This is a genomic window from Pseudomonas sp. GW821-FHT11G12 (assembly GCF_058808055.1).
This window is the reverse complement of record NZ_JBXARH010000001.1, coordinates 396,224-451,004: the sequence shown is the minus strand read 5'-3', so window position 1 is coordinate 451,004 and position 54,781 is coordinate 396,224. Positions and strand designations below refer to the sequence as shown.

General features: G+C 60.4%; 56 protein-coding genes and 1 pseudogene (1 of these 57 only partly in view). 31 read left to right on the top strand and 26 right to left on the bottom strand.

Annotated elements, in window-relative coordinates:
- On the top strand, nt 1-1,072 hold the 3' portion of the coding sequence (locus AC1RR7_RS02005; RefSeq protein WP_493155891.1) for an amidase. Its footprint begins 365 nt before the window's first position; the window shows 1,072 of its 1,437 coding nt (coding positions 366-1,437); its start codon lies beyond the left edge, outside the window; the stop codon is at nt 1,070-1,072.
- Between the two features lie 85 nt (nt 1,073-1,157).
- Here AC1RR7_RS02005 and AC1RR7_RS02000 read toward each other — a convergent pair whose 3' ends face one another.
- Nucleotides 1,158-2,513: an MATE family efflux transporter gene (locus tag AC1RR7_RS02000; protein WP_102622031.1), complete on the bottom strand. Its 1,356-nt coding sequence runs from the start codon at nt 2,511-2,513 to the stop codon at nt 1,158-1,160.
- Between the two features lie 127 nt (nt 2,514-2,640).
- On the opposite strand from AC1RR7_RS02000, the gene AC1RR7_RS01995 reads away from it, so the two are divergent.
- Together AC1RR7_RS01995 and AC1RR7_RS01990 are read left to right on the top strand one after the other, a co-directional pair.
- Nucleotides 2,641-3,207, top strand: a complete 567-nt coding sequence (locus AC1RR7_RS01995) for a chorismate mutase (protein ID WP_096822614.1) — start codon at nt 2,641-2,643, stop codon at nt 3,205-3,207.
- Nucleotides 3,208-3,331: 124 nt separating this feature from the next.
- Nucleotides 3,332-3,694, top strand: coding sequence for a hypothetical protein (locus AC1RR7_RS01990; protein WP_493155888.1), 363 nt, complete (start codon nt 3,332-3,334; stop codon nt 3,692-3,694).
- A gap of 72 nt (nt 3,695-3,766) precedes the next feature.
- Here the strand turns inward: AC1RR7_RS01990 and AC1RR7_RS01985 are convergent, their stop codons facing one another.
- From AC1RR7_RS01985 to AC1RR7_RS01975, 3 genes are all read right to left on the bottom strand, one after another.
- On the bottom strand, nt 3,767-4,102 hold the full coding sequence (locus tag AC1RR7_RS01985) for a hypothetical protein (RefSeq protein ID WP_102622033.1): 336 nt from the start codon (nt 4,100-4,102) through the stop codon (nt 3,767-3,769).
- Nucleotides 4,103-4,259: 157 nt separating this feature from the next.
- Nucleotides 4,260-5,348 carry a polyamine ABC transporter substrate-binding protein gene (locus AC1RR7_RS01980; protein ID WP_273535910.1) on the bottom strand — a complete coding sequence of 363 codons (1,089 nt, stop codon included), beginning with the start codon at nt 5,346-5,348 and terminating at the stop codon, nt 4,260-4,262.
- A 51-nt stretch (nt 5,349-5,399) separates the two neighbouring features.
- A complete protein-coding gene (locus AC1RR7_RS01975) occupies nt 5,400-6,701 on the bottom strand; it encodes an NAD(P)/FAD-dependent oxidoreductase (RefSeq protein ID WP_493155886.1) in 1,302 nt (433 codons plus the stop codon).
- A 160-nt stretch (nt 6,702-6,861) separates the two neighbouring features.
- On the opposite strand from AC1RR7_RS01975, the gene AC1RR7_RS01970 reads away from it, so the two are divergent.
- Nucleotides 6,862-7,746 carry a LysR substrate-binding domain-containing protein gene (locus AC1RR7_RS01970; protein ID WP_273535918.1) on the top strand — a complete coding sequence of 295 codons (885 nt, stop codon included), beginning with the start codon at nt 6,862-6,864 and terminating at the stop codon, nt 7,744-7,746.
- A 49-nt stretch (nt 7,747-7,795) separates the two neighbouring features.
- Here AC1RR7_RS01970 and AC1RR7_RS01965 read toward each other — a convergent pair whose 3' ends face one another.
- Both AC1RR7_RS01965 and AC1RR7_RS01960 read right to left on the bottom strand, forming a co-directional pair.
- Nucleotides 7,796-8,185, bottom strand: coding sequence for a c-type cytochrome (locus AC1RR7_RS01965; protein ID WP_493155883.1), 390 nt, complete (start codon nt 8,183-8,185; stop codon nt 7,796-7,798).
- Between the two features lie 70 nt (nt 8,186-8,255).
- Nucleotides 8,256-9,587 carry an aminotransferase-like domain-containing protein gene (locus AC1RR7_RS01960; protein ID WP_493155881.1) on the bottom strand — a complete coding sequence of 444 codons (1,332 nt, stop codon included), beginning with the start codon at nt 9,585-9,587 and terminating at the stop codon, nt 8,256-8,258.
- A gap of 91 nt (nt 9,588-9,678) precedes the next feature.
- Between AC1RR7_RS01960 and AC1RR7_RS01955 the strand changes: the two genes are divergently transcribed.
- On the top strand, nt 9,679-10,572 hold the full coding sequence (locus AC1RR7_RS01955) for a DMT family transporter (protein WP_273535927.1): 894 nt from the start codon (nt 9,679-9,681) through the stop codon (nt 10,570-10,572).
- 3 nt (nt 10,573-10,575) lie between these two features.
- Here the strand turns inward: AC1RR7_RS01955 and AC1RR7_RS01950 are convergent, their stop codons facing one another.
- Nucleotides 10,576-11,397, bottom strand: a complete 822-nt coding sequence (locus tag AC1RR7_RS01950) for a cupin domain-containing protein (RefSeq protein WP_102622040.1) — start codon at nt 11,395-11,397, stop codon at nt 10,576-10,578.
- A 133-nt stretch (nt 11,398-11,530) separates the two neighbouring features.
- Between AC1RR7_RS01950 and AC1RR7_RS01945 the strand changes: the two genes are divergently transcribed.
- Nucleotides 11,531-12,049, top strand: coding sequence for a carboxymuconolactone decarboxylase family protein (locus AC1RR7_RS01945; protein WP_493072133.1), 519 nt, complete (start codon nt 11,531-11,533; stop codon nt 12,047-12,049).
- A 19-nt stretch (nt 12,050-12,068) separates the two neighbouring features.
- On the opposite strand, the gene AC1RR7_RS01940 is transcribed toward AC1RR7_RS01945, so the two are convergent.
- Complete coding sequence (locus tag AC1RR7_RS01940) at nt 12,069-13,514, bottom strand: SulP family inorganic anion transporter (protein WP_493155879.1); 1,446 nt, start codon at nt 13,512-13,514, stop codon at nt 12,069-12,071.
- A gap of 159 nt (nt 13,515-13,673) precedes the next feature.
- Here AC1RR7_RS01940 and AC1RR7_RS01935 point away from each other — a divergent pair, with 159 nt between their 5' ends.
- The gene (locus tag AC1RR7_RS01935; protein ID WP_493155877.1) at nt 13,674-13,973 is read left to right on the top strand and encodes a DUF7693 family protein; all 300 of its coding nucleotides are present in this window, start codon (nt 13,674-13,676) and stop codon (nt 13,971-13,973) included.
- Between the two features lie 5 nt (nt 13,974-13,978).
- Here the strand turns inward: AC1RR7_RS01935 and AC1RR7_RS01930 are convergent, their stop codons facing one another.
- Nucleotides 13,979-14,437, bottom strand: coding sequence for a GNAT family N-acetyltransferase (locus AC1RR7_RS01930; protein ID WP_493155875.1), 459 nt, complete (start codon nt 14,435-14,437; stop codon nt 13,979-13,981).
- Nucleotides 14,438-14,561: 124 nt separating this feature from the next.
- Here AC1RR7_RS01930 and AC1RR7_RS01925 point away from each other — a divergent pair, with 124 nt between their 5' ends.
- Nucleotides 14,562-15,203 (top strand): TetR/AcrR family transcriptional regulator, encoded by a 642-nt coding sequence (locus AC1RR7_RS01925; RefSeq protein ID WP_192560978.1) that lies wholly within the window; start codon nt 14,562-14,564, stop codon nt 15,201-15,203.
- A 4-nt stretch (nt 15,204-15,207) separates the two neighbouring features.
- Here the strand turns inward: AC1RR7_RS01925 and AC1RR7_RS01920 are convergent, their stop codons facing one another.
- The 3 genes from AC1RR7_RS01920 to ggt all read right to left on the bottom strand — a co-directional run bounded on the left by AC1RR7_RS01920 (nt 15,208) and on the right by ggt (nt 18,658).
- Entirely contained in the window at nt 15,208-16,221 is a 1,014-nt protein-coding gene (locus tag AC1RR7_RS01920; RefSeq protein WP_493155873.1) for a lysozyme inhibitor LprI family protein, read from the bottom strand.
- A 109-nt stretch (nt 16,222-16,330) separates the two neighbouring features.
- Nucleotides 16,331-16,864 carry a cysteine hydrolase family protein gene (locus AC1RR7_RS01915; protein ID WP_493155871.1) on the bottom strand — a complete coding sequence of 178 codons (534 nt, stop codon included), beginning with the start codon at nt 16,862-16,864 and terminating at the stop codon, nt 16,331-16,333.
- Nucleotides 16,865-16,930: 66 nt separating this feature from the next.
- Complete coding sequence (gene ggt / locus AC1RR7_RS01910) at nt 16,931-18,658, bottom strand: gamma-glutamyltransferase (protein WP_493155869.1); 1,728 nt, start codon at nt 18,656-18,658, stop codon at nt 16,931-16,933.
- 135 nt (nt 18,659-18,793) lie between these two features.
- Here ggt and AC1RR7_RS01905 point away from each other — a divergent pair, with 135 nt between their 5' ends.
- Nucleotides 18,794-19,309: a methylated-DNA--[protein]-cysteine S-methyltransferase gene (locus tag AC1RR7_RS01905; RefSeq protein ID WP_493155867.1), complete on the top strand. Its 516-nt coding sequence runs from the start codon at nt 18,794-18,796 to the stop codon at nt 19,307-19,309.
- On the opposite strand, the gene AC1RR7_RS01900 is transcribed toward AC1RR7_RS01905, so the two are convergent.
- From AC1RR7_RS01900 to AC1RR7_RS01885, 4 genes and pseudogenes are all read right to left on the bottom strand, one after another.
- Nucleotides 19,306-19,896: an NUDIX domain-containing protein gene (locus AC1RR7_RS01900; protein WP_493155866.1), complete on the bottom strand. Its 591-nt coding sequence runs from the start codon at nt 19,894-19,896 to the stop codon at nt 19,306-19,308. The two genes, AC1RR7_RS01905 and AC1RR7_RS01900, sit on opposite strands and share 4 nt — an antisense overlap.
- A gap of 119 nt (nt 19,897-20,015) precedes the next feature.
- Nucleotides 20,016-21,044: pseudogene (locus AC1RR7_RS01895) on the bottom strand (chitinase); the annotation flags it as partial.
- A gap of 39 nt (nt 21,045-21,083) precedes the next feature.
- The gene (locus AC1RR7_RS01890; protein WP_192558391.1) at nt 21,084-21,719 is read right to left on the bottom strand and encodes a lytic polysaccharide monooxygenase auxiliary activity family 9 protein; all 636 of its coding nucleotides are present in this window, start codon (nt 21,717-21,719) and stop codon (nt 21,084-21,086) included.
- Between the two features lie 223 nt (nt 21,720-21,942).
- Nucleotides 21,943-22,380: a hemerythrin domain-containing protein gene (locus tag AC1RR7_RS01885; RefSeq protein ID WP_273535945.1), complete on the bottom strand. Its 438-nt coding sequence runs from the start codon at nt 22,378-22,380 to the stop codon at nt 21,943-21,945.
- Between the two features lie 149 nt (nt 22,381-22,529).
- On the opposite strand from AC1RR7_RS01885, the gene AC1RR7_RS01880 reads away from it, so the two are divergent.
- Nucleotides 22,530-22,955, top strand: coding sequence for a GNAT family N-acetyltransferase (locus AC1RR7_RS01880; protein ID WP_493065123.1), 426 nt, complete (start codon nt 22,530-22,532; stop codon nt 22,953-22,955).
- Nucleotides 22,956-22,975: 20 nt separating this feature from the next.
- Here AC1RR7_RS01880 and AC1RR7_RS01875 read toward each other — a convergent pair whose 3' ends face one another.
- The gene (locus tag AC1RR7_RS01875) at nt 22,976-23,326 is read right to left on the bottom strand and encodes a hypothetical protein (protein WP_096822637.1); all 351 of its coding nucleotides are present in this window, start codon (nt 23,324-23,326) and stop codon (nt 22,976-22,978) included.
- A 136-nt stretch (nt 23,327-23,462) separates the two neighbouring features.
- Between AC1RR7_RS01875 and AC1RR7_RS01870 the strand changes: the two genes are divergently transcribed.
- The 8 genes from AC1RR7_RS01870 (at nt 23,463) to AC1RR7_RS01835 (ending at nt 28,066) form a co-directional block, all read left to right on the top strand.
- Nucleotides 23,463-23,792 (top strand): DUF6388 family protein, encoded by a 330-nt coding sequence (locus tag AC1RR7_RS01870; protein WP_096822638.1) that lies wholly within the window; start codon nt 23,463-23,465, stop codon nt 23,790-23,792.
- Nucleotides 23,793-23,817: 25 nt separating this feature from the next.
- The gene (locus AC1RR7_RS01865; RefSeq protein WP_102622706.1) at nt 23,818-24,522 is read left to right on the top strand and encodes a YoaK family protein; all 705 of its coding nucleotides are present in this window, start codon (nt 23,818-23,820) and stop codon (nt 24,520-24,522) included.
- 77 nt (nt 24,523-24,599) lie between these two features.
- Nucleotides 24,600-24,992: a sulfurtransferase complex subunit TusD gene (gene tusD, locus AC1RR7_RS01860; protein WP_102622718.1), complete on the top strand. Its 393-nt coding sequence runs from the start codon at nt 24,600-24,602 to the stop codon at nt 24,990-24,992.
- Between the two features lies 1 nt (nt 24,993).
- Complete coding sequence (tusC, locus tag AC1RR7_RS01855) at nt 24,994-25,350, top strand: sulfurtransferase complex subunit TusC (protein ID WP_197867482.1); 357 nt, start codon at nt 24,994-24,996, stop codon at nt 25,348-25,350.
- Nucleotides 25,350-25,643 carry a sulfurtransferase complex subunit TusB gene (tusB, locus tag AC1RR7_RS01850; RefSeq protein WP_102622708.1) on the top strand — a complete coding sequence of 98 codons (294 nt, stop codon included), beginning with the start codon at nt 25,350-25,352 and terminating at the stop codon, nt 25,641-25,643. Before tusC ends, tusB begins: the two co-directional genes overlap by 1 nt.
- Entirely contained in the window at nt 25,640-25,975 is a 336-nt protein-coding gene (locus AC1RR7_RS01845) for a TusE/DsrC/DsvC family sulfur relay protein (RefSeq protein ID WP_085732133.1), read from the top strand. Before tusB ends, AC1RR7_RS01845 begins: the two co-directional genes overlap by 4 nt.
- Nucleotides 25,972-26,973 carry a glycosyl transferase family protein gene (locus AC1RR7_RS01840; protein WP_102622709.1) on the top strand — a complete coding sequence of 334 codons (1,002 nt, stop codon included), beginning with the start codon at nt 25,972-25,974 and terminating at the stop codon, nt 26,971-26,973. Before AC1RR7_RS01845 ends, AC1RR7_RS01840 begins: the two co-directional genes overlap by 4 nt.
- Nucleotides 26,974-27,064: 91 nt before the next feature.
- Entirely contained in the window at nt 27,065-28,066 is a 1,002-nt protein-coding gene (locus AC1RR7_RS01835) for a glutathione S-transferase family protein (RefSeq protein WP_493155863.1), read from the top strand.
- Between the two features lie 45 nt (nt 28,067-28,111).
- Here the strand turns inward: AC1RR7_RS01835 and cysG are convergent, their stop codons facing one another.
- The 6 genes from cysG to AC1RR7_RS01805 all read right to left on the bottom strand — a co-directional run bounded on the left by cysG (nt 28,112) and on the right by AC1RR7_RS01805 (nt 35,631).
- Nucleotides 28,112-29,506 carry a siroheme synthase CysG gene (gene cysG / locus AC1RR7_RS01830; protein ID WP_493155861.1) on the bottom strand — a complete coding sequence of 465 codons (1,395 nt, stop codon included), beginning with the start codon at nt 29,504-29,506 and terminating at the stop codon, nt 28,112-28,114.
- A complete protein-coding gene (serS, locus tag AC1RR7_RS01825) occupies nt 29,507-30,787 on the bottom strand; it encodes a serine--tRNA ligase (protein WP_192558399.1) in 1,281 nt (426 codons plus the stop codon). It abuts the gene before it with no gap.
- A 15-nt stretch (nt 30,788-30,802) separates the two neighbouring features.
- On the bottom strand, nt 30,803-31,177 hold the full coding sequence (gene crcB / locus AC1RR7_RS01820) for a fluoride efflux transporter CrcB (protein WP_096822646.1): 375 nt from the start codon (nt 31,175-31,177) through the stop codon (nt 30,803-30,805).
- Nucleotides 31,177-32,499: a replication-associated recombination protein A gene (locus tag AC1RR7_RS01815; protein ID WP_096822647.1), complete on the bottom strand. Its 1,323-nt coding sequence runs from the start codon at nt 32,497-32,499 to the stop codon at nt 31,177-31,179. Before AC1RR7_RS01815 ends, crcB begins: the two co-directional genes overlap by 1 nt.
- 24 nt (nt 32,500-32,523) lie before the next feature.
- The gene (gene lolA, locus AC1RR7_RS01810) at nt 32,524-33,144 is read right to left on the bottom strand and encodes an outer membrane lipoprotein periplasmic chaperone LolA (protein ID WP_007958184.1); all 621 of its coding nucleotides are present in this window, start codon (nt 33,142-33,144) and stop codon (nt 32,524-32,526) included.
- Between the two features lie 78 nt (nt 33,145-33,222).
- Complete coding sequence (locus AC1RR7_RS01805; protein ID WP_102622714.1) at nt 33,223-35,631, bottom strand: DNA translocase FtsK; 2,409 nt, start codon at nt 35,629-35,631, stop codon at nt 33,223-33,225.
- Nucleotides 35,632-36,166: 535 nt separating this feature from the next.
- Here AC1RR7_RS01805 and aat point away from each other — a divergent pair.
- The 3 genes from aat (at nt 36,167) to infA (ending at nt 37,944) form a co-directional block, all read left to right on the top strand.
- Complete coding sequence (aat, locus tag AC1RR7_RS01800) at nt 36,167-36,847, top strand: leucyl/phenylalanyl-tRNA--protein transferase (RefSeq protein WP_102622715.1); 681 nt, start codon at nt 36,167-36,169, stop codon at nt 36,845-36,847.
- Nucleotides 36,848-36,905: 58 nt separating this feature from the next.
- Entirely contained in the window at nt 36,906-37,613 is a 708-nt protein-coding gene (locus tag AC1RR7_RS01795) for an arginyltransferase (protein WP_096822650.1), read from the top strand.
- 112 nt (nt 37,614-37,725) lie between these two features.
- Nucleotides 37,726-37,944 (top strand): translation initiation factor IF-1, encoded by a 219-nt coding sequence (infA, locus tag AC1RR7_RS01790; RefSeq protein WP_002553999.1) that lies wholly within the window; start codon nt 37,726-37,728, stop codon nt 37,942-37,944.
- Between the two features lie 948 nt (nt 37,945-38,892).
- On the opposite strand, the gene clpA is transcribed toward infA, so the two are convergent.
- Nucleotides 38,893-41,163 carry an ATP-dependent Clp protease ATP-binding subunit ClpA gene (gene clpA, locus AC1RR7_RS01785; RefSeq protein ID WP_085732141.1) on the bottom strand — a complete coding sequence of 757 codons (2,271 nt, stop codon included), beginning with the start codon at nt 41,161-41,163 and terminating at the stop codon, nt 38,893-38,895.
- A 30-nt stretch (nt 41,164-41,193) separates the two neighbouring features.
- Nucleotides 41,194-41,556, bottom strand: coding sequence for an ATP-dependent Clp protease adapter ClpS (clpS, locus tag AC1RR7_RS01780; protein ID WP_015094394.1), 363 nt, complete (start codon nt 41,554-41,556; stop codon nt 41,194-41,196).
- A 224-nt stretch (nt 41,557-41,780) separates the two neighbouring features.
- Between clpS and AC1RR7_RS01775 the strand changes: the two genes are divergently transcribed.
- Nucleotides 41,781-42,062 (top strand): cold shock domain-containing protein, encoded by a 282-nt coding sequence (locus tag AC1RR7_RS01775; RefSeq protein WP_096822254.1) that lies wholly within the window; start codon nt 41,781-41,783, stop codon nt 42,060-42,062.
- Between the two features lie 79 nt (nt 42,063-42,141).
- Here the strand turns inward: AC1RR7_RS01775 and icd are convergent, their stop codons facing one another.
- Nucleotides 42,142-43,398, bottom strand: coding sequence for an NADP-dependent isocitrate dehydrogenase (gene icd, locus AC1RR7_RS01770; protein ID WP_457380906.1), 1,257 nt, complete (start codon nt 43,396-43,398; stop codon nt 42,142-42,144).
- A 481-nt stretch (nt 43,399-43,879) separates the two neighbouring features.
- Between icd and AC1RR7_RS01765 the strand changes: the two genes are divergently transcribed.
- From AC1RR7_RS01765 to aceA, 9 genes are all read left to right on the top strand, one after another.
- A complete protein-coding gene (locus AC1RR7_RS01765) occupies nt 43,880-46,105 on the top strand; it encodes an NADP-dependent isocitrate dehydrogenase (protein ID WP_273539951.1) in 2,226 nt (741 codons plus the stop codon).
- Nucleotides 46,106-46,183: 78 nt separating this feature from the next.
- The gene (locus AC1RR7_RS01760; protein WP_096822256.1) at nt 46,184-46,630 is read left to right on the top strand and encodes an NUDIX hydrolase; all 447 of its coding nucleotides are present in this window, start codon (nt 46,184-46,186) and stop codon (nt 46,628-46,630) included.
- 59 nt (nt 46,631-46,689) lie between these two features.
- Nucleotides 46,690-47,814 carry a tRNA 2-thiouridine(34) synthase MnmA gene (mnmA, locus tag AC1RR7_RS01755; protein WP_074688946.1) on the top strand — a complete coding sequence of 375 codons (1,125 nt, stop codon included), beginning with the start codon at nt 46,690-46,692 and terminating at the stop codon, nt 47,812-47,814.
- Nucleotides 47,811-48,434 (top strand): high frequency lysogenization protein HflD, encoded by a 624-nt coding sequence (gene hflD, locus AC1RR7_RS01750; RefSeq protein ID WP_096822257.1) that lies wholly within the window; start codon nt 47,811-47,813, stop codon nt 48,432-48,434. Before mnmA ends, hflD begins: the two co-directional genes overlap by 4 nt.
- 126 nt (nt 48,435-48,560) lie before the next feature.
- Nucleotides 48,561-49,931 carry an adenylosuccinate lyase gene (purB, locus tag AC1RR7_RS01745; protein ID WP_039767413.1) on the top strand — a complete coding sequence of 457 codons (1,371 nt, stop codon included), beginning with the start codon at nt 48,561-48,563 and terminating at the stop codon, nt 49,929-49,931.
- An 86-nt stretch (nt 49,932-50,017) separates the two neighbouring features.
- The gene (locus AC1RR7_RS01740; protein WP_096822258.1) at nt 50,018-51,190 is read left to right on the top strand and encodes a ribosomal protein uL16 3-hydroxylase; all 1,173 of its coding nucleotides are present in this window, start codon (nt 50,018-50,020) and stop codon (nt 51,188-51,190) included.
- Nucleotides 51,183-51,608 carry a GNAT family N-acetyltransferase gene (locus tag AC1RR7_RS01735; protein WP_085712389.1) on the top strand — a complete coding sequence of 142 codons (426 nt, stop codon included), beginning with the start codon at nt 51,183-51,185 and terminating at the stop codon, nt 51,606-51,608. The genes AC1RR7_RS01740 and AC1RR7_RS01735 overlap by 8 nt, the downstream gene beginning before the upstream one ends.
- 132 nt (nt 51,609-51,740) lie before the next feature.
- Nucleotides 51,741-52,478 (top strand): secretin N-terminal domain-containing protein, encoded by a 738-nt coding sequence (locus AC1RR7_RS01730; RefSeq protein ID WP_096822260.1) that lies wholly within the window; start codon nt 51,741-51,743, stop codon nt 52,476-52,478.
- Between the two features lie 476 nt (nt 52,479-52,954).
- Nucleotides 52,955-54,280: an isocitrate lyase gene (aceA, locus tag AC1RR7_RS01725; protein ID WP_011334956.1), complete on the top strand. Its 1,326-nt coding sequence runs from the start codon at nt 52,955-52,957 to the stop codon at nt 54,278-54,280.
- Nucleotides 54,281-54,781: the final 501 nt, after the last annotated feature.

Below are 54,781 nucleotides of genomic sequence, written 5' to 3'. Positions count from 1 at the left end.
CGAAACCGACTCCGTCCTGCAAGGCCCGACCCGCAATCCGTGGAACCCGCAACTTTCCGCCGGGGGCTCGAGCGGTGGCGCCGGCGCGGCTGTCGCCGCCGGCATCGTACCCATCGCCCATGCCACCGACGCGGCAGGATCGATCCGTGTTCCGGCAGCCTTCAATGGTCTGGTGGGCCTCAAGCCGACGCGCGGCCGCAGCTCCCACGGGCCATTGATGGATGAAGTGTTTGCCGGGCTCGGCGTGCAATTGGGCCTGTCGCGGACGGTGCGCGACAGCGCGGCGCTGATGGATGTGGTGCAGGGCTGTGCGCCGGGTGATCCTTATTACACGGCGGCACCGGCCGAAGGTTTTCTGGCTCAGGTCGGCCGCGATCCCGGACGGTTGCGCATCGGCTTGCTCGACACGCCGTGGAACGGGGCCAGCATCGATCCCGATACCGCCGATGCCACCGCTCGTGTTGCCCGTGAACTTCAATCCCTCGGCCATCAGGTTGAAACCGTCCGGGCACCGCTCGGTCTGTCGTGGGACGCCTTCGTCGAAGCCAATGCGCATATCTGGTGTGCCAGCCTGGTGCGCTGGATCGACCACCTCGCCGCTGCAACCCGGCGCCCTGTCGATCGCAGCACCCTGGAACCGGCCACCCTCGCCTGCTACGCCTTCGGCCAACAATCGCGCGGCACGGATTTCGCCGCTGCGCTGGAGGTGCGCAACAGCATCGCCCGTCAGGTGGCCGCGTGGTTCGAGGACATTGATGTACTGCTGACCCCGACCCTGCCGCACCTGCCCCAGGCCATCGGCACCTACAACCAAGGCGCCGAAACCATGAACGGGCGGCAATGGACGGCGCGGGTCTTCGAGCACTCGCCCTTCACGCCGGTGTTCAATGTCGCGGGAACCCCGGCAATTTCACTGCCGCTGGGCATGTCCGGCAGCGGCCTGCCGATAGGCCTGCAATTTGCCGCACGCTTCGGCGCCGATGACCTGTTGTTGCGCCTGGCCGGGCAACTCGAACAGGCCTTGCCGTGGCAGCACCGTCGGCCACTGATTCGGGTCGGCAATCTGAATTAACAGCCCTTTCCGTCGCGCACAAAAAAGGGCTGTCCCTCACAGGACAACCCTTTGCGGATCGGGCCGCTCGATCAGTTGCGATCCGTCAAACCAGCCGCTCGATCTTCTGATGCTGCCAGACCAGTTTGTAGTACAGCGTCTGCAGCACCAGCATCCCGAGGTACGCCACCGGAAACGCCATCCACACACCCTGCAAACCGAACTGCCCATCCAGCCAGTACGCCGCCGGCAACTGCACGCCGACCACGCAAATGATCGCGATCGCGACGGGTACCAGCACCGTGCCGCTGGCGCGCATGATCCCGCCGATGATGGCCTGGAAGCCGAAGATCAACAGGCTCCACAGCATGATGTGCAACAAGTGCTCGGCCATCGCCCGGGTCGAGTCCTCGGTCAGGAACAGCCCCAGCAGCCAGTGCGACAACAGGTAACCGAGCACGATCAAACCACCGGTCAGGCACACGTTGATCCACAGCCCGGTGCGCAGGATCGGGCCCATCCGCTCCAGCCGCCCGGCGCCAATCGCCTGGGCGCCGAGGATCGACGCGGTGATTGCAATCGACAGCGCCGGAAACTGCACGTAGTTGACGATCTGCGTCACCGCGCCATACGCCGCCGTCGCCTGGGAGCCGTGCTGGTTGACCAGCGCCAGAATCACCAGCTCCGACAGCGACAACACAATCATCTGCACCCCGGTCGGCAGACCGATGCGCAACACCTTGCCGAGGATCTCGCCGTCCAGCCGCAACGCCCCGAAGAACTCCCGGTCCGGCGCCAGTGGATGACCCTTGCGGATCAGGCTCCACGCCAGCCATGCCATCGCCGCCAGCGTACCGGCCAGCCCGGCGAACGCCGCGCTCTGAATCCCCAACTGCGGCAAGCCCAGCCATCCGCGAATGAACGCCGGAGTCAGCGCCAGACCGACGACGGTCGACAGCAGCAGTGCCAGCATCGGCGACAGCGTGTCGCTGACCCCGCGCAACAACTGAGTGAACAGCACGTACACCAGCACAAACGGCAAGGTCCACATCATCACGCGGGCATAGGCCACCGCGTCGTCCAGCACATCCGCCGGCGTCCCCAACCCCTGCAACGCCTGACGCGCAAACACACTGCCCAGCACCGCCGCGACCAGCCCGATCAACACCCCCAGCAACAACGTCGCCCCGGCAATCGCCTTCACCATATGCGACTCACGCGCGCCCCACGCCTGGCCGATCAACACCCCCGCCCCGGCGCCCAGACCGATGACCAGCGCGATAAAGAAAAAGATGATCGGAAACATCCCCGACACCGCCGCCAGCGCCTGAGTGCCGAGCATCTGGCCGATATAGATGCTGTTGACCGTGCCGGACATCGACTGCAGGAAGTTCGACAGCACCATCGGGGCAAGGAACAGCAGGTAGGTTTTCCAGAGGGGTTTTTGGGCGGGGTTTTGCATTGAGGGTCCGTCTCGGGTGGGAGCGATGGGGAGAGTCTAAGGTATGCAAAGCGCTTCAGGTCGTACCCGTTTGCATTAAAACTTCGTAATCTCCACCACTTGCCCAAAATGGAAGTGAACCGATCCCATGTCCCGCGTCTCGACCCTGCTGACCTCTACCCTTTTTGCCGTTCTGGCGACGACAGCCAACGCCGCCCCGACGCCAGCGCCCCAATCGCTGCAAAGCCTGCTGAGCACCCTGAACGAACGCCTGAACATCGGCGATCTCGTCGCCCTGACCAAGTGGGACAGCGGCAAGCCGATCCAGGACAGTCCCCGCGAAGCCCAGGTCATCGCCAACGCCCGAACGCTGGCCACTGAACGCAAACTAGATCCAGAAGACGTGGCGCAGTTGATCGCCGCGCAGATGGAAGCCAACAAGCTGGTGCAATACGGTTTGCTGGCGAAGTGGCAAGCGGCGGGTGCCGCGCCGGACACACCGCGCCCGGATCTGGGCAAGCAGATTCGGCCGCGCCTGGATGAGCTGCAATCCCGCCTGTTGCAGCAATACGCCGACTTCACGCCCTACCGCCGCGACCCGAATTGCCCGGTATGGCTGGCCAAGGCGCGTAGCGGTTTGACTCATGACGGGTTGCACGAACTGGCCCTGACCCGCGCCACCGGGGAGCTATGCGTTCGCGCGACAGCCCCGTGAATCGGGGCTCAGGCATCCATCGCTGGCGTCGATAGTCACCATCACGTCAATGAAGTTCTCATAAAAAATCCCGGGCGTAAGATCGGCTCCATACCAAACAAACAACACCCCGGAGCACACGATCATGAAACGCCAAATCCTTCTCGGCATCGCTTTCTCGGTTCTTGCAGTCAACGCTTTTGCAGCCAAACCCGCTCACACCATGATCGCCGAAGGCGGTTCGGATCGGTTGATCGAACACCGTGTAGCAGAAGGTGGTTCGGATCGTCTGCAAGAACGTCGCGTTGCCGAAGGTGGCTCGGATCGTCTGCTGGAACGTCGAGTTGCCGAAGGTGGCTCGGATCGTCTGCTGGAACGTCGAGTTGCCGAAGGTGGCTCGGACCGTCTGCAAGAGCGCCGTGTAGCTGAAGGTGGCTCGGATCGTCTGCTGGAACGTCGCGTTGCTGAAGGTGGTTCGGATCGTCTGATGGAACGCCGCGTCGCATGACTTGACGGCCCAATCGCAAGAAAAAGAAAAGCCCGGCCTGATCAGCCGGGCTTTTTCACATCCAACCGTCGCTTACTGAGCGGTTCTCAGCTTGACCACGTCACCGGAGATCTTGGTGGTGTAGCCAGTCAGAACCCATGCCCAGAACCAGTTTTCCTGGACTTGGGTGTTGATCATCGCGTCGCCGCCACGGGCTTTGATCGCGGCATCCTGGGCGCGGACGAAACGGCTGTTCTGACGGATCGGGATAATGCCGAACAGCAGCAGGCCGGTGGCGGTCGCTTCGCTGTGGCCAATCACGGTGTATTGGCTGCTGTCGTATTGTTTGGTGTTCATCGCGGTGCCGGTGCAACCTGCCAGAACCACACCGAACAGTGCGGCGGCGACTACTTTGCTGAGGTATTTCACTTCAAGACTCCATGGGTATAAGCCCGGGATCCATCTCTCGGGCGGCGCACACTTTACTGGAGGCAGTGGCACATTGGTATCAACCTGACAATATTTCATGAAGCGTGTTTCATGTAACGCTGTCGGTTTAATCGCCGACAGCGTTACCTCTTCAACTTCAAGTGTTGGTCTTGAGTTTGGTCCACAACCGCGTCGTCAACCGGGCAATCGCCGCCGGCAACTCTTCCACGGTGAACAATTTGTCCATCACCTCTTTCGGCGGATAGATCGCCAGATCCTGTTTCACCGCCGGTGTCAGGAACTCATTGGCAGCCGCGTTGGGGTTGGCGTAGTGAATGCTGTTGCTGATGTTGGCGATCACCTTGGGTTCCAGCAGATAGTTCATGTAGGTGTAGCCGTTCTTCTCGTGGGGCGCGTTCTTGGGCATGACCACCATGTCGAACCACAACGTCGTGCCTTCGTCCGGGATCGAATAGGCGATGTCGATGCCGTTTTTCGCTTCCCTGGCACTGGCGGCCGCCTGGACCACATCGCCGTTGAAGCCGATCACCGCACAGACGTTGCCGTTGGCCAGATCGCTGATGTACTTCGACGCATGGAAGTACTGCACGTAAGGGCGAATCTTGAACAAGGCCGCTTCGGCTTTTTTGTAATCCGCCGGTTCATGGCTGTGTGGCGGCAAGCCCAGGTAGTTGAGGGTGATCGGTAGTACCTGAGTCGGGTTGTCGATGATTGCAACACCGCACTGGCTCAACTTCTTGATGTTGTCCTCTTCGAAGAACATCTTCCACGAGCGGGTAACGTCCGTGTTGCCGAAGATCGCCTTGATCTTCTCGACGTTGTAACCGATGCCGGCGGTGCCCCACATGTACGGATAACCGTATTGATTGCCCGGGTCGTTGACTTCAAGTTTTTTCATCAACTGCGGATCGAGGTTCTTCCAGTTGGGTAGTTGCGACTTGTCGAGTTTCTGGATGGCGCCGGCCTTGATCAGTCGCGACAGAAAGTGGTTCGACGGACTGACCACGTCGTAACCGGTATTGCCGGTCATCAATTTCGATTCCAGCACTTCATTGCTGTCATGGATGTCGTAAGTGGCCTTGATGCCGGTGTCTTTGGTGAAGTTGGCCAGGGTGTCGTCGGCGATGTAGCCGTTCCAGTTGGAAATGTTGACCGCTTCGTCGGCAAGAGCGCCCGCCGAAGCCGTTGCGAGCAAGACCGCCAGGGAAAGTGTATTGACGCGCATGTTCTGTCACCTGAATTGAGTGGCTTTTGTTCTTGTGGGATGTGCGGAATTTCAGATTTCTGTTCTGGCCCTGACCGCCTCCACGCGCATGCGAAGCATGGCACCGATATCGAAGAAAGGTCGCGGCGGCAGCCAGCCGGGTTCGGCCCGTTGCATCACCGATTGCAGCAAGGGCGAGTCGATGCCCGACGCCAGCTCCGCCAACAGCCGTCCCCACAGGGTTCCGCGCGCCACGCCCGAGCCGTTGCAACCGGCCACGGCGAAAACGCCCTCCTCAACCCGGTCGAAATACGCCTGGCCGCTGCGGGTCGCACTCAGGTGACCGGTCCAGGTGTAGCGAATGTCTTGCTCGCCCAAGAACGGAAAACGCCGTTGCAGACCGCGCACATGGTGTTGCCGACGCAGGACCAGCTCGCTGTTGGACAGGTCCCGCGTGCGGTATTCGGCGGTGTTGCGAATCATCACCCGACGATCCGGGGTCAACCGCACGGTGGCGCCCAGCGGCCGGGTCGACAGCACGCCCCACGGCTCGACCGAACCGATGGCCGCGAACTCCTGATCCGTGAGCGGACGCGTAAGGCTGGCGCTCAACTCCATCGGGAACGTGGCGCTGTCGTTGATGCCGACGCGGGGAATGAAGGCGTTGAGGCACACCAGCACCTGCTTCGCCTCGATACTGCCTTCGGCACCTTGGGCGCGTAGACGCCCCTGGCCGACACGCTCAAGACCGGAAATATCGGTGTTCTCGAACACCGTGACGTTGTCCGGGAGCGCATTGAGCAAGCCCTTCACGTACTTGGCCGGTTGCAGCAGCGCATTGCCATTGCCGCACCAGATCGCGGCCTGATAGTGGCGAGTGCCGAGCTTCTGGCTCAGCGCCTCGCCTTGCAGAAACTCGGCACGGGCACCGAGGGCGCGCAGCGTGGCCAGTTTCGCGTCGACCTGATTGAGCTTGGCCGGATCGTTCACGGCAAAGAAATAGCCGCTGTCGCGGAAGTCACAGTCGATGCCGTGTCGGGCAATGCGTTGGCGGACTTCTTCGCTGGCGGCGCGGGAAATCGCCGTGTCGACTTCAAACCCGGCAAAACCTGCGGCGCCGATCAGTTCGCTGTCGGCCGGGTGTTCATGGGCGACGACAAAACCCGAGTTGCGCGCCGACGCGCCCTGCGCCGCCGATTGCCGATCCACCACCACAATCCGCGCCTGGGGATGCAGTTGCGCGAGGTTATGCGCAGCGCTGAGCCCGGTGATGCCGGCCCCGATCACCAGCCAGTCGGCTTTTTGCGCTCCGCTCAGGCGACCGCGTGCCGGGGAGTTTCCGGCTTGCGCGATCCAGCCACAGATATTGTCCATGCATCACCTCGTTCGACTGTCGTTCGGCGACTTGCCTTCTTTGCAGGCTCATGCGTGAATCGCATGCCCGTGTTGTGAAGATCGCCGCCAGAGCTAGAATCTATAAGGTCTTCGAACACCTCACCAACGCTAAGAAATCATCGAGCCATTCTGAAAACGCATGGATAAAATTCGTCACGTCCCGTCGCTGCAAGCCATGCAGGCACTGGTCGAAGTCGCCCGATGCGGCAGCTTCACTCAGGCAGCGCAGACGTTGTGCCTGACCCAAAGCGCCGTGAGCCGGCAGATCCAGCAACTGGAAAGTCACTTCAACGTGGCGCTGTTCGTGCGCACCAGCCGCAACCTGCACCTGACGCCGGAAGGCGAGCAGGTTTTGGCCAGCGCACGGAGCATCTTTGAGCAACTGAAAACCCTTGAAGAACGCCTTACGCCGCAGAAACGTCCGTTCCGCATTCGCATGCACGTGTCGCTGGCGGTGCGCTGGTTGCTGCCCAAACTCAGCGACTTTTATCTGCGCCATCCCGAGGTCTCGCTGGCCATCGAAACCGTCGCCACCGAAGTCGTCGAACCGACCGGCGACAGCGATGCCTACATCCTTTATTTGCCGACAGCATCAAGCGATCCGGATTGCCTGACGCTGTTTCAGGAAACGCTGGTGCCGGTGTGCGCCCCAAATCTGGCCGGAGCACCGCGCTCAGTGGACGCGTTGCTGCGCTTCCCGCTGCTGCATCGCTCGGTAGATCGCCAGGCATGGATCGAATGGCTGGCCGCGAACGACGGCAAACCGCTGGAGGATTACCGGCACATCCCGTTCAACCTCGATGAACTGGCACTGGATGCGGCGGCGCGGGGATTGGGTGTGGCGGTGACGGACATGACGCTGGCGGCAGAATCCATCGAGCGTGGTGTGCTGGTGGTGCCGTTCGGGGAACCACTGAAAACCGGGGGGATTTACTCGTTGTGCTTGCAGCCTTCAGCGGCTTCGCATCCGGCGTGTGGGGTGGTGATGGGGTGGTTTGCGGGGCAGGCTGAGCGCGAGGTTTGAACGCAGACATCACACGGGAGCTGTTTTACTCAGCTCCCGTGCAAGATTTTCATTGCTGGGCAAACGTCTGAAGATACGCCAACAGATTATCGATCTTCTCCTCATCACTCAGCCCCCAGAAGATCATCCGCGTCCCTGGCACCACACCCTTCGGGTCCTTCAGATACGCCGTCAGCGTTTCACGGTTCCAGGTCACGCCGGAGTTTTTCATCGCGTCCGAGTACACGTAGTTCGCCGACGTCCCGGCCGGGCGGCCGATGATGCCGTTGAGTTCCGGGCCGAATCCGGGGCGGGCGGATTCGCCGACCTGATGGCAGCCGCCGCACAGACGCGGAAAGATTTTGGCGCCGGCCTCGGCGTCGCCCGCCGCCAGGGCGGGCGTGCTGAGCAGGCCTGCGTTGAGGATCAGGGCGAAGGTCAGTAAGGCGCGGTTTTTCATTGCAGGTTCCGGACTGGCGTAAATCGGGCGGCGCAAGGGTAGCATTTTGTGGCGATCCGAAAGGCTTCGGCTAGCGGTAGGCGCCCACCACCTGCCGGACTTTTATCAGCGCCTGACGCAGTACATCCATGTCCACCGACCCCAGGGCAATCCGGATCGCGTGGGGGACGTGCGCCGAAACCACGAACGGTTCGGCGATCGATACCGCAATCTGCTGCTGCATCAACTCGACCACGACCTGATCGGCGCGCGCGTCCTCCGGCAATGGCAGCCAGAGGAAATACGAGGACGGATGGCCGATGTGTGCAATGTCTTTGAGTATCTCGCCCGCCAGCACCTGACGTGCCCGAGCGTCGTGACGTTTTTGCGCTTCGAGCACCGTGACGGTGCCGTCGTCGAGCCAACCGCAGGCAATGGCAGTCATGACGCCCGGAGTGTTCCAGGTGGTGGCGCGGATGATGCGCTCAAGGGCCGGGACGGTTTGCAGCGGCGCGGCGATGAAGCCGACGCGCAGGCCGGTGGCGATGTTTTTCGAGAGCCCCGAGACGTAAATCGTCCGCTCCGCTGCCAGATCGGCCAACGGTGGCGGCGGGTTATCGACCAGAAAGGCGTAGGCCGCGTCCTCGATGATCGTCAGATCATGCTGCCGGGCAATCGCCACCATCTGTTCGCGCTGATCAAGGGACATGACCCAGCCGAGCGGATTGTGCAGGGTCGGCATGCTGTACACGGCACGCACCGAGCGGCTGCGGCAGAGTCGCTCCAGCGCCGGCAAATCCGGCCCGTGATCGGTCACCGGAATCGCCACCACTTCCAGGTGCAACGCCTCGGCCAGGACCTTGAAGCCGGAATAGGTCAAGGCATCGGCGGCAATGACGTCACCGGGTTTGAACAACGCCATCAGCGCGACGGCCAGCCCCTGTTGCGCGCCGTTGACGATCAGCACTTGCCCGGCATCGACCTTCAGGCCACGGGTTTGCAAATGCCGGGCGACCGAGGCGCGCTCGTGCACTCGGCCGGCGTGGGGTTGATAGCGCAGCAGCGCTTCGAGGTCGCCGGACAGCGCCAGTTGCCGCAGCGCCGTTCGCAGTAACTCGGCCTGACCGGGCAACGACGGGTAGTTGAAATTGAGATCGACCATGCCGACCGCCACGTCTTTCTGATCGATGCTATGCCCCGGCGGCAGCGACGTCTCCCGCACAAACGTACCTCGCCCCGCTTCGCCGCTGACCAGGCCCATCGCCTCAAGCTCCGCGTACACCCGTGACGCCGTGACCAGCGCCAGCCCTTCGCTGGCGGCCAGTTGCCGGTGGGTCGGCAAACGCGTACCGGGTAGCAGGCGACCACTGCGGATATCGGCGGCATAGGTATCAACGAGGGTCTTGTAGCGAGAGCGCGGCATGTCGGGATGTATCCATGACAATTCTTTGATTGTGCTGATTCTCAGCCCTAGGATGAGCCACAAGCAACCCCACTCTTGAGCGTGACCCAACATGGAACGAACCACGAATCTGCCCGCACCGGCCCTGGAAAAAACCAGTGGCTGGATCAACGGTTTCATCGGCGTCGTGATTTTCAGCGGTTCACTGCCAGCCACGCGGCTGGCGGTGCTGGAATTCGACCCGGTGTTCCTCACCGTCATCCGCGCCACCATCGCCGGGGTGTTGGCGCTGTGCCTGTTATGGCTGTTTCGCGAACGACGACCGGCGCGGGATCAGTGGTTCTCGTTGTTGATTGTCGCGCTGGGCGTGGTCGTGGGTTTCCCGTTATTGACTGCCCTCGCGCTGCAATACGTGACGTCGGCGCATTCCATTGTGTTTGTAGGATTGCTGCCACTGGCGACAGCGATTTTCGGCGTGTTGCGCGGCGGTGAACGGCCGCGTCCGGTGTTCTGGATCTTTTCGGTGCTGGGCAGTTCGCTGGTGGTCGGTTTTGCTGTTTCACAAGGCCTGACCGCCTCGCCCACCGGCGATCTGTTGATGTTGGCGGCGATCCTCGCCTGCGGCCTCGGTTATGCCGAAGGCGCAAAACTCTCGCGTACCCTCGGCGGCTGGCAGGTGATCTGCTGGGCGCTGGTGTTGTCGTTGCCGGTGATGGCCGTGCTGAGCGTGTGGCTGGCGCCCGTCTCGTTCAGCGGCATCAGCGTGTCGGCGTGGGTGTGCCTGGCTTACGTTTCGCTGTTCAGCATGCTGATCGGTTTTGTGTTCTGGTATCGCGGCCTGGCTCAGGGCGGGATTGCGGCGGTCGGGCAGTTGCAGTTGTTGCAGCCGTTCTTCGGTCTGGCGCTGGCGGCGACGTTGCTGCATGAACAGGTCAGCGTCGGCATGCTGGTGGTCACGTTGGGCGTGATCCTGTGCGTCGCCGGGGCGAAGAAATTCGCCAAATGACCTTCAACTCACTCCCGCTTTCCACTCCCGTGGACTGAGCCCGGTCTTGCGCCGAAACGCCCGGGCCAGCGCCGAAGGACTTTCATAGCCGACTTCTTCGGCGATCAGGGCGATCGGTCGCCCTTCGCGCAGACGTTTCTGCGCGAGGCTGATTCGCCAGCTCACCAGATAATCCACCGGCGTCTGCCCCACCACTCGCCGGAAGTGCTCGGCAAAACCGGCACGGGACAAATGTGCGGTCGCTGCCAGTTCGGCAACACTCCAGGCCTTGGCCGGCTGGTCATGCATCAGGCTCAACGCACGGGAAATCTTCGGATCCGCCAGCCCCGCCATCATGCCCGGCTGCTGGTCGCGACTGCTGATGAGATGCCGCAGCAGCAGAATCACCAGCAACTCGAACAGCCGATCCATCACCGCTTCGCGCCCGCAGTGGCCGTCGAACGCTTCCTTGAACAGCCACTCCAGGGTGCTGGCCATTTCAGGAAGGTCGCCGAGTTTCAGCACCAGATAATCCGGTAATGCCGCCGCCAGCGCATTGCCCGCACCGCCATCAAACGTCAGCGAGGCGCACACCAGTTGCGTGTTCATGGCCTCGTCGGCGAATAGTCGGTGGGCAAACGGTCGGGGGAAGAAAATCAGGGTCGGTTCACTGAGCGTGAGTTCGGGGTCATTCCCCGGCTTGAGCAGCACCTGCCCGGCCTGCAACAGATGCACATGACCGCAGACCTGATCGCCACCGTAGGCACTGATGCCGCAGAAGGTGCCGCTGTGGAAGGTGCCGGCATTGACGCCGAAGTGGCTGAGCAACGTGGACAAGCGATCCATGGAAGAATCCCCGACGGAAGGTTTGGACGATCTGTCGCATATCCTCGACGATTTGCACCCAAAGCACCAGTTGCGCTCAATAACATGACCTCCATCCCCGGCGCACTTCGCACCGGACTTTCGGAGAATCACCATGAGCCGCATCGTTCCTGTCAGCCTCGAAACCGCCACCGACGCCACTCGCCCGACGCTTGAAGGCGTGCAGAAAAAAATCGGCTTCCTGCCCAACCTGTTCAAGACCTTGGCTGTTGCGCCCGCCGCACTGGATGCCTACGTGCAAATCTCCGCCACACTGGGCAAAACGTCCCTGAGCGCCAAGGAAAAAGAAGCGGTGTACCTCGCCACGTCGCAGGTCAACGGCTGCGATTATTGCCTGGCGGCGCACACCTTGTTTGCCAGCAAGGCCGGGCTGGCAGCGCAGGAGATTGTCGAGGCGCGTCACGGTCGGCTGAACGCCTTCGCCGCCCTCGCCCATCAACTGACGGAAACCCGTGGCCATCTGAGCGATGAACAGATCGCCGCCGCCCGCGCTGCCGGCATCGACGACAAGAAGATCATCGAAACGATCGCCATCGTCGCCGCGCAGACCCTGACCAACTACCTCAACAACGTGGCGCTGACCGACATCGATTTCCCGGCCATCGATGCCTGATCAGTGACCGGGGTCGATCTCAGTCGTGATCGACCCCGGCGCGTTTCAGCAGTTTCTTGCAGCGCTCGGACAGGTGAAACACCTGCAATTGCTTGCCGGCCTTGGCGTAACGTTCGCGCAGGGTTTTCAACGCAGCGATGGCCGAGTAGTCGACAAAGCTCAGGTGCCGGCAATCCAGCGTCACCCGCTGTGGGTCGCTGGCCGGGTCGAACTGATTGAGGAACGGCGTGGTCGAGGCAAAAAACAGCGTGCCGTGCAGGCGGTAGAGTTTGCTGCCGTCGGCTTCCAGGTGTTCATCGGCGTACAACTCGCGCGCTTGCTGCCAGGCAAAGTTCAGCGCCGCGATGATGATCCCGCACAGCACTGCCGTGGCCAGATCGGTGAACACCGTGATGGTGGTTACCGCGATGATCACCAGCACATCGTTGAGCGGCACTTTGTTCAGCACCCGCAACGAGGCCCAGGCAAACGTCTGCTGCGACACCACGAACATCACCCCCACCAGCGCCGCCAGCGGAATCCGCTCGATCAGCGGCGACAGAAACAGAATGAACAGCAGGATCAACACCCCCGCCACCACCCCGGACAACCGCCCGCGCCCGCCGGAACTGAGGTTGATCACGGTCTGGCCGATCATCGCGCAACCACCCATGCCGCCGAACGCACCGGACACCATATTCGCCGCGCCCAGCGCCACGCACTCGCGATCCGGGTAGCCACGGGTTTCGGTGATTTCATCGGTGAGGTTGAGGGTCAGCAGGGTTTCCAGCAGGCCGACCATAGCCATCAAAATCGCGTAGGGCGCGATGATGCGCAGGGTGTCCAGCGTCCACGGGATGTCCGGCAGCGCGAGCGTCGGCAGACCGCCGGCGATGTGCGCCATGTCGCCGAGGGTGCGGGTCGGCAGGCCAAGCAGATAGACCAGCGCCCCAACGCCGAGGATCGCCACCAATGCCGGCGGCACGGAGCGGGTCAGGCGCGGCAGGAGGTAGACGATGGTCATGGTCAGCAGCACCAGCCCGATCATCAGGTACAACGGCGTGCCGCTGAGCCATTGCTCACCGCTCTTGAAATGCTCCAGCTGTGCCAGCGCGATGATGATCGCCAGACCGTTGACGAACCCGAGCATCACCGGGTGCGGCACCATGCGCACCAGTTTGCCCAGGCGCAACAACCCGAACGCCATCATGATCAACCCGCCAAGCAACACCGTCGCCAGCAGATACTGCACGCCGTGCTGCACCACCAGCGCGACGATCACCACCGCCATCGAACCGGCCGCCCCGGACACCATGCCCGGCCGGCCGCCGAACAACGCGGTCAGCGTGCAAATGATGAAGGCGCCGTACAGGCCCATCAGCGGATTGAGGTGAGCCACCAGCGCAAACGCAATGCATTCGGGCAACAGGGCAAACGAGGTGGTGAGTCCGGCCAGGACATCGGCGCGCAGACGAATCGGTTTCATGGCTTACCTGACAAAGCGGCCGACACGGGCGGCCGCTGCATTCGCGGGAAAAAGAGGGTTGCGGATGTTACGCAAATGCCCGGGCACGGGCCAGTGATCGCTGACAGGGGCGGGTTGGCGCTCTATGCTTGCGGGTTTGGTTAATCTACGGGTTTGAACATGTCACCTTTATCCGCCCGCGAAGTCTGCCAGCGCTTGCGCGATGCGGCGCTGGAAGTTTGCCCGTTACGGCGTCTCGCGCAGGCAACCGGGCCAGGCCAGATGTCGGTCGATATCGACGGCTGGCACCTGTCGCTCGACTTTGACGGCCAACGCCTGCACCACTGCCTGCAATGCCGGTGTCCGGAAGACCGTGTGTGGACACTCGACACGACTCAACGTTTCGGCACCGATCCGGTCAGCCTGCTCAGCACCTGGGAACTGGCGCAGATCGAGCGATTGCTGGCTCAGGCCGGCTGAGCGGATCAGCCCTGCCGCAGGTCCAGAACATACGTGTAATACCCGGTATCACGCACCCAACCGAGGGACTCGTACAAGCCCTGGGCCGTGAAATTGTCGGTGGCGGTTTCCAGCACCAGCCCCTTGGCGCCGGTGTCCACGGCGAAGTCGCGTGCAGTGTTCATCAGCAATCGTCCGACGCCACGGCCTCGGGCGGCCGGCGTGGTGAACAGGTCGCTGAGCAGCCAGGTGCGGTGGGCGTCTATCGAAGAAAACGTCGGGTACAACTGGACGAATCCCAGCGCATTACCGCTTTCGTCCTCAACCAGAAAAATCGCCGATTCATTGCCGGCCATGCGCTCGGCGATGAAGGCCCGCGATTGCGCCAGGTTCGACGGCTGGCCATAGAAACCGCGATAACCGTCGAACAGTTCGGCTACCGCATCCAGATGTTCCACGTGGGCGCGCAGTGCCTGAAGGCTCATATCCCCTCCCCGATCGATTCAAATGGTTGCACCAGCATAGCGCTGTCCGTCGAGTTCGCTGGCCTAATCGCTATATAGTTTTGTATATTGCGAACCCGAAATGGCCAGACCTTCCATGCCGTCCATGAGCAGCATTCGCGAACGCAACCAGCAACAAATCCTCAAAGCCGCCAGCGAAGAGTTTGCCGCCAACGGCTTTGACGCGACCCAGACCCGCGACATCGCCGCCCGTGCCGGGGTGCCCAAGGCCAATCTGTATTACTACTTCCAGAGCAAGGAAAACCTCTACGGCAAAGTGCTGCTCGGCTTCGTCGAGCCGCTGCTGGAAGCCTCGGCGGTGCTGCGCGAAAGTGATGACCCGCTGATCGGCCTGCGCGCCTACGTCGCCGCGCGCATCCGCATTGCCCGCGAGCATCCGGCAATTGCCAAAGTGTTCAGTGGTGAACTGCTGCTGGGCGGTCGCCAGTTGCCTGACGAATGCCGCGACCTGCTGCACGCCGAAGCCAGGCGCAATGTCGAGTGCCTGCGCAGCTGGATCGAACGCGGCTTGCTGGCCCCGGTCGATCCCGAGCATTTGATGTTGTTCATCTGGTCGGCGACACGCACCTACACCAATATCGGCTGGCAGATGGGGCGCATCACCGGGCGGGAAGTGCCGCAGGATGAGGATTATGCGGTGGCGGCGGATACCATTACGCGGCTGGTGCTGGGCGGTGTGGTGTCCGAGCCGGTGAGTGATGTTCGCAGGTTGATGTTTGCGACTTGAAGAGTCAGGGCATGAAATCCAGCGGCAGCGTTCCTTCAGCCGACTTCTGCTTGTACCAGGCCTGCATGGCATCGGGTAAACGAGTCTTCCATTGCAGCACGTTGGTGTAGTAACGGACACGGGATTTTCCCTGTCCGTCGTAGGCCATCACCATTACCCACAACTGATTGTCTGGCGCACTCATGAACATCGCGGTATTGCCCAGACCACGCATCCACATCTCCACCATTTGACTGCCCGGCACATCGGCACTGGGGTCGCCAGTCATCATTGAGCCGGATATTTCCACCAGCAATTGATAGTCAGTCTTGAGCAATGTGCGCAACATTTCGTTTTCTTCAGTTGAACGGGCCAAACCGAGGCTGAGCAAATCGTAATCAAGCTTCAAGGGTTTGTCGGATGCCACATAACGGCCGGCGTAATAAACACCCATCCCACCGCCACAGTCGGCATCGGCACCGTCCTGCATCACGTGGAGTATTCCGTTGATTGCCGTAAAACTCAGCGAACATTGTTCTTCGTCGTAATCGGCCTGTTTCCCCTTCAACGAAGCAACGCCTTCCAGATTGCCGGAGTTACCGCCCTCCGCTGCCGAAACATCAAAATTTATATGCGTCGCGTCGCGCCGCTTGGTTTTTATTTCTGCGGCGGACGAAGGGCTTCCTGGGATGAGCTGCCAGGTAGAGTCCCAATTGAACGGCTTGGCGGCGTACTCAAGTTCGGCAATCCGCATCAGATATTCCCGACGCAGACAGGCCATCTGTTGGTCGCAGCCCTTGCGGTTCTTCAGCCACTGCCGCTGGTCAGCCTTGAGCACTTGCGGATCCGCAACCTGCGCCAGCGTTTTGTGCCAAAGCACCCCAAGCTTCTCATCAAGTCTCGACGTATACGGATCAGCGCAAATGGCTTTTTCAACCGGGTTGGAAGCGCCAGCGCAGTCAAAACTGGCAGCGTGAGTGTTGGCAGCAAAAACGAGAGACGTCAGCAGCAAGGCGTGACGGAGATTGAAAGCGAGCATCGACAGATTCCATTCCTGAGGCGGCGGCAGTATGCCGCGCCCGGGCTATCGATGCTCTGGATTTTTCACCGGTTGCAGGCAGACAACCGGGGGCTTCGGCAAAAGAGCATCAGAACGCGATGTCAGCCGCCGGCTTCACATCGATCCGTGACACGGAACCGGTCAGGTGCGCCCAGTCCTTGTTGTGCTCGGCGATGATGTCTTCGGCGCTCATGTTGCCGTTGTCGACGGTGGAATGCGCGTCGGCGGCCAACTCCACGTCGTAGCCCAGTTGATGGGCCTGGCGCACGGTGGCGTTGACGCAGTAATCGGTTTGCAGGCCGCAGATCACCAGGCGGTCGAAGTCTTCCCGGGGGATCAGTTTCTGCAGGTTGGTCTGGTAGAACGAGTCGTTGGCGGTCTTGTCGACGCGCAGATCGCCCGGCGCGGTTGCCAGGCCGTCAGCCAGTTGCCAGCCCTCGGTGCCGTGGACGAACGGACTGTCCTTTTCGTTATGCTGGATCAGTACGACTGTAACCCCAGCCTTGCGCGCGCGGGCACTGAGGCCGTTGATGGTGTCGATCACCCGTTTGATGTCGTGGCACTCGTATTCGCCTGTGCACAGGGCGCGCTGGACATCGATGATCAGCAATGCGGTGGTCATGGTGAGCCTTCCTTGATCGGTCCTTGAGACAGGGGCGGACGTGTGCCCGCCCCCTTTTTACCCTTCTCAGTAACCCAATGACAACCCGGTGTTGCGCCGTGGATCGTTGGCACCGTAGAAGCGGTTCTTGCCGACCGGTTTACCGCCCAGCGACGGCGCGCCGACCAGAATGGCAGCGATGTGGTTGGCGTCCTGCGGACCCGCGAACTTATGGCCCCAGCTCTCGAGAATCTTCTTCGTGTCGGGGCTGGCGGCGAAGTCTTCGAGGTTGGTTTGCTCCGGCATCCACTGCTGGTGGAAACGCGGCGCATCGACCGCTTCCTGCAGGCCCATGCCGTAGTCGATGACATTGAGCATGGTCAGCAAGGTTGCCGTGATGATGCGACTACCACCCGGCGTGCCCACCACCATCACCACCTTGCCGTCCTTGGTCACGATGGTCGGGCTCATCGACGACAGCGGCGCCTTGCCGGGCGCGATGGCGTTGGCTTCGCCCTGCACCAGGCCGTACATGTTCGGCACGCCGACTTTCGAGGTGAAGTCGTCCATTTCATCGTTGAGGATCACCCCGGTCTTGCTCGCCATCACGCCTGCGCCGAACCAGTCGTTGAGGGTGTAGGTGACAGACACCGCGTTGCCCCATTTGTCGACGATCGAGTAGTGCGTGGTGTTGCTGCCTTCGTGCGGCGCAACGCCGGGTTTGAGTTCCGCCGACACGCCGGCCTTCTGCGGCTGGATCGCGTTGCGCAGCTTGGTCGCGTAGTTCTTGTCCAGCAGGTGTTCGATCGGGTTCTTCACGAAATCCGGGTCGCCCAGATAGCTGTTGCGATCCACATACGCGTGGCGCATCGCCTCGATCTGGTAGTGCATGCCCTGGGCCGAATGGAAGCCCAGATCCTTCATCGGGTAGCCTTCGAGGATGTTCATGATCTGGCAGATCACCACCCCGCCGGAGCTTGGCGGTGGCGCCGACACGACGTGATAACCGCGATAGTCGCACTCCACCGGAGCCAGTTCGCGGGTCTTGTATTTGTCGAGGTCAGCCTGGGTGATGATGCCCTTGTTGGCCTGGCTGGACGTGACGATCGCGTCGGCGACCCAGCCTTTATAGAAACCGTCCGCACCTTTTTCGGAAATGGTACGCAGGGTTTTACCCAGATCCTTCTGCACCAGTTTCTGCCCGACCTGCATCGGCTCGCCGTTGCTCAGGAAGATCGCGCCGGAGTCTTTGATGTCCTTCTTGAACACGTCGGTGGCGTAATCCAGCAGATCGACGTCGCCCTGTTCCAGTTCGAAACCTTCTTCCGCCAGTTTGATCGCCGGGGCGATCATGTCCTTGCGCGGTTTGGTGCCGTACTTGCTCAGCGCCAGCTCCATGCCGGACACGGTGCCCGGAACGCCGACCGCGAGGTGGCCACGGGTACTCAGGTCCGGAATGACATTGCCGTCCTTGTCGAGGTACATGTTGGCCGTCGCGGCCAACGGGGCTTTTTCGCGGAAGTCGAGGAAGGTCTTGCGTCCGTCCGCCAGTTGAATGGTCATGAAACCACCACCACCGAGGTTGCCCGCCGCCGGGTAAACCACCGCCAGTGCGTAGCCTACGGCGACCGCCGCATCCACCGCATTGCCGCCACTTTTCAGTACATCGACACCCACATGGGTCGCCAGATGCTGGGCGGTGACCACCATACCGTTTTCGGCGGCAACCGGTGCCACGGAGGCGGCGTGAGCCATGAGGCAGCTGAGCGCCAATGAGGTCGCAATCAGCGATTTGGCAAAAGGTTCGTACTTCATGAGTCGGTCTCTTCTTTTTATAAGGTAGGAAAGCGCTTCAAGAGCATCAGCCAGTATGGTCGCGATTGCGGTTTGCGCCTCCCCGATCCGGCAGTATGCTGGGCGCTGTTGCCGAGCCGATCCGGAGTTTTCCCCATGGCCTACACGTTCATCACCCTGCCCTCGCCCGTGGGCGAGTTGAAGCTGGTCGCGAACGGTTCACGACTGGCCGCCATCCTCTGGGAAAACGACAAACCGAACCGGGTGCGCCTCGGGCCGATGAGCGAAGCCCCGGACAATCCGGTGTTGATGAAAACCGCGCAGCAACTGGAAGAATATTTTGCCGGGACGCGAAGTGCGTTCGATCTGGATCTGGATTTCGCCGGCACCGAGTTCCAGAAAAAGGTCTGGGCCGCATTGCTCACCATTCCGTTTGGCGAAACCCGCACCTACAGCCAGATTGCCCGGCAGATCGGTCACCCCAGCGCAGTGCGCGCCGTCGGCGCGGCGAACGGCAAAAACCCGATTTCGATCATCGCGCCCTGTCACCGGGTGATCGGCGCGTCGGGAAAACTGACCGGGTTTGCCGGAGGCCTTGAGGCCAAGGAGCGGTTGCTGACACTGGAAGGTGGCCAGTGGTCAGACATCGGCAAGACCGGCGATCTGTTTTAAGCGCCGAAGAAGTGATTCATCGCCGCATACTGCAACAGCATGATGGTCTTGGCATCGCAGATTTCGCCTCGTTGGAACGCTGCCAGTGCATCGTCGAAACGCCACTCCAGCACTTCAAGTTCTTCGGTTTCCTCTTCCAGGCCGCCGCCATCGCCGACCTTCGACTTCGCGTCATATTCGGCGACGAAGAAGTGCAGCTTCTCGGTCACTGAGCCCGGGCTCATGTATGCCTCGAACACCTTCTTCACGTCATGCACGCGGTAACCGGTTTCCTCCTCGGCCTCATCGCAAATGCGCTGCTCCGGTGCTGCGCCTTCCAGCAACCCGGCAGCGACCTCGATCAGCAAACCGTCGTGACCGTTGACGAACACCGGCAGACGGAACTGGCGAGTCAGTACCACTGTGCGTTTTTCGCGGTTGAACAACAGAATTGCCGCACCATTGCCACGGTCGTAGACCTCGCGGGTCTGGCGTTGCCATTCACCGTTGTTGCGCAGGTAGTCGAAAGTGATTTTCTTCAGCAGGTACCAGTCGTGGGACAACACCTGAGTGTCGACGATATTGATCCGCTCGGCGGTGTTGGGCATGACGCTTCATCCATTGTTGTCATCGGGAGGCCCCATGTTAGGCGAAAAAAAGCCCGGCAGCGCTACCGGGCTTTTTTATTCGATTACCGCTGGCGGGCCATGTCCGCAATCGCGACATCAGGCTCCGGCGAGGCCGCTCCTGCGCCGTTGATCAACGGCCCATAACGCCGACTGAACTCCCAGTTGTACGGCACGCGATCCTTGCTGGTGCCGTTGTCCCAGTTCACCGACCACGTCATCAGGCCCTTGATCGGGTGCCCTTTGACCGCCAGGCGTTTCATCGCATTGCCGACCACGTTCTTGTCGATCACGTAACCGGTGGCAGCGGCGTCGACGTTGGCTGGCAGGCCGATGACGAACTTGTCCGCAGGGATTTTGGTGAATCCGCGAGTGCCGGTCACCAGACTTTCGGTCAGGTAATAGAGGAAGTCCTCTTTCAGCGCATCGTTGTTCTGCGCGATCCACGCACCGTTGCCATTGTTGGCCTCCGGTACCCAGACACCGTCACCGCCCTGGTTGTAGAACTGCGGCGCGATGAAGTCGTAGTAGCCTTCCAGCGCCTGCAAGTAACCGACGTATTTGCCAGTGGTGGTCAGGTACGGAAACTCCGGGGCCATGCTGATGATGAAATGCTTGCCCTGGCCTGCGTAGTGATCCTTGACCAGTTTCAGGGCGGCCGGCAGGACGGTCTTGTTGGCAGCGAAATCAATCGCGCTCTGTTCAAGATCGATGTCCAGCCCGTCGAAGCCGTAGGTCTCCACCAGACGGATGATTTCGTTGGCCAGCGGTTGCTCCTGCCCGGCACGCAACTCGATGTGCGCATCGGCACCGCCGAGGGAAATCAGCACCGCCCGGCCCTGGCTGTTGAGTACGCCAACCTGGCGGCGGAACTCGGCATCGGAAACGTTGAACGGCTTGAAGGTCGGTATCCCGCTGCCCTTCATGAACGCCACCGCAACCACGTTGTAGTCCTTGGGCACGTTTTCCAGGGCGATGTTGGCAAACTGACCGCGCTGATAGCCATCGCTCGGGCCGGCCGGCCAGTTGTGCCAGAAGCCCATGAGGATTTTCTTGCCGGCGATGCTCGGCATCAGCGAAGCCGCGTCGCTCGCCTGGTTTTGCAATAAGGTGAAGTCGATATTTGACATGTTCTAATCCTTCAGAACGTGTAGGTGGGTGTTACGGACTTATTTGAAGTCCACATCGAAGGCCTGATAGAAGGCGTTGCCGGTGTTGGCGACGATCCACATCAGGACAACAACGTGATGACCTTGCTTGTTGGCCGGAAGTTTCACTGCGTGATTGACCTTGGCCTTCAGCTCCGCCGCATGACTGTAGTACGGCACTTGCGGATAGAAGTCCTCGGCGAACGGTTTTGCTTCCAGTTGTGCACGGGTGATGCGTTGTTTCGGGTCCCAGCCATCCTTGGTGATCAGCCAGCGGTAACCGCGAGTGGTGTGCGGCGCGGTGTATTCCCATTTGACTTCAAGGGTCTGGCCAGGGGTGACGTTGAGCAGCGGCCAGGTGAACGGACGACCGAGTTTCTTGCTCATTTCCTCGTCGGTGAAGTTCACGCAATCGCGGGCATCGTCCTTGCCACCGCTGAGAATGTGACCGTCGGCCGGAGGCACGACACTCGGGTTATCCGACTCGAAAGGCGCCGGGAACGGGCCGGCCACCAGTGCCGGGAAGTTCTTGCCACCTTCCATCTCGTTGACCTGCCAGCCACCGAGCAGTCCTTGTTCGATGGCCACCGCACCGCGGCTTGCAGGGGAAATGACGCGACCGTGTCGCAGTTGGGTTTGAGCTTGTGGTTGGTTCATGTTTTTCACTCCGTTGATTTAAGAACTCTCCTTTCCGAGGAGAGGCCTTCAAGCTAACGGAGGGGGATTTTTTGTCCATCGGCGGTTTTGTCGCAACCTGCGGCGGTGAAATGCGTAAAACACCGAAAATACTGGATATAAATACAGTACATTGCGACGACGCTCACCCAACGCATGGCAAAAAGCCTACACGGCGTCATTACAAAAACCTGCATTCACCGGCTCAGGGAAGCTGCGCCTTGAACTCCTTTTCATACTGCCCGGCGAGCTGTTCTTTCTGTTTGTCGTCGAGCAGCTTGCCAGCCATCTGGAAGAACTTCTGCTCCTCCTCCTTCAAGTGGTGATGGACCTTGTCCGAGAGTTTTTTCGCCGTGGCCAGCCAGGCCGGGCTGGACATTTCGGTCTCGTCGAGCTCCTCCATCATTTCGTCCATTTCATGGTGTTCGGCGATGGCGTGGCGACTGAGATCGACGCCGTTGTCGAACTCCATCAGCGGGATGTAGAAGTGGCGCTCTTCGGCCGTTTCGTGGGCCTGCAGTTCGGCTTTGAGTTGTTTGTAGGCTTCGACGCGTTCCGGGGTATCGCCGCTGGTCTTGATCAAGGTCTTGGCGTAGCTGCGCTGCCGGTCGTGGCTTTCGCGAAGGGCTTCGAAAATATTCATGGACTCTCCTCGATAAACGCATTCGGAATGAACGCCTTCAAGGGCTAGACCCCAACGCTGGAGCGACGGTTCCAACTGTTCGATGCCGGGATGGATCAATTGACCGAGGCGCGATAGGCTGCCGGTTCACTGCCATAAGGATGTTGCACATGAGTTTACGGATCGAGCTGTCGCAAGACTCTACAGAAGAAGAACGCCTGGCGATTCTGGCGCCGCTGCACGCCTACAACGTCGCTCAGGCCGGGATTGCCGTATCGGAGCCGCTCACGCTGCTGGTACGCGATGAACACGACACCATTCTGGGTGGACTCTATGGCCGGTTGGTCTGCCAGTGGCTGTTCGTCGATTTGCTGTCGGTGCCGGAGCAGGGTCGCCACCAGGGGATCGGGTCGAAACTGATGCGCATGGCCGAAGACCTGGCGCGTGAGAAGGGTTGCATCGGGGCCTGGCTCGACACCTTCGATTTTCAGGCGCCGGAATTCTACAAGAAGCTGGGATATCGCCAGTTTGGCGAGTTGTCGGATTACCCGCCGGGGCACAAACGCATGTTTTTCCAGAAGCGTCTGGACGTCTGAACCCCGCGGATCGCCAGGTGTTACAGACAGGTCGCCAACGCCGCCAGCCGGCGCTTGGCGACAAAGTCATCCTTCTGCGCGTAGTAGCTCAGCACCGTGCCGGACGCATTCGTGGTCACGTCGACAAACGACTCCGCCGAACGGGTGTAGACCGTCGAACCGCCCTTCTTGCCCGGTTGCAGATACGCCGCCGCATCGACGCCGAACACCGCTTCGTCCTGCCAGGCGAATTGCACGCACTGGGCCACGACTTTCTCGGGTTTGTCCGAGTTCAGGACCTTGTAAGGGGTTTGCGTGCGGGCGTCTTCCATCGCCGAACCCGCGCAACCGGCCAGCAGGGTTGCCGCCAGTGCCACCATCAGCATTCGCATTGCATTCGCTCATTCGGAAAAAAAACGGACTGTATCACCGCAACGCGCAAAATCGTTCTGCTTTACTGCATTTAGAGCGCGACACCCGCCGGCCGCTGCGGCACATTAAAGGTCATCAGCCCCACAAGGAAACCCCATGGCGCCTACCGACCAGCGACATGAACATGCCCTGAAACTGTTTCTCGATGCACACCCTGAAGTGCGCGAAGCCCTCGATCATCTCAACCCGTTGCTGGCCCAGGCCAAAGGCGAAACCCCGGCACAGTACCGCGAAGAACGCCTGCACGAAGCCTTCGAAGCCGAGGCCGAAAGCCAGGGCTTGTTTGCCTGGGAACTGACGCTGCAACTGACCGCTGCAACGCCCGAGGACTATCAGGCGCAACGCCTGGAAGTGCATCGGGAAGTGGCGGAGATGGCCGGGATGGACTGGTTGGAATATTGCGACCTTTATGGCATAGAACCCTGACCTCTACGAAAGGACATCCGCACCAATGCTGCCAACCCTCTCGACTCACCGCGCCAGCCCCGGCCACTTGCATATGCAGAAATGGCGCGGTCGCGTAGGGCTGGCCATGGTGGCCGCGCTCTCGGTCCTGGCGGGGATGACCGATGCCATCGGCTTCATGGCCAGTGGTGACTTCGTTTCATTCATGAGCGGGAACACCACACGGCTGGCGGTGGCGATCAGTGATGGCGATGTGAGTCTGACGCTGCGGCTGGTGATCCTGGTCGCGACGTTCATCCTCGGCAACGCCCTCGGCGTGGTGATCGGTCGCCTCGGCAGGCGCCGCGCACTGCCGTTGCTGCTGTGCATCGCGACGCTGCTCTGCGGGGCTGCTGCCTGGCCGTCCGATGTGCAACTGCCGGCATTGCTGGCGGCAATCACCGCCATGGGCATGCTCAATGCCGCGGTGGAAGAAGTGAACGGTCTGGCGGTCGGACTGACCTATGTCACCGGTGCACTCTCGCGGTTCGGTCGCGGTCTGGGGCGCTGGATAATGGGCGAGCGGCGCAATGGCTGGCGCGTGCAACTGGTGCCGTGGAGCGGCATGTTCATCGGCGCCATCCTCGGTGCCGTGCTGGAGCATCACCTGGGGCTCAAAGCGCTGTACGCCAGCGGTTTGCTGGCTGCGTTGATCGGCCTGGTCTCGCTGAAAATCCCCCGGCGCTGGCAGTTGGGGTACATGCCGCGCTAAAGACTGCGGCAACATCCACTTCGCCGCCCCGCCGAGAAAGCTTTATCATGGCCGCAGTTTTGCTGATCGAGTCCGTCATGAAGTTCGCCATTGCGTTGTTTTCCGCCGCCCATGCGCCCTCCTCGCGCCGCGCCCTGCTGTTCGCGCAGGCTGCGCTGGCCGGCGGGCATGAAATCGTCCGGCTGTTTTTCTATCAGGACGGTGTCTACAACGCGTCCGACGCCGTGGTCACGCCGCAGGACGAACTGGACCTGCCCAAACAGTGGCGAACGTTTATCACCGAACAAAACCTCGACGGTGTGGTGTGCATCGCCGCCGCTTTGCGCCGTGGCGTGTTGAATGCCGAGGAAGCCGGGCGTTATCAGCGTGATGCCGTGGCGGTCAGCGCACCGTGGGAATTGTCCGGCCTCGGCCAGTTGCATGACGCGGTTCAGGATGCCGACCGTCTGATCTGTTTCGGAGGCGCATGACATGGCCAAGTCCCTTCTGATTATCAGCCGTCAATCGCCGTGGTCCGGCCCCGGTGCCCGCGAAGCATTGGACATCGTGCTGGCCGGCGGCGCCTTCGATCTGCCGATCGGCCTGCTGTTTCTCGACGACGGTGTGTTGCAACTGGCCGCCGGGCAAAACGCCAAGGCCCTGCAACAGAAAGACCTGAGCGCCAACCTGCAAGCGTTGCCGATGTTCGGTGTGGAAGAGCTGTTCTACTGCGCCGACAGCGCCAGTGCTCGCGGCCTCGGCGATCGCTCGCTGGACGAGGCGTTGCCCTTGGCTGCCGAGCAAATCACCGCCCTCATTGACCGTTACGACCAGGTGATCACGCTCTGATGTCGACTTTGCATGTGTTGTCTCATTCCCCGTTCGGTGACGAACGCCTGACCAGTTGCCTGCGCCTGCTCGGTTCTGCCGACGCGCTGCTGCTATCTGGCGATGCTGCTTATGCGCTGCAACCCGGCACTGCGCCGTTCATTGCGCTGGAAACCCGTCGGGTGAAACTCTTCGTTCTGGCCGAAGACGCGCAAGCCCGCGCCGTGCAGGTTCCGGATTGGGCCGAAGCCATCGATTACCCGGCCTTCGTCGAACTGTCGATCCACCACGACAAGGTCAATTCCTGGCTATGAATGCGCTGACCGTCGGCGCCCGCGCCATTGAACTGGACAAGGACGGCTTCCTGGTCGACCTGAACGACTGGTCGGCCGAAGTCGCCAGCGCCCTCGCCGCTGCCGAAGACATCGAGCTGAGCGCCGAACACTGGGAAGTCCTCGAACTGTTGCGCAGTTTCTACGCCGAATTCCAGCTGTCCCCGGCCACCCGGCCGCTGATCAAATACACCGCGCTCAAGCTCGGCGCAGAGAAAGGCAACAGCCTGCACCTGAACCGACTGTTCAAAGGCACCCCTGCCAAACTCGCCGCGAAACTGGCGGGCCTGCCCAAACCGACGAATTGCCTATGACCGACTATCCAGCGCTGACCCTCGAAACGCCCGCCGAGCACCCGTTCGCCCAGTTCGTGCGCATCCTCGGCAAGGGCAAGCGTGGCGCTCGCGACCTGACCCGTGAGGAAGCCCGGGAGGCCATGGGCATGGTGCTCGACGAAGCCGTCGAAGAAACCCAGCTCGGTGCCTTCCTGATGTTGCTGCGGCACAAGGAAGAAAGCGCCGAGGAAATGGCCGGCTTCACCGAAGCCCTGCGCGAACGCTTGCAGGCGCCAGCACTGAAGGTCGATCTGGACTGGCCGACCTATGCCGGCAAGAAACGTCACCTGCCGTGGTATCTGCTGGCAGCCAAGTGCCTGGCACAGAACGGTTTGCGCATCTTCATGCACGGCGGTGGCGCGCACACCGCCGGGCGTTTGTACTCCGAACAACTGCTCGGTGAACTGAACATCCCGCTGTGCCGCAACTGGCAACAGGTCGGCGCGGCGCTGGACAACGGTGGCCTGGCGTTCATGCCACTGTTGGACTGGGCACCGCAGCTGCAGCGAATGATCGATCTGCGCAATACCCTCGGCCTGCGTTCGCCGATTCACTCGCTGGCGCGGATTCTCAATCCGCTGGGCGCGCGTTGCGGCTTGCAGAGTATTTTTCATCCCGGCTATCAAGCCGTGCATCGCGATGCCAGTGGTCTGCTCGGCGACACGGCAATCGTGATCAAGGGTGACGGCGGCGAAATCGAGATCAACCCGGATGCCGACAGCCACCTGTACGGCACCACCGGCGGCGAGAGCTGGGACGAGGAATGGCCGCAGTTGTCGGCGCAACGCCACGTCAAACCGGCGTCGCTGGATATCGAGCATCTGAAGGCCGTCTGGCGTGGCGATGTGGTCGACAGCTATCCGCAAATGGCCCTGATTTCGACCATGGCCCTGGCCCTGCGAGGCCTTGGCCAAAGTCGCGAACAAGCCTTCGAAACTGCCGAGCAATACTGGGCCGCACGGAACAAATCGATTTAACCGATCATTCACGCCCGATCTTTGCGCTTTTTGTTCGAACTCATCGGAATAGACTCGGCTCCAACGATTATTGGTTTGTGGAGTCTTGATCATGGGTTTACTCGTCGACGGCCGCTGGCAGGACAAGTGGTACGAAAGCAGCAAGGACGGCGCGTTCCAGCGCGAGCAGGCGCAGCGCCGCAATTGGGTCACTCGCAACGGCGCGCCGGGCCCGAGCGGTGAAGGCGGTTTTGCCGCCGAGGCCGGGCGTTATCACCTCTACGTCTCCCTCGCCTGCCCTTGGGCGCATCGCACGCTGATCCTGCGCAAGCTCAAGGGCCTGGAAAGTCTGATCGATGTTTCGGTCGTCAGTTGGCTGATGCTGGAAAACGGCTGGACCTTCGACCAGAACCTCGGCTCGACCGGCGACAAACTCGACCACTTCGACTTCATGCACCAGCGCTACACCGCTGACACCGCCGACTACACCGGCCGCGTCACCGTACCGGTGCTGTGGGACAAAAAGCTCAAGCGCATCGTCAGCAACGAATCAGCGGAGATCATCCGCATGTTCAACAGCGCCTTCGACGACTTGACCGGCAACGATCTGGACTTCTATCCGGCGCCGTTGCACGGTGAGATTGATGCATTGAACGAGCGGATCTATCCCGCCGTGAACAACGGCGTGTATCGCGCCGGGTTTGCTACTTCGCAGAACGCCTATGAAGAGGCTTTCGATGATGTTTTTGCCGAACTCGATCATCTGGAGCAGCTGCTGGGCGCCAACCGTTATCTGACGGGTGAATACCTGACCGAGGCGGACGTGCGGTTGTTCACCACGCTGATTCGTTTCGACGCGGTGTATCACGGGCACTTCAAATGCAATCTGCGGCGGATCAGCGATTATCCGAACCTGTCGAACTGGCTGCGTGAGATGTACCAGTGGCCGGGCGTTGCCGAGACCGTGGATTTCCAGCACATCAAGAACCACTACTACGGCAGCCACAAGACCATCAACCCGACCGGGGTGGTGCCGAAGGGGCCGGAGCAGGATTTCAATGTGACCCATGACCGGGACCGGTTGGGCGGGAAAGGGGTTTGGCGCAGAGGTTGAGAGCAGGATCGTTCCCACAGCGTGGGAGCGATCCCTTCAGAGTCGTCAGATTTGACCCTGAGCACCCTCGAACCACGCCAGTTTCTCGCGCAGTTGCACCACTTCGCCGACGATCACCAGCGTCGGCGCATGGACTTCATGCTCCGCCACCAGACGCGGCAGGTCGGCCAGCGTGCCGGTGAAGACCCGCTGATTGACCGTGGTGCCCTGCTGGATCAGCGCTGCCGGGGTATCAGCCGCACGACCATGCTTGATCAACTGCTCGCAGATGATCGGCAACCCCACCAGGCCCATGTAGAACACCAGCGTTTGCGCCGGCGCGACAAGGTCGGCCCACGGCAGATCGGTGGAACCGTCCTTCAAGTGCCCGGTGACGAAACGCACCGACTGCGCGTAATCACGATGGGTCAGCGGAATCCCGGCATACGCCGCGCAACCGCTGGCCGCGGTGATGCCCGGCACCACCTGAAACGGGATGCCATGGGCCGCCAGTTCCTCGATCTCCTCGCCGCCACGGCCGAAGATGAACGGATCCCCGCCCTTCAACCGCACCACGCGCTTGCCAGCCTTGGCCAGATCCACCAGTTGCTGGTTGATCTGATCCTGCGGCACGGCGTGATCGGCGCGACGCTTGCCGACGTAAACCCGCTCTGCATCGCGACGGCACAGCTCAAGAATCGCCGGAGCGACCAAACGGTCATACAGCACCACATCGGCTTGCTGCATCAGGCGCAAGGCGCGGAAGGTCAGCAGATCCGGATCACCCGGCCCCGCGCCCACCAGATACACCTCGCCAGTGGCCACGGCCGCTTCGCCATCGATTTTCGCCTGCAACAGACGTTCGGCTTCAGCGCCCTGCCCGGCCAGCTGCCGGTCGGCGATCGGCCCCTGGAACACGTCTTCCCAGAAGGCACGACGCTGCTGCACATCGGGAAACAGGTTTTTCACCTGATTGCGAAAACGTGCGGCCAAACCGGCCAGATGGCCGTAGGTCGAAGGAATCCAGGTTTCGATCTTGGCGCGGATCAGTCGAGCCAGCACCGGCGCATCGCCGCCGCTGGAGACCGCTATGATCAGCGGCGAACGGTCGACGATCGCCGGGAAGATCACGCTGCACAACGCCGGCGCATCCACCACATTGACCGGCACGCAGCGCCGATGAGCATCGGCGGAAACTTGCGCGTTCAAGGCTTCATCGTCGGTGGCGGCAATGATCAGCCCGCAACCGTCCAGATCCGCTTCTACGTAACCACGCAACCGGCATTCACCACCACTGGTGGCAACCAGTTCGCGCAGTTGCGCTTCGATTTCAGGTGCGACCACCCGCAGCAGCGCACCGGCATCGGCCAGCAGGCGGGATTTGCGCAAGGCAATTTCCCCCCCACCGACGACCAACACACGACTGCCGCGCAGGTTGTGAAACAGCGGCAGATATTTCATTTAGCCGATGACCTCAAGGCCACCCATGTACGGCTTCAGCACGTCCGGCACACGGATCGAACCGTCGGCCTGCTGGTAGTTTTCCAGCACGGCCACCAGGGTACGACCGACCGCCAGACCAGAACCGTTCAGGGTGTGTACCAGCTCAGGCTTGCCGGTTTCCGGGTTGCGGAAACGCGCCTGCATGCGGCGGGCCTGGAAGTCGCCGCAGTTGGAGCACGACGAGATTTCACGGTATTTGTCCTGGCTCGGGATCCACACTTCCAGGTCGTAAGTCTTGACCGCGCTGAAGCCCATGTCGCCGGTGCACAGCGCCAGGGTACGGTAAGGCAGACCCAGCAGTTGCAGGACTTTCTCGGCGTTGGCAGTCAGGCTTTCCAGCGCGTCCATCGACGTCGACGGCTCGACGATCTGCACCATCTCGACCTTGTCGAACTGGTGCTGGCGGATCATGCCGCGAGTGTCACGACCCGACGCACCGGCTTCGCTACGGAAGCACGGGGTGTGGGCGACGAACTTGATCGGCAGCTGTTTCGAATCGACGATTTCACCGGCGACGATGTTGGTCAGCGACACTTCGGCGGTCGGGATCAGGTACAGATCGGCTTCGCCTTCGCGAGCGATCTTGAACAGGTCTTCTTCGAATTTCGGCAGTTGACCGGTGCCTTGCAGCGCCGGGGCCTGAACCAGATAAGGCGTATAGGCCTCTTCGTAGCCGTGCTCGGTGACGTGCAGGTTGATCATGAACTGCGCCAGTGCGCGGTGCAGACGGGCAATCGGGCCACGCAGCAGCGCGAAACGCGCACCGGACAGCTTGGCGGCGGTTTCGAAGTCGAGCCAGCCGAACTTCTCGCCCAGGGCCACGTGATCCTGAACCGGGAAATCGAAGGCCGTCGGAGTGCCCCAGCGGCGGACTTCGACGTTGCCGTCTTCGTCTTCGCCAACCGGTACCGATTCGTGCGGCAGGTTCGGAATGCCCAGCAGGATCGAATCCAGTTCGGTCTGGATCGCGTCCAGCTCGACTTTACCGGCGCTCAGTTCGCCCGCCATGCGCTCGACGTCCGCCATCAACGGCGCGATGTCTTCACCGCGCTGCTTGGCCTGACCGATGGATTTGGAACGCGCATTACGCTCAGCCTGCAGTGCTTCGGTGCGGGTCTGGACGGTCTTGCGCTGTTCTTCCAGCGCTTCGATGCGCGCGACATCCAGGGCAAAGCCACGGGAAGCCAGGCGGTCCGCTACGTCCTGGAGGTTGCTACGTAACAGTTTGGAATCGAGCATGTCGGTTTCTCGTTATCAAAGTTTGGTCAAAGTCAGGCCAGCCCAGGTCGCGAGCAGGCCGCCGAACACGCTGATGCCCAGATAACCGAAGGCTATCAGGGCCTGTCCGCTTTCCAGCAAACGCAGCGTATCCAGTGAAAAGGATGAAAACGTCGTCAGACCGCCGACAAAACCGACGATCAGACCGGCGCGGATTTCGATCGGCACTTCCGGCCGGGTCAAAAACAGTCCGTACAGCAGGCCGATGATCAGACAGCCGACCAGATTGACCGCCAGCGTTGCCGCATAGAAATGCCGGGGCCAATTGGCGCTGACCCAATTGCCAGCCGCGAAACGCAGTAATGTACCAGCGATGCCCGCCACGGACACCGCAAGAATCGTTCGAATCACTATTTTCTCCGCTGCCGGGGGCTTAAACGATCGAGTTTGGCGAGGTGGTTGAGCTTCTCGCCAATCTTCAGTTCCAGGCCACGGGGCACCGGTTGGTAGAACGGGATGGGGTCGAGCTCTTCCGGAAAGTAGTCTTCGCCGGCCGCGTAGGCGTCCGGTTCATCGTGGGCATAGCGGTATTCGTCGCCATAACCCAATTGTTTCATCAACTTGGTCGGTGCGTTGCGCAGGTGCAGCGGCACTTCCAGCGAGCCATGTTCGGCAGCGGCCCGCAATGCGGTCTTGAAGCCCATGTACACCGCGTTGCTTTTCGGCGCGCAAGCCAGATACGTAATAGCTTGAGCCACTGCCAACTCACCTTCCGGGCTGCCAAGTCGCTCCTGCACTTCCCACGCCGCCAGGCACAGACTCAGGGCGCGCGGGTCAGCATTGCCGATGTCTTCGCTAGCCATGCGCACCACGCGGCGGGCCAGATATAGCGGATCGCAGCCACCGTCGATCATCCGCGCAAACCAGTACAACGCGCCGTCCGGATTGGAGCCGCGTACCGACTTGTGCAGCGCGGAAATCTGGTCGTAGAACGCTTCGCCGCCCTTGTCGAAACGACGACGCGTGTCGCCGAGCAGGCTTTGCAGCAAATCAGTGCCCATTTCGCTGTTGTCTTCGGCCAGGTCCGAGGCGTTTTCCAGCAAGTTGAGCAAGCGCCGGCCATCGCCGTCGGCGGCGGACAGCAGCATCTGGAAGCCTTCATCGCTGAGGGTCAGATTGCGCTTGCCCAGGCCGCGTTCTTCGGTGAGTGCGCGGTGCACCAGTTTGCGCAACGCCGCCTCGTCGAGGCTCTTGAGTACGTAGACCCGGGCCCGCGACAGCAGCGCGTTGTTCAATTCGAAGGAGGGGTTTTCGGTGGTCGCCCCGATGAAGATCAGCGTGCCGTCTTCAACGTAAGGCAGAAAAGCGTCCTGCTGGGACTTGTTGAAGCGGTGAACTTCGTCGACAAACAGGATCGTGCGCTTGCCGTACTGGCCGGCCTGCTGCTTGGCGATTTCCACCGCCTGACGGATCTCTTTTACCCCGGCCAATACGGCCGAAACCGTTTCGAAGTGCGCATCCGAGACTTCCGCCAGCAGCCGCGCCAGGGTGGTCTTGCCCACGCCCGGCGGGCCCCAGAAGATCATCGAATGCAGGGCACCCTGCTCCAGCGCTTCGCGCAGTGGTTTGCCGCGAGCGAGCACGTGTTCCTGACCGACGTACTCATCCAGATTGGTCGCCCGCAAACGGGCGGCCAGCGGCTGGGCAATCGGTGCACTGCGAAACAGATCCATCACGTACCGTTGAAACCTCTGTGTTTATTCCTGGATCACATCGGCACCCTTCGGGATGTCGAACTTGAACTTCGAGGCCGGGACCGCTTCGTTGGCCTTCACCCCGGTGAACAGGATGTTGGTGCGCTGGCCGACGCTGTCGATCAGTTGCATGTCATTGACCAGACCGTTGCGGAACGACAGACGCAGGCTGTCGAACAGGGTGTCCTTGGTTTTCGGCTTCAGGGTGAAGTCGATCACGCCACCGGCTTCCTTGGCGCTGATATCGAAGCTCTGGCTGATCTTCGATACGTCACCGGACAGCAACAGGGCCGGGGTCTGGGTCAGGCGCTCATCGAGCTTCTTGATGGTGGCCTGTTCCAGGTCCGGGTCCCACAGGGTGACTTTCTTGCCGTCGGACACCATGGTCTGCTCGGCGGGGGCATTGGTGTGCCAGTAGAACAGGCCCGGACGCTGCAGGGTCATGTCGCCGGTGGTTTCCTGCAACTGGGTGCCGCTGCCGTCGAGAGTGAGCTGGGAGAAGTTCGCGGTCAGGGTCTTGGATGTTTCCAGCAATTGGGTCAGGCGTGCCACATCCTTGTCATCGGCGTGAGCCGTGAGGGTGGTCAGAGCCAGTACTGGCAGCAGCATGCGGATAAGACGCATGGGAGTCCTCTTGAATACTCGTGGGAAAGTGGACGGCGCTTCATGCACCGTCCTTTGCATGTGAATCAGGGTATCGAATCAGTCGCGCACCGGGCCAGGGGCCAGAACTTCGCGGGAACCGTTGGTGTTCATGGACGTCACGACCCCGGCCATTTCCATGGCTTCGATCATGCGCGCGGCACGGTTGTAACCGATCTTCAGCTTGCGCTGTACAGCGGAGATGGAGGCGCGGCGGCTTTCCAGTACAAACTGCACGGCTTCGTCGTACAGCGCGTCGGCTTCCGGATCATCGCCGTCACCGCCGCCGCTACTGCCTTCGAAACCACTGCCCGCCTCTTCGACACCGTTGAGGATGTCGTCGTTGTATTCCGGCGCACCGCGCAGCTTCCAGGCTTCCACCACCCGGTGAACTTCATCGTCGGACACGAAGGCGCCGTGAACCCGGATAGGCAGGCTGGTGCCCGGCGGCATGTAGAGCATGTCACCGTGGCCAAGCAGTTGTTCGGCACCACCCTGATCGATGATGGTCCGGGAGTCGATCTTGCTCGATACCTGGAACGCCATCCGCGTCGGGATGTTGGCCTTGATCAGACCGGTGATCACGTCCACCGACGGACGCTGGGTCGCAAGGATCAGGTGGATACCGGCGGCCCGCGCTTTCTGGGCGATACGGGCGATCAGTTCTTCAACCTTCTTGCCGACGATCATCATCATGTCGGCGAATTCGTCCACGACCACAACGATGGTCGGCAGCTTTTGCAACAGCGGCGCTTCGTCGTGGATGCTTTCGCGCTTGTACAGCGGATCGCTCAGCGGCTCGCCGGCGTCCTGGGCTTCCTTGACCTTGGCGTTGAAGCCGGACAGGTTTCGCACGCCCATCTTCGCCATCAGCTTGTAGCGACGTTCCATCTCAGCAACGCTCCAGCGCAGGGCGTTGGCGGCGTCCTTCATGTCGGTCACGACCGGGCACAGCAGATGCGGAATGCCTTCGTAGATCGACAGTTCCAACATCTTCGGGTCGATCATGATCAGCTTGGCGTCTTCCGGGCCGGACTTGAACAGGATCGACAGGATCATCGCGTTCACGCCTACCGACTTACCGGAACCGGTCGTACCGGCCACCAGCAAGTGAGGCATCTTCGCCAGGTCAGTAATGACCGGCTTGCCGCCGATGTCGTGGCCCAGGGCCAGGGTGACCGGCGACTTGAAGTTGTCGTACTCAGGGGTCGACAGCACTTCGGAGAAACGCACGATCTGGCGGTCTTCGTTGGGAATCTCGATACCGACCGTGGTCTTGCCCGGAATCACCTCGACCACCCGCACGCTGGTCACGGCCAGCGAACGTGCAAGGTCTTTGGCCAGGTTGGCGATACGGCTGACCTTGACGCCAGCGGCTGGCTGGATTTCGTAACGGGTAATGACCGGGCCGGGATGGATCGAATCCACAGTGACTTCGACGCCGAACTCCTTGAGCTTGATCTCCAGCAAGTGGCCGACCGCCGCCAGGGACTCGGGCGAGTAGTTGAGCTGTTTCTTTTCCGCAGGATCGAGAATCGAGATCGGTGGCAAGGTGCCTTCCACGGCACTGTCGACGAACAGCGGCGCCTGCTTCTCTTTCTGCACGCGCTTGCTTGGCTCTGGCGCCTTGACCGGGGCCGGAGCGATGACCGGCGGAACCTGTTTCTCGCGCTCGGACATGTGCTTGCTCAGGGCCTGTTCACGCTCGATCAGACGTTCCTTGACCTTGGCCTGCTCGCGCTTGTCGGTGACTGTCGGGGCGACCACGTCGTGCACCCGGTCATCGACTTCACGCAATTGCGCGACCAGTTGCTTGCGTTCGGTCCGCGCCGACCACCAGCGGTTGACCGCGCCCTGGAACAGTTCGAACAGGTCGAGGGTGATCTTGCCAGTAACGTCCATCACCTTGAACCACGACAGGTCGGTGAATACGGTCAGGCCGAACAGGAACAGCGCGATGAACAGCAATGTGCTGCCCTGAATGTTCAGGGCGTTGCGGGCCAGATCACCGAGGCTTTCACCCAGCGCGCCACCCGCACCGGCCGGCAACGCGGTGGCCGCATGGAAATGAATGTGCGCCAGCGCAGCGCCGGACAGCACCAGAAACACCAGGCCGATCAGGCGCCAGGAGAACAGCCAGCCGCTCCACTGCCAGGGTTCGTGGCGCTGACGGAAGATCTGATACGCCTTGATCGCCAGCAGCAACGGGAAGATGTACGCGAAGTAACCCAGCACCATGAACAGGATGTCGGCGCTGTAGGAGCCCGCCGGGCCGCCGAAATTCTGCACGTCGTCGATCTTGCTGTTGTGGCTCCAGCCCGGATCGTCCTTGCCGTAAGTCAGCAAGGCCATCATCAGGAACAGGCACAAGGCACCGATGGCGATCAATGCACCTTCCTTGAGTCGGTAGTGCAATTGCTGGCGCCAGAGCGGGACGACTGTTTTTGGTGCTGCGGTGGATTTCTTCAAAACGCTTCTTTTCCTGCGCCAGAGGCGCGTCCATCTATTGAATGACAATAAAAAACTGCCCAATCCAGGCAGGTAAAAAAATTGACGGGCACAACTGAGACTACTTTTAACACTGCGCCCCGTGTTTTATAAACACGGCTCGCTGCGAATATTCTGTAACAGCCCGGCATTGTACGGGTTTGCGCGTGCGATGCCATGCTTCGAGCCCCAGCTTCAAGCATAGCCAAGCAGACAAAACCTGCGACGCAATTTGAGCATGCATTGTCTTTTGTGACAAAGGCTTATGAGGTGTATTTGATGAACGTAGCGAAGCATCTACCTCTGATTGCTCATGACGGCCAAATGCCCCCACTCGACGCCTTCCCGGACACCGTGCACATTCGCCCCCGACGCCCGTCTACGACCGCGTCCACCCGACCAAGTTGCAGCCGTGCAATCTTCGAACAGGTTCGGGGGGACATTCGCGCTTTTTACCGGCACACTTTGTAACGGGCCTCACCGCCTACTGCCCTCCCCTTCTGCAAGCCTGGACGCCATGCTGACTTGGTTACAACGCAATTCACTGACTTTCCCGCCACTGGAAAAGGCCATGCGCGATCCCAACGGATTGCTGGCGGCCGGCGGCGACCTGTCCGCCGATCGCTTGATCCAGGCCTATCGCCATGGCTGCTTTCCGTGGTTCTCCGAAGGCCAGCCCATCCTCTGGTGGTCGCCGGATCCGCGCACCGTGTTGTTTCCCGACGAACTGCATGTCTCGCGCAGCCTCGGTAAATTGCTGCGCCAGCAACGCTATCAAGTGACCTTCGATCAGGATTTCGAGGCGGTCATTCGTGCCTGCGCCGCGCCACGGGATTACGCCGATGGCACCTGGATCACCCAGGCCATGCAGGACGCCTATGTCGAACTGCACCAGCGCGGCTTCGCCCATTCGGTAGAAGTGTGGGACCAGGGCGAACTGGTCGGCGGACTCTACGGCCTGGCGATGGGGCAACTGTTTTTTGGCGAGTCGATGTTCAGTCGCGCCGACAACGCCTCCAAGTACGGTTTTGCCACCCTGGTGCGACACTTGAAAGACTCGGGTTTCGTGCTGATCGACTGCCAGATGCCTACCGATCATCTGCACAGCCTCGGTGCCCGGGCGATCTCCCGCCCCGCATTTGCCGAATATCTGGCCCGGCACCTCGATCAACCCAACCTTGCCACCTGGGTTTGCTGAGCGACTTTTGCGCGCGTGGCTTACACTTAATTCACCAGCTTACCCCCGAGGGTTGATCATGACCGAGTTGGCGCGGTTGAAGTTTTATGCCACTCAGCCTCACTCTTGCAGTTATCTGCCCGAGGAGCAGGCCACGACCCTGTTTCTCGACCCGAGCCAGCCCATGGATGTGCATGTCTACGCAGACCTGTCGGAAATGGGCTTTCGTCGCAGCGGCGATCACCTGTACCGCCCGCATTGCCAGAACTGCAATGCCTGCGTGCCTGCGCGCATTCCGGTGGCGCAGTTCAACCCCAATCGGCAGCAAAAACGCATTTTCAAACGCAATGCCGACTTGCAGGTGCGCCCGGTCAAGCCTGGTTTCAGCGAAGAATATTTCGATCTTTATCAGCGTTACATCGAACAACGCCATGCCGACGGCGATATGTACCCGCCGAGCCGTGATCAATTCTCGACTTTTCTGGTTCGCGACCTGCCCTTCTCACGCTTCTACGAGTTCCGGCTCGACGGACGGTTGCTGGCGGTCGCCGTCACCGATCTGCTGCCTAACGGTCTGTCGGCGGTCTACACCTTTTACGAACCAGAGGAAGAGCGCCGCAGCCTAGGGCGCTACGCCATCCTCTGGCAGATCGGCGAGGCCCAGCGACTGGGGCTCGAGGCGGTGTACCTGGGTTACTGGATCAAAAACTGCAAAAAGATGAACTACAAGACCCAATATCGACCGATCGAACTGCTGATTAATCAGCGCTGGGTCATCCTGAACTGAATGCAAGCCCTAAACCCCTTGGCGTAAACCCCATTTTTCGGGCACAATGCACGCCGCTTTTGCCTGGCGCAGTTGCACCGGGCCATTCATTGGACACCGAGGGCTTTACTGCATGTCGAAAGAAGACAGCTTCGAAATGGAAGGCACTGTCGTCGACACCCTGCCCAACACCATGTTTCGTGTGGAGTTGGAAAATGGGCACGTCGTAACCGCGCATATCTCCGGCAAGATGCGCAAGAACTACATTCGTATTCTTACCGGTGACAAAGTGCGCGTCGAGCTGACGCCCTATGACTTGAGCAAAGGGCGCATCACTTACCGCGCTCGCTAATCAAGTCAATACAAGACGCCCGGCTTAATGCCGGGCGTTTTTGTTTGTCTGGGATTTGATGGGTTTGTTGGTTTTGAGTGAATATCCGTTGCTGCGGTAACGGCTTCTTAGGGTTTCGCTCTTACAGCGACTCACTTTTCCAAACGCCGAAAAGTAAGCAAAAGGCTTGGCCCCCGGCGTACGGCACTTCGCCTAGGCTCAGTGTTCCCTCGCTACGGTGTCCATCAGGGGGCATCGCCTACGGTTTGCTTCGCTGCACCTCCTCTCGATGTATGCGGCTACGCCGCACGGCGCTGCGCGCCTACCCCCTGATGGACACCTCCGCTCGGCCTGCCGAAGGGGCTAAAGATCAAAAGCCAGAGCCAGAGCAGAAGCCAGATCAAGATCCCCTCACCCTAGCCCTCTCCCGGAGGGAGAGGGAACCGACCGAGTTGTTTGGGAGAATTGCGCCGACGTGAAATACCGAGTCGAACTCAGGCTTTGAAAAGCACAAAAATCGGCTCCCTCTCCTCGGGGAGAGGGCTGGGGTGAGGGGTAATCCCACCACAAAACCTAAGCCGAACACGCCGTACTCCTCACCACTCACCACGATGAGCGTTAGCTCGAGTAAAGCTTTTGATCGCAGGGCCCGTCGGCAGGCTGAGTGGAGGGATTGATCCGGGGGTGGGAGCGCAGCGACCGTGCGGCGCAGCCGCATGCATCGAGAGGAGGTGCAGCGAAGCAAACCGTAGGCGATGCCCCCGGATCAATCCCGGAGCGAAGGAACCCGAGCCACAGCGAGGGCCGAACGTCAGGGCATAGACCTTTTGGTTACTTTTGGGGCGTTTGCCAAAAGTGACCCGCCGTAAGGGCGGAACCCTAAGCGGCCATAACCGCAGCAACGGATATTCACACCAAACAAACAGACAACAAAAAGGCGCCCGAAGGCGCCTTTTCACTTCACAGTCGTCAGGCCATTTCCGCCGTAGTCTCGAAGTCAAACGTCAGCTCACCATCCTTGATGTCGATGTGAACCACACCGCCATGCTCGGCCAGCTCGCCAAACAGAATCTCCTCCGCCAGCGGACGCTTGATCTTGTCCTGGATCAGACGCGCCATCGGACGAGCGCCCATGGCCGAATCGTAACCACCAGCCGCCAGCCAACTGCGCGCCGCATCGGTAACTTCCAGAAGCACACGCTTGTCTTCCAGCTGCGCCTGAAGTTCGGTGAGGAACTTGTCCACCACGCTTTTGATGACCTCATGACTGAGGCGACCAAACTGAATGATGGTATCCAGACGGTTGCGGAATTCCGGCGTGAAGCTCTTCTTGATCACTTCCATCGCATCGGACGAATGATCCTGATGGGTGAAACCGATCGAAGCACGCGCCGCCGTTTCAGCACCGGCATTGGTGGTCATGATCACGATCACATTGCGGAAGTCCGCCTTGCGCCCGTTGTTATCGGTCAGCGTGCCGTGGTCCATCACCTGCAGCAGCAGGTTGAAGACTTCCGGATGCGCCTTCTCGATTTCGTCGAGCAGCAACACGCAATGCGGCTGCTTGGTGATCGCTTCGGTCAGCAGACCGCCCTGGTCGAAACCGACATAACCCGGAGGCGCACCGATCAGACGCGATACGGTGTGGCGCTCCATGTACTCGGACATGTCGAAGCGAACCAGTTCAATCCCAAGAGCCTTGGCCAATTGGCGCGCAGCCTCGGTTTTACCGACACCGGTAGGCCCGGCGAACAGGAACGAACCGACTGGTTTGTCCGGCGACTTGAGGCCGGCACGGGACAGTTTGATCGCAGTCGACAGCGAATCGATCGCCGCGTCCTGACCAAACACCGTCAGCTTCAGGTCGCGCTCGAGGTTACGCAGCAGTTCCTTGTCGGAACTGGTGACGTGCTTCGGCGGAATCCGCGCGATCTTCGCCACGATGTCCTCGACCTGCGGCACTTCGATGCGTTTCACACGCTTCTCGACCGGTTGCAGACGCTGATAGGCGCCCGCCTCGTCGATCACATCGATGGCCTTGTCCGGCATATGCCGATCATTGATGTAGCGCGAAGCCAGTTCTGCAGCGGCGCGCAACGACTCATCGCTGTATTCGATGTTGTGGTGCTGCTCGAAACGCCCTTTCAGGCCGCGCAGGATACCTATGGTGTCTTCCACCGATGGCTCGACCACATCGACCTTCTGGAAGCGACGTGCCAGAGCACGGTCTTTCTCGAAGATGCCGCGGAACTCCTGGAACGTAGTCGAACCGATGCAACGAATGTCGCCAGACGACAGCAGCGGCTTGAGCAGGTTCGAGGCATCCATGACGCCACCCGACGCGGCACCCGCACCGATAATGGTGTGGATCTCGTCGATGAACAGGATCGCCTGCGGACGTTTTTTCAGTTCGTTGAGCAACGCCTTGAAGCGCTTCTCGAAATCACCGCGATACTTGGTGCCTGCGAGCAAGGCGCCCAGATCAAGGGAATAAACGACGCTGTTGGCCAGCAGGTCCGGCACCTGGTTGTCGACAATGCGCTTGGCAAGGCCTTCGGCAATCGCGGTTTTACCCACGCCCGCCTCGCCTACCAGCAGCGGATTGTTCTTGCGACGACGCGCGAGAATCTGCGCGACACGCTCGACTTCCGTTTCACGCCCGACCAGCGGATCGATCCGGCCCTGGCGTGCGAGTTCGTTGAGGTTGCTGGCATAAGCATCCAGCGGATTGCCTGAAGAAGAAGACTCACCGCCCTCGTCGTCCTGCATATCTTGTTCACCTTCAGAGTGATCGCCATGCCCCGGCACCTTGGAAATGCCATGGGCGATATAGTTGACGACATCAATGCGTGCAACGCTCTGCTGTTTCAGCAGGAACACCGCCTGACTCTCTTGCTCACTGAAGATTGCAACCAGCACGTTGGCGCCGGTCACTTCGCGTTTGCCCGAGCTCTGCACATGAAAGACAGCACGTTGCAGCACACGCTGGAAGCCCAGGGTTGGCTGGGTTTCGCGATCTTCGTCATGGACGGGGATCAGCGGCGTGGTGGAGTCGATGAACTCCTGCAGGTCGTGCTTGAGTTTGTCGAGGTTTGCGCCGCAGGCACGCAATACGGTGGCGGCAGCCTCATTGTCCAATAGGGCCAGCAGCAGGTGTTCGACGGTCATGAACTCATGACGCTTCGAACGTGCCTCCTTGAAGGCAAGATTGAGGGTGACTTCGAGCTCGCGGTTTAACATAGCTTCACCTCATACCCAAGTGGTCGGCGATTAACCGTCCTTCTCGATTTCACAGAGTAGCGGATGCTGGCTTTCCCTGGCGTACTGGTTGACCTGCATGGCCTTTGTCTCGGCGATGTCGCGGGTAAACACTCCACATACTGCCCGTCCTTCTGTATGGACGGCCAGCATGACCTTGGTCGCCAGCTCGCGATTCAGGTTAAAAAACACCTCGAGCACTTCGACGACGAAATCCATCGGTGTGTAGTCATCATTAAACAAAACCACCTTGTACATCGGCGGCGCCTGTAACGCAGGCTTTGCTTCCTGAACAGCAATACCCGCTGAATCGTCGTCGTGTAAATCAGGGCGATCCTGATTGAATGTTAGTCGAATCTGGCTGATTGCATGCATGGAAAGAAAGGTTCGTCAGTTGTGCAAATACAGTGGTGGGGGCGGCTTGACACGTTTTCAACTCCGACTGCCCGGTCACCTTGACTATCGGGAAAACGGTGTTACAACCAATAGAACCCACAGTGGGTAAAAAAGATCCGCGGAGTCAATCTTTTTAACGGATTCGACTGCGGATGAATTGGATGATACTCCAGCGATGGAGACTGTTGCAGAGGGATTTGAGCATGGCTGTCGGCAAGGTGAAATGGTTCAACAATGCCAAGGGGTTCGGTTTCATCAATACCGAATCCCGCGAGGGGAAGGACGAGGACGGCAAGGAAATCGATTTCTTTGCACACTACTCCGCCATTGAGATGGACGGGTACAAAACCCTCAAAGCCGGGCAAATCGTCAAATTCGATATCGTGCAAGGCCCCAAAGGGCTGCACGCCACAAAAATTCAGAATGCCGAGCCTGCGAAAGATACCGTCTCGGCCGCCGCGCAGCATCAATCAGTGACCAGCTGAAGCGACCAGAACACCTGCCAGAAAACAAACCGCCCGGCTCGATCACTCGAGTCGGGCGGTTTCGTTGCAGCGGTCTTTCTTACATGTGTTTGATGATCGCCTCACCGAAGCCCGAAGAAGACACCAGCGTGGCGCCTTCCATCAGACGTTCGAAGTCGTAGGTCACGGTCTTGGCCTTGATCGCGCCATTGGTGCCCTTGATGATCAGGTCAGCCGCCTCGGTCCAGCCCAGGTGGCGCAACATCATCTCGGCCGACAGAATCACCGAACCCGGGTTGACCTGGTCCTTGCCGGCATATTTCGGCGCGGTACCGTGGGTCGCCTCGAACATGGCCACGGTGTCGGACAGGTTGGCACCCGGCGCGATACCGATACCGCCCACTTCCGCCGCCAGGGCGTCGGACAGGTAGTCACCATTGAGGTTGAGGGTGGCGATCACATCGTATTCGGCCGGACGCAGCAGGATCTGCTGGAGCATGGCGTCGGCGATGGCATCCTTGACGATGACTTCGCGGCCGGTTTTCGGGTTCTTGAATTTCATCCACGGGCCGCCATCCAGCAGCTCGGCGCCGAATTCATCCCGCGCCACTTCGTAGCCCCAGTCCTTGAAGGCACCTTCGGTGAATTTCATGATGTTGCCCTTGTGCACGATGGTCAGCGACTTGCGGTCGTTGTCCACCACGTATTGCAGGGCCTTGCGCACCAGACGTTTGGTGCCTTCTTTCGAAACAGGCTTGATGCCAATACCGCAATCCTGGTCAAAACGGATCTTGGTGACGCCCATTTCTTCTTTCAGGAACTTGATGACCTTGGTGGCTTCAGGAGAGCCGGCCTTCCATTCGATACCGGCATAGATGTCTTCGGAGTTCTCGCGGAAGATCACCATATCGACGTCGCCAGGCTTTTTCACCGGGCTCGGTACGCCTTCGAACCACACCACAGGGCGCAGGCAGACATAGAGATCGAGTTGCTGACGCAGGGCAACGTTGAGGGAGCGGATGCCGCCACCGACCGGGGTGGTCAGCGGGCCCTTGATGGAAACGACGTAATCCTTGACGGCGTCCAGGGTTTCCTGGGGCAGCCAGGTGTCCTGGTCATAGACTTGAGTTGCCTTTTCGCCAGCATAAACCTCCATCCAGGAAATCTTGCGCTTGCCCCCGTAGGCCTTGGCCACGGCAGCATCAACCACTTTGATCATCACAGGGCTGACGTCGACGCCAATGCCGTCACCTTCAATGAAGGGAATGATCGGGTTATCAGGGACATTGAGAGAATGGTCTGCGTTGACGGTGATTTTGTCGCCGACGGCTGGAACCTGAATCTTCTTGTAACCCATGCTGAACTCCATTGTTTGGATTGAACATCTGGCTTGGTTCGAGCGTAACCCAGTTGAATCAACACGCAAACCCTCTGTTCCGGGCGCGGCCACATCTCGTTTCGTACAAGCCTGAAAGCAAAGGGAAAAGCGCCAATCTCAAGCATTCACGGCGACTCTACGCCCCACCCCGGCCTGCGACCTTTAGACCAATGGACGAGAATCGTTGCATATGAACCATCGGCAGATTGCCAGCTACCTATGTATAATGCCGCCCGCTGACCAAAGGGTCACGACGGCTGGCCTCTCTAGCACGAGACTTTCCGCCTGATTGGTTGAACTGTTACCGCAGTCCGACTGCTTGACGCTCTACTGATGCACCCAACATCACCGCGAAGAATCTCGACATTCGGTTCATGGATGACTTTGAACGAACGCGCTTACCCGGCGCCCCTCGAGTTTCTGCGCACGCTTTAGCAAAGAAGAGAGAGTTAATCCGAATATGCCCACCCGCTCGAAGATCATCTATACCTTCACCGACGAAGCTCCAGCCCTCGCCACCTATTCCCTGCTGCCGATCATCGAGGCTTACACCGCCTCGGCCGATATCGCCGTGGAAACCCGCGATATCTCTCTTGCAGCACGTATTCTGGCCAGCTTCCCCGAGCAACTGGGCGACAAAGCCGTAGCCGACCACCTCGCCGAACTGGGCGACCTGGCCGTTACGCCTGAAGCCAACATCATCAAGCTGCCGAACATCAGCGCCTCGGCTCCGCAACTGCAAGCCGCTATCAAAGAGCTGCAAGCCCAGGGCTACAACCTGCCGGACTACCCGGAAACCGTGACCAGCGACGCCGACAAAGACACCAAGGCGCGTTACGACAAGGTCAAGGGCAGCGCCGTGAACCCGGTTCTGCGTGAAGGCAACTCCGACCGTCGTGCTCCGCTGTCGGTCAAGAACTACGCTCGCAAGCACCCGCACAAAATGGGCGCCTGGGCCAAAGACTCCAAGTCCCACGTCGCTCACATGAGCACCGGCGATTTCTACGGCAGCGAAAAAGCCGCCCTGATCGACGCCGCTGACGCCGTGAAGATCGAACTGATCGCCAAAGACGGCACCGCGACCGTCCTGAAAGAAAAAACCACCGTTCAAGCGGGCGAGATCCTCGACTGCTCCGTAATGAGCAAAAAGGCCCTGCGCGCGTTCATAGCCGCTGAAATCGACAGCGCCAAGCAACAAGGCGTGCTGCTGTCGGTTCACCTGAAAGCCACCATGATGAAGGTCTCCGACCCGATCATGTTCGGCCAGATCGTTGCCGAGTTCTACAAAGACGCCCTGACCAAGCACGCCGACGTGCTGGCCGAGATCGGCTTCAACCTGAACAACGGCATCGGCGACCTGTACGCCCGCATCAAAGCGCTGCCGGCCGAGCAACAAGCTCAGATCGAAACTGACATTCAAGCGGTCTACGCCGCTCGTCCGTCGCTGGCGATGGTCAACTCCGACAAAGGCATCACCAACCTGCACGTGCCGAGCGACGTTATCGTCGACGCCTCGATGCCGGCCATGATCCGTGACTCCGGCAAGATGTGGGGCACTGACGGCCAGTTGCACGACACCAAGGCTGTGATCCCGGATCGTTGCTACGCCACCATCTACCAGGCCGTGATCGAAGATTGCAAAGCCAATGGTGCTTTCGATCCGACCACCATGGGCAGCGTGCCAAACGTTGGCCTGATGGCTAAGAAGGCCGAAGAGTACGGCTCCCACGACAAGACCTTCCAGATCAAGGCCGATGGCGTGGTTCGCGTGACCGACAGCAAAGGCACCCTGCTGATGGAACAGGCTGTTGAAGCCGGCGACATCTTCCGCATGTGCCAGACCAAAGACGCGCCGATCCAGGACTGGGTCAAACTGGCCGTCAACCGTGCTCGCGCAAGCAGCACTCCGGCCATTTTCTGGCTGGACCCGATGCGCGCCCACGATGGCGTGGTGATCGAGAAGGTTCAGGCTTACCTGAAGAATCACGACACCGCCGGTCTGGACATCCAGATCATGGCGCCGGTCGACGCAATGAAGTACACCCTGCAGCGCACCCGCGACGGCAAGGACACCATTTCGGTGACCGGCAACGTACTGCGTGACTACCTGACCGACCTGTTCCCGATCATGGAACTGGGCACCAGCGCCAAGATGCTGTCGATCGTGCCGCTGATGAACGGCGGTGGCCTGTTCGAAACCGGCGCTGGCGGTTCGGCTCCGAAGCACGTGCAGCAACTGGTCGAAGAGAACTTCCTGCGCTGGGATTCGCTGGGTGAATTCCTGGCCCTGGCCGCTTCTCTCGAGCACCTGGGTGTGAACTACAACAACCCGAAAGCGCTGGTTCTGTCCAAGACCCTGGACCAGGCCACTGGCCAGTTCCTGGACAACAACAAGTCGCCATCGCGCAAAGTCGGCAACATCGACAACCGCGGCAGCCACTTCTACCTGGCAATGTACTGGGCACAAGCCCTGGCCGCCCAAACCGAAGACGCTGCACTGCAAGCGCAGTTCGCGACCCTGGCCAAGACCCTGACCGAGAACGAGGCGACCATCGTTGCCGAGCTCAACGCCGTTCAAGGCAAGCCAGTGGACATCGGCGGTTACTACCACGCCAACGCCGAACTGATCAGCAAGGCCATGCGCCCAAGCGCAACCCTCAACGCGGCCATCGCTGCGCTGGTATAAGGTTGTAAAGGGAACATCACAAACCCCGGCCTCGTGCCGGGGTTTGTGTTTCCGCCTTCCGCCCAGGAGATTCAATTCATGCAATGGCTCCCCCACATCACCGTCGCCACCATCGTCGAGGACAACGGTCGCTTCCTGATGGTCGAGGAACACAAGGCTGGCCGTAACGTACTCAATCAGCCCGCCGGTCATCTGGATCCGGACGAAACCCTGATCGAAGCCGCCGTGCGCGAAACCCTCGAAGAAACCGGCTGGGACGTCGAACCCACCAGCGTGATCGGTATTTATCTGTACACCGCACCCAGCAACGGCGTGACTTACCAGCGCGTGTGCTTCAGTGCCAAAGCCGTGAAACACCACCCGGATTATCAGCTGGACGACGGTATCGTCGGCGCCAAGTGGCTGACCCGCGACGAATTATTGGCCCAGCGCGATCACTGGCGCAGCGAGCTGATCATCCGCTGCATCGATGATTATCTGGCCGGCAATCGCTTCGGCCTCGAACTGATCCGCCCTTCCCTTTAGCCTTGAGGCCGTGAGCCTGATAGAATCGCGTCCTTTTTCAAGACACTCATTGAATCCCTATGCGTGATCCAGCCCCTTCTGACACATCCAAGAAGCGCGTCATTGTCGGCATGTCCGGCGGCGTGGACTCTTCCGTTTCCGCTCTCCTGCTGATCGAGCAGGGTTATGAGGTGGAAGGCCTGTTCATGAAGAACTGGGAAGAAGACGACGGAACGGAATACTGCACCGCCATGGACGACCTGGCGGATGCTCAGGCTGTGTGCGACAAGATCGGTATCAAGCTGCACACCGCCAACTTCGCCGCCGAGTACTGGGACAACGTGTTCGAGCACTTCCTGGCCGAATACAAGGCCGGCCGCACGCCGAATCCGGACATCCTGTGCAACCGCGAGATCAAGTTCAAGGCGTTCCTCGACTACGCCATGATGCTCGGCGCCGACCTGATCGCCACCGGCCACTATGTGCGCCGCCGCGACATCGATGGCCGCACCGAACTGCTCAAGGGCCTGGACCCGAACAAGGATCAGAGCTACTTCCTGCACGCCGTCGGCGGCGAACAGATCGCCAAGACCCTGTTCCCGGTCGGTGAGCTGGAAAAGCCGGAAGTCCGTGCAATCGCCGAGAAATACGAACTGGCGACCGCCAAGAAGAAGGATTCCACCGGGATCTGCTTCATCGGTGAGCGTCGTTTCAGCGATTTCCTCAAGCAATACCTGCCGGCGCAACCGGGCGAGATCAAGACCACCGAAGGCGAAGTCATTGGCCGTCACCACGGCTTGATGTACCACACCATCGGCCAGCGCCAGGGCCTGGGCATCGGCGGTCTGAAAGACGCTGGCGACGAGCCGTGGTACGTGCTGCGCAAGGATCTGGACACCAACGAGCTGATCGTCGGCCAGGGCAACAACCATCCGTGGCTGTTCTCCAGCGCCCTGCTCGCTTCGGAAATCTATTGGGTCAACCCGATCGATTTGAGCCAGCCGCTGCGCCTGACCGCCAAGGTTCGTTATCGCCAGAGCGATCAGGCCTGCACACTGGAAAAAACCGAGACCGGCTATCGCGCGGTGTTCGACGAGCCGCAACGCGCGGTCACGCCGGGCCAGTCGGTGGTGTTCTATGACGGAGAAATCTGCCTCGGGGGCGGCGTGATTGAAGTCGCCGAGCCGTGGAGCGGCCAGGCATGAGCCCGACTCAGGAGCAACTGACGGCTCTGGGCGGCGTGTTTCTCGCCGCCGTGCTGGTCGACCGGATCGCCAAGACCGGCCAGACCAACGAGGCCGGTCTGAGCTGCATGCTCGGCAGCCTGCTGGTTCGCGACCCGAAAGACACGCTGGACGTGTACGGCGGCGACGACATCAACCTGCGCGACGGTTACCGCGCATTGATCGGCGCCCTCGAACGCGACCCGAGCACCTTGCAGCGCGAGCCGTTGCGCTACGCTTTGTCGATGCTCGGCCTTGAGCGACAACTGGCCAAGCGCAACGACATGCTCGACGTGATCGGCAAGCGTCTGCCGCAGATCCAGTCGCAGGTCGAGCATTTCGGCCCGGCCCACGAAAACGTGATCGCCGCGTGCGGCGCGTTGTACCAGGACACTCTGAGCACCTTGCGTCAACGCATCCAGGTGCACGGCGACATGCGTAACCTGCAGCAGCCGAGCAACGCCTCGAAGATCCGCGCCCTGCTGCTCGCCGGCATCCGCTCGGCACGCCTGTGGCGTCAGTTGGGTGGTCATCGCTGGCAGTTGGTGATCAGCCGTCGCAAGTTGCTCAAAGAGCTTTACCCGCTGATGCGCAGCAGCTGAACCGCGCCCGCAACACCGTTTTGAGTCAGTAACGCGTAATACGCCGGTCAGTTGGCGACGGACCGGCGGATTTTTTCATGTATGATACGCGCCCCATTTCGTTGCCCGACTGTCCGAGAACACCCCATGCAGCTCTCTTCGCTCACTGCGGTTTCCCCTGTTGACGGCCGCTACGCCGGCAAAACCCAGGCCCTGCGCCCAATTTTCAGCGAGTACGGTCTGATCCGTGCCCGCGTTCTGGTTGAAGTGCGCTGGCTCCAGCGCCTGGCCGCTCACGCCGGTATCCCGGAAGTGCCAGCCTTCTCCGCCGAAGCCAACGCCGTTCTGAACGAACTGGCCGAGAACTTCTCGCTGGAGCACGCCGAGCGCGTGAAAGAGATCGAGCGCACCACCAACCACGACGTAAAAGCGATCGAATACCTGCTCAAGGAGCAGGCGGCCAAGCTGCCGGAACTGGCCAAGGTCAGCGAGTTCATCCACTTCGCCTGCACCAGCGAGGACATCAACAACCTGTCCCACGCCCTGATGCTGCGCGAAGGCCGTGACGACGTGATGCTGCCGCTGATGCGCCAGACCGCCAACGCCATCCGTGAACTGGCCATCCGCTTCGCCGACGTGCCGATGCTGTCGCGTACCCACGGCCAGCCGGCTTCGCCGACCACGCTGGGTAAAGAGCTGGCGAACGTGGTTTATCGTCTCGAGCGTCAGATCGCTCAGGTCGCTGCCGTTCCGCTGCTGGGCAAGATCAACGGCGCTGTCGGCAACTACAACGCTCACCTGTCGGCCTACCCGCAGATCGACTGGGAAGCCAACGCCCGCGCCTTCATCGAAGACGAACTGGGTCTGGGCTTCAACCCGTACACCACGCAGATCGAGCCGCACGACTACATCGCCGAGCTGTTCGACGCCATTGCGCGCTTCAACACCATCCTGATCGACTTCGACCGTGACATCTGGGGCTACATCTCCCTGGGTTACTTCAAGCAGCGCACCATCGCTGGCGAAATCGGTTCGTCGACCATGCCGCACAAGGTCAACCCGATCGACTTCGAAAACTCCGAAGGCAACCTGGGCATCGCCAACGCGCTGTTCCAGCACCTGGCGAGCAAACTGCCGATCTCCCGCTGGCAGCGCGACCTGACCGACTCCACCGTTCTGCGCAACCTCGGTGTCGGCTTCGCCCACAGCGTGATCGCGTACGAAGCGAGCCTCAAAGGCATCAGCAAGCTCGAGCTGAACGCTGACAAGATTGCTGCCGATCTGGACGCTTGCTGGGAAGTCCTGGCCGAGCCGATCCAGACCGTAATGCGCCGCTACAACATCGAAAACCCGTACGAGAAGCTGAAAGAACTGACTCGTGGCAAGGGCATCAGCCCTGAAGCGCTGCAGACTTTCATCGATGGCCTGGACATGCCGGCCGCCGCGAAAGCCGAGCTCAAGCAACTGACCCCGGCCAACTACATCGGCAACGCTGTAGCGCAAGCCAAACGCATCTGATCGACTGCTTGACCCGTTTGAGACGCCCGGCCGCGCCGGGCGTTTTTATTCCCGTCTGAAAAATGCTTTTTTTCAATAGGTTACATATGAATCCCGATATTCCTCTTCAACTTCTGGGTGGTCTCACGGCGCGCGAGTTCATGCGCGACTACTGGCAGAAAAAGCCACTGCTGATCCGTCAGGCGATTCCTGATTTCGAAAGCCCGATCGACGCCGACGAACTCGCCGGCCTGGCCCTGGAAGAAGAAGTCGAATCGCGCCTGGTGATCGAACACGGCGAGCGCCCTTGGGAACTACGCCGCGGCCCGTTCGCCGAAGACGAATTCAGCAAACTGCCGGAACGCGAGTGGACCCTGCTGGTGCAGGCTGTCGATCAGTTCGTGCCGGAAGTCAGCGAACTGCTGGAAAACTTCCGTTTCCTGCCGAGCTGGCGCGTCGACGACGTGATGATCAGCTTCGCCGCCCCAGGTGGCAGCGTCGGCCCGCACTTCGACAACTACGACGTGTTCCTGCTGCAAGGCCACGGCAAGCGCAACTGGAAAATCGGCCAGATGTGTGACTCCGAAAGCCCACTGCTGCAACATGCGGACCTGCGCATCCTCGCCGAATTCCACGAGACCGAAGAGTGGGTCCTGGAACCGGGCGACATGCTCTACCTGCCGCCGCGCCTGGCTCACTGCGGCGTCGCCGTTGATGACTGCATGACCTACTCGGTTGGTTTCCGCGCACCGAGCGCCGCTGAAGTGCTGACCCACTTCACCGACTTCCTCAGCCAGTTCCTGACTGACGAAGAGCGCTACACCGACGCCGATGCGAAGCCGGTCAGCGATCCACACCAGATCCAGCACGATGCACTCGGCCGCCTGAAAGCGCTGCTCGCCGAGCACATGAGCGACGAACGCCTGCTGCTGACCTGGTTCGGCCAGTACATGACCGAGCCGCGTTATCCGGAGCTGGTGGTCGGCCCGGAAGAAGTCGAAGAAGAAGACTTCCTCAGCGCGCTCGAAGACGGCGCCATCCTGATCCGCAACCCGAGCGCGCGCCTGGCATGGTCGGAAGTCGATGACGATCTGCTGCTGTTCGCCAGCGGCCAGAGCCGTTACCTGCCGGGCAAGTTGCGCGAACTGCTGAAGTTGATCTGCTCCGCTGACGCCCTGCACACCGACAACCTCGGTGACTGGCTGAGCGACGAAGACGGTCGCGGCCTGCTGTGCGAACTGGTCAAGCAAGGGAGCCTGGGGTTCGCCGACGATGAATAAGATTCGCGTACGTGTTGCAGACTGGCAAAAGGACAACGCCGAGATCCGCCGCATTCGCGAAACGGTGTTCATTGCCGAACAATCGGTTCCGCCCGAGCTTGAGTGGGACGCCGATGACGCCACGGCGGTGCATTTCCTGGCTTTCGAAGGCGACTTTCCGATCGGCACCGCCCGCCTGCTGCCCGACGGGCACATCGGCCGGGTTTCGGTGCTCAAGGACTGGCGCGGTCTGAAGGTCGGTGATGCGCTGATGCAAGCGGTCATCGCCGAAGCCGAAGCTCGCGGACTGAAGCAGCAGATGCTTAGCGCGCAGGTGCAGGCCACGGCGTTCTATGAACGCCTGGGTTTCAACTTGGTCAGCGAGGAATTCCTGGAAGCCGGGATTCCGCATGTCGACATGGTTCGTCATTCGGCATAACGCTTGATGTACACCTCAAAACGCCCCGCCATCTCATGATGCCGGGGCGTTTTGCTGTCTACGATTCAACTTGCCCCACCCCGGGCCGACAAACTGGCAATATCAAGCCTTTCGAAAGCGGAGATAACGGACATGTCCCTACGCACCCTGCTCACCACCCTGCTGCTCGGCTGCAGTTTTTCGGTGATGGCAGCCACAGAAATCGTGCCCCTCAAGTACCACACCAGTGCCGACATGCTGCCGGTGGCCCAGGACTTCATCGGCAAGGACGGCCAGGTCAGCGCCTATGGCAACCAACTGATCGTCAAGGCCGAACCGGACAAGATTCAGGCCCTCAAGGCCCTGCTGACCCAACTGGATACCGAGCCCAAACGCCTGCTGATCACCGTCGACACCAACGAAAACAACCAACAGAACACTGGTGACCAGCAAACCAGGATCATCAACTACAGCACGTCCAGCCGCGACGGCGGCATTCAGCAGATTCAGGCCAGCGAAGGCGCGCCCGCCCTGATCCAGGTCGGCCAGAGCGTGCCGATCACCAGCAGCCAGACCAATTCCTACGGCGATTACAGCAGCCAGACCCAGTATCGCAACGTCACTCAGGGCTTCTACGTCACCGCCAGCGTCACCGGCGACACCGTTCACCTGGCAATCAGTACCAACCGTGACCGCATGAGCCAGGAACGTCCCGATGTAGTGAACGTGCAGAGCACCGACACAACCGTCACCGGACGCCTGGGCGAGTGGATCACCCTCGCCGGCGTGAACCGCGAGACTCAGGCCGACAAACAGGGCCTGGCCCGCAGCTACTCGACTCAAGGCCGGGATGACATGACGTTGCGGGTGAAAGTCGACACGTTGGACTAAAGCACCAAAAACTGACTGATTAGTCGTATTAGACGAAAGATGTAGTGCTTGTAAAAAAGCACTACAAAACGTTTGACGAGCCAAAAAAGCGAAGGCATGATGGCCTCGCTCCCGCTAATCAGAGGCCCTGGCAAGGGCCTTCGAAGCGATGCTCGCACCCATCCCCGCGAGCCGTTTCGTGTCTGTACCGCCCACAAGGTGTGTTTGACGAGGTTGCCGACTGGAACGAAGTTGTCCCGAGGGACGGAAGCGTAATTAGGTAACCCGGCTTTACACTGTAGTTCGCATAAAGGCCCACGACGCCCGAATGCGCCCGCCAGTTCGCCTTTACCTGCTCACTTCCCCTCGAGCCCATCGTTCATCCCGTCGCCTGCCCCGCCGAACCCGACCTGACCACCTAAGCTTCTGGTCAGCGAGCGCAAGGAATTTTCCACCGCAGAACAACTTTTCATAAAGACGCGACGAGGTTTATCTCCATGGCACTGACACGCGAACAGCAAATTGCAGCCCTTGAAAAAGACTGGGCTGAAAACCCGCGCTGGAAAGGCGTGACTCGCAATTACTCCGCTGCTGACGTCGTCCGTCTGCGTGGCTCGGTTCAACCAGAGCACACCTTTGCAAAAATGGGCGCCGAAAAACTGTGGAACCTGGTCACCCAGGGTGCCAAGCCGTCCTTCCGCCCAGAGAAAGATTTCGTCAACTGCATGGGCGCCCTGACCGGCGGCCAGGCTGTGCAGCAGGTTAAAGCCGGTATCCAGGCGATCTACCTGTCGGGCTGGCAAGTCGCTGCGGACAACAACTCCGCCGAATCGATGTACCCGGACCAGTCGCTGTACCCGGTGGACTCGGTTCCAACTGTGGTCAAGCGCATCAACAACTCGTTCCGTCGTGCCGACCAGATCCAGTGGAAAGCCGGCAAGAACCCGGGCGACGAAGGCTACATCGACTATTTCGCACCGATCGTGGCTGATGCTGAAGCCGGTTTCGGCGGCGTACTGAACGCCTACGAGCTGATGAAGAGCATGATCGAAGCAGGCGCCGCCGGCGTTCACTTCGAAGACCAACTGGCTTCCGTGAAGAAATGCGGCCACATGGGCGGCAAGGTGCTGGTTCCTACCCAGGAAGCCGTACAGAAGCTGACCGCTGCTCGTCTGGCTGCCGACGTTGCCGGCGTACCGACCATCATCCTGGCCCGTACCGACGCCAACGCTGCCGACCTGCTGACGTCCGACTGCGACCCGTACGACCAACCGTTCGTAACCGGCACCCGCACTCAGGAAGGCTTCTACAAGGTTCGTGCTGGTCTGGACCAGGCAATCGCCCGTGGCCTGGCCTACGCGCCGTACGCCGACCTGATCTGGTGCGAAACCGCCAAGCCGGATCTGGACGAAGCCCGTCGCTTCGCTGAAGCGATCAAGAAGGAATACCCGGACCAGATCCTGTCCTACAACTGCTCGCCTTCCTTCAACTGGAAGAAAAATCTGGACGACGCGACCATCGCCAAGTTCCAGCGCGAACTGTCCGCCATGGGTTACAAGCACCAGTTCATCACCCTGGCCGGCATTCACAACATGTGGCACAGCATGTTCAACCTGGCGCACGACTACGCCCGCAACGACATGACTGCCTACGTGAAGCTGCAAGAGCAGGAATTCGCTGACGCCGCCAAGGGTTACACCTTCGTGGCTCACCAGCAGGAAGTGGGCACTGGCTACTTCGACGACATGACCACCGTGATCCAGGGCGGCACGTCCTCGGTGACCGCGCTGACCGGCTCGACCGAAGAAGAACAGTTCCACTGATCGACTTCGCCTGAGTAAACGGCCTTTGCGGACCGTGTAGAAAGCTAACCGCATTGCCGAAAAACTGACGCCCCGACTGGTTCGGGGCGTTTTTTTTTACCTGTGACTTCCTGAACCTCTCAGGGTCGGCACAATCTGTCAGGCAAAACATTGATCCAGAGCGCTATCCAGGTCACAAAAATCGGTTAAAACGTGCGCCGCCGCTACTTGCAGTAACGCGGATATAAGACAACTTCCCAACTGCCCAATCGCTAAACAGTTACAAAACCACTCCAAACGATATTAATTATCATTTAGCGACAACTATGTTCGTTACATTTCCTACAAAACATAATTCGTGAAATCCCGGCTAATGCCCGCAACGCATGGGCTGCGGGGCCATCGAGGTGCGCTATGTCCTTATTCCAATAAATAATTTCGCTATAGGAATTTTACTTGCAGGGTGTTTAGCCATAAAATCAGCGCGATTGATTGCTGCGACATATCGTCACTGCCTTATTT

Excerpts from the sequence above, each read along its gene's own strand:
- AC1RR7_RS01875 (WP_096822637.1), bottom strand. The coding sequence starts at position 23,326 with ATGCGAATGCTGATGGTGGCACTGGCGGCAACCCTGCTGGCCGGTTGC.
- clpA (WP_085732141.1), bottom strand. The coding sequence starts at position 41,163 with ATGTTAAACCGCGAGCTCGAAGTCACCCTCAATCTTGCCTTCAAGGAG.
- AC1RR7_RS01980 (WP_273535910.1), bottom strand. The coding sequence starts at position 5,348 with ATGCGCGTCAATACACTTTCCCTGGCGGTCTTGCTCGCAACGGCTTCG.
- AC1RR7_RS01890 (WP_192558391.1), bottom strand. The coding sequence starts at position 21,719 with ATGAACCAACCACAAGCTCAAACCCAACTGCGACACGGTCGCGTCATT.
- AC1RR7_RS01760 (WP_096822256.1), top strand. The coding sequence starts at position 46,184 with ATGCAATGGCTCCCCCACATCACCGTCGCCACCATCGTCGAGGACAAC.
- AC1RR7_RS01945 (WP_493072133.1), top strand. The coding sequence starts at position 11,531 with ATGAGCCGCATCGTTCCTGTCAGCCTCGAAACCGCCACCGACGCCACT.
- mnmA (WP_074688946.1), top strand. The coding sequence starts at position 46,690 with ATGCGTGATCCAGCCCCTTCTGACACATCCAAGAAGCGCGTCATTGTC.
- AC1RR7_RS01960 (WP_493155881.1), bottom strand. The coding sequence starts at position 9,587 with ATGCCGCGCTCTCGCTACAAGACCCTCGTTGATACCTATGCCGCCGAT.
- ggt (WP_493155869.1), bottom strand. The coding sequence starts at position 18,658 with ATGAAGTACGAACCTTTTGCCAAATCGCTGATTGCGACCTCATTGGCG.
- AC1RR7_RS01925 (WP_192560978.1), top strand. The coding sequence starts at position 14,562 with ATGAGCAGCATTCGCGAACGCAACCAGCAACAAATCCTCAAAGCCGCC.
- AC1RR7_RS01765 (WP_273539951.1), top strand. The coding sequence starts at position 43,880 with ATGCCCACCCGCTCGAAGATCATCTATACCTTCACCGACGAAGCTCCA.
- AC1RR7_RS01835 (WP_493155863.1), top strand. The coding sequence starts at position 27,065 with ATGGGTTTACTCGTCGACGGCCGCTGGCAGGACAAGTGGTACGAAAGC.
- icd (WP_457380906.1), bottom strand. The coding sequence starts at position 43,398 with ATGGGTTACAAGAAGATTCAGGTTCCAGCCGTCGGCGACAAAATCACC.
- AC1RR7_RS01990 (WP_493155888.1), top strand. The coding sequence starts at position 3,332 with ATGAAACGCCAAATCCTTCTCGGCATCGCTTTCTCGGTTCTTGCAGTC.
- AC1RR7_RS01935 (WP_493155877.1), top strand. The coding sequence starts at position 13,674 with ATGTCACCTTTATCCGCCCGCGAAGTCTGCCAGCGCTTGCGCGATGCG.
- AC1RR7_RS01970 (WP_273535918.1), top strand. The coding sequence starts at position 6,862 with ATGGATAAAATTCGTCACGTCCCGTCGCTGCAAGCCATGCAGGCACTG.
- AC1RR7_RS01905 (WP_493155867.1), top strand. The coding sequence starts at position 18,794 with ATGGCCTACACGTTCATCACCCTGCCCTCGCCCGTGGGCGAGTTGAAG.
- aceA (WP_011334956.1), top strand. The coding sequence starts at position 52,955 with ATGGCACTGACACGCGAACAGCAAATTGCAGCCCTTGAAAAAGACTGG.
- AC1RR7_RS01880 (WP_493065123.1), top strand. The coding sequence starts at position 22,530 with ATGAGTTTACGGATCGAGCTGTCGCAAGACTCTACAGAAGAAGAACGC.
- AC1RR7_RS01795 (WP_096822650.1), top strand. The coding sequence starts at position 36,906 with ATGACCGAGTTGGCGCGGTTGAAGTTTTATGCCACTCAGCCTCACTCT.
- AC1RR7_RS01740 (WP_096822258.1), top strand. The coding sequence starts at position 50,018 with ATGAATCCCGATATTCCTCTTCAACTTCTGGGTGGTCTCACGGCGCGC.
- AC1RR7_RS01965 (WP_493155883.1), bottom strand. The coding sequence starts at position 8,185 with ATGAAAAACCGCGCCTTACTGACCTTCGCCCTGATCCTCAACGCAGGC.
- serS (WP_192558399.1), bottom strand. The coding sequence starts at position 30,787 with ATGCTCGATTCCAAACTGTTACGTAGCAACCTCCAGGACGTAGCGGAC.
- AC1RR7_RS01870 (WP_096822638.1), top strand. The coding sequence starts at position 23,463 with ATGGCGCCTACCGACCAGCGACATGAACATGCCCTGAAACTGTTTCTC.
- AC1RR7_RS01975 (WP_493155886.1), bottom strand. The coding sequence starts at position 6,701 with ATGGACAATATCTGTGGCTGGATCGCGCAAGCCGGAAACTCCCCGGCA.
- AC1RR7_RS01950 (WP_102622040.1), bottom strand. The coding sequence starts at position 11,397 with ATGGATCGCTTGTCCACGTTGCTCAGCCACTTCGGCGTCAATGCCGGC.
- AC1RR7_RS01995 (WP_096822614.1), top strand. The coding sequence starts at position 2,641 with ATGTCCCGCGTCTCGACCCTGCTGACCTCTACCCTTTTTGCCGTTCTG.
- AC1RR7_RS01845 (WP_085732133.1), top strand. The coding sequence starts at position 25,640 with ATGAATGCGCTGACCGTCGGCGCCCGCGCCATTGAACTGGACAAGGAC.
- AC1RR7_RS01730 (WP_096822260.1), top strand. The coding sequence starts at position 51,741 with ATGTCCCTACGCACCCTGCTCACCACCCTGCTGCTCGGCTGCAGTTTT.
- AC1RR7_RS01940 (WP_493155879.1), bottom strand. The coding sequence starts at position 13,514 with ATGAAACCGATTCGTCTGCGCGCCGATGTCCTGGCCGGACTCACCACC.
- AC1RR7_RS01865 (WP_102622706.1), top strand. The coding sequence starts at position 23,818 with ATGCTGCCAACCCTCTCGACTCACCGCGCCAGCCCCGGCCACTTGCAT.
- AC1RR7_RS01775 (WP_096822254.1), top strand. The coding sequence starts at position 41,781 with ATGGCTGTCGGCAAGGTGAAATGGTTCAACAATGCCAAGGGGTTCGGT.
- AC1RR7_RS01900 (WP_493155866.1), bottom strand. The coding sequence starts at position 19,896 with ATGCCCAACACCGCCGAGCGGATCAATATCGTCGACACTCAGGTGTTG.
- tusD (WP_102622718.1), top strand. The coding sequence starts at position 24,600 with ATGAAGTTCGCCATTGCGTTGTTTTCCGCCGCCCATGCGCCCTCCTCG.
- infA (WP_002553999.1), top strand. The coding sequence starts at position 37,726 with ATGTCGAAAGAAGACAGCTTCGAAATGGAAGGCACTGTCGTCGACACC.
- AC1RR7_RS01930 (WP_493155875.1), bottom strand. The coding sequence starts at position 14,437 with ATGAGCCTTCAGGCACTGCGCGCCCACGTGGAACATCTGGATGCGGTA.
- AC1RR7_RS01955 (WP_273535927.1), top strand. The coding sequence starts at position 9,679 with ATGGAACGAACCACGAATCTGCCCGCACCGGCCCTGGAAAAAACCAGT.
- AC1RR7_RS01815 (WP_096822647.1), bottom strand. The coding sequence starts at position 32,499 with ATGGATCTGTTTCGCAGTGCACCGATTGCCCAGCCGCTGGCCGCCCGT.
- AC1RR7_RS02000 (WP_102622031.1), bottom strand. The coding sequence starts at position 2,513 with ATGCAAAACCCCGCCCAAAAACCCCTCTGGAAAACCTACCTGCTGTTC.
- tusB (WP_102622708.1), top strand. The coding sequence starts at position 25,350 with ATGTCGACTTTGCATGTGTTGTCTCATTCCCCGTTCGGTGACGAACGC.
- cysG (WP_493155861.1), bottom strand. The coding sequence starts at position 29,506 with ATGAAATATCTGCCGCTGTTTCACAACCTGCGCGGCAGTCGTGTGTTG.
- hflD (WP_096822257.1), top strand. The coding sequence starts at position 47,811 with ATGAGCCCGACTCAGGAGCAACTGACGGCTCTGGGCGGCGTGTTTCTC.
- lolA (WP_007958184.1), bottom strand. The coding sequence starts at position 33,144 with ATGCGTCTTATCCGCATGCTGCTGCCAGTACTGGCTCTGACCACCCTC.
- clpS (WP_015094394.1), bottom strand. The coding sequence starts at position 41,556 with ATGCATGCAATCAGCCAGATTCGACTAACATTCAATCAGGATCGCCCT.
- AC1RR7_RS01885 (WP_273535945.1), bottom strand. The coding sequence starts at position 22,380 with ATGAATATTTTCGAAGCCCTTCGCGAAAGCCACGACCGGCAGCGCAGC.
- purB (WP_039767413.1), top strand. The coding sequence starts at position 48,561 with ATGCAGCTCTCTTCGCTCACTGCGGTTTCCCCTGTTGACGGCCGCTAC.
- AC1RR7_RS01735 (WP_085712389.1), top strand. The coding sequence starts at position 51,183 with ATGAATAAGATTCGCGTACGTGTTGCAGACTGGCAAAAGGACAACGCC.
- tusC (WP_197867482.1), top strand. The coding sequence starts at position 24,994 with ATGGCCAAGTCCCTTCTGATTATCAGCCGTCAATCGCCGTGGTCCGGC.
- AC1RR7_RS01915 (WP_493155871.1), bottom strand. The coding sequence starts at position 16,864 with ATGACCACCGCATTGCTGATCATCGATGTCCAGCGCGCCCTGTGCACA.
- AC1RR7_RS01840 (WP_102622709.1), top strand. The coding sequence starts at position 25,972 with ATGACCGACTATCCAGCGCTGACCCTCGAAACGCCCGCCGAGCACCCG.
- aat (WP_102622715.1), top strand. The coding sequence starts at position 36,167 with ATGCTGACTTGGTTACAACGCAATTCACTGACTTTCCCGCCACTGGAA.
- AC1RR7_RS01920 (WP_493155873.1), bottom strand. The coding sequence starts at position 16,221 with ATGCTCGCTTTCAATCTCCGTCACGCCTTGCTGCTGACGTCTCTCGTT.